The organism is Pseudoalteromonas distincta (assembly GCF_000814675.1).
Lineage (GTDB): Bacteria > Pseudomonadota > Gammaproteobacteria > Enterobacterales > Alteromonadaceae > Pseudoalteromonas > Pseudoalteromonas distincta.
The window spans coordinates 1-47,857 of record NZ_JWIG01000027.1 but is presented as its reverse complement, the minus strand read 5'-3'; the positions used below and the strand labels follow the sequence as shown (position 1 = coordinate 47,857).

Here is a 47,857-nt window from a genome sequence, read left to right as displayed (position 1 = left end):
GGTTTAACAGGCCTAAAGAATAATATCCTTTATCAAACATAGTCAGTGAATTATCTGGTGTACGTTCAATTAAACGCTCAGCTAATTTCATCTCGTTGGTTTTATAGTTATCAAACTCGCTACTGAGAAGTTGATGGCTGGTCAATTCCATATGACAGACCATGCGTATTTGAGGAAAGGCTGTATCACCGTATTGGTTGCTACCTGAAGAGAAGGCTTTACGATTATCAGGCGTGTCGGCTGTTCGCCACACAACACCGTCAACAGCTAATAGGTTCAAACCATTCCATGTTTCGAATGACTGTTGCTTATACATTGATTGAGCAGATTTATTGAAAACGTGTTTAACGGAATCATCACCTAACCTTTGTCTCGCCTGTACCATCGCACTTGGAGCAACGAGTTGGTTCTTGCCAGGTAACATGATATCTAGCTTATTAGCGATATTCCAAACTGATTCTTTTCGAAACAATGCCATGCCAATAACTGACCACAAAACGGCTTCAAGCGGTAATCTTCGCTTACGAACGGTTGCAATCCCTGCTTGTTGAAAACCTTGTTCAATGATTTCAGGGTCAAGAATTTCTGATAATTTTTCAAAGGTATGGTATCGGCTGCTTTCTTCAAGTGTTGCTTGCAGTGCTTGTTCTATATTCACAAAAAAATCCGTAGTTAGTTTCCTAACTACGGATTTTGCATGATCGTTTGGATCGGTCAACCGGTCATTTTCTTAACTGATCGGCATTATCCTTATGGACCCTTTTTTGTATTTAGATTACATATACTTTCTCAAGTATTTTTTGAATACCGGATCTGTTGCAGCCAACTCCTTTTGCTCAGCTAATATCTCTTTTAAAATAGCGCCTGAGGTAAGCGGGTTAGCAAGGACCACTCTAAATACAACCGTTGGTTGATTGTCGTATTTAGAAGGCGTTAAGCGTGTACGTGATACAAATGAGCGACCAGACTCGCGTTGACGCTTTTGCATACTGGCAGTAAAACGGTTCAGTGAAGCAAAAATATCTAACCGAGTTGCAGCATCTGCATCGGCTATTGCTTGTTTAATTTGCTTAGGTACATAACGATACGTTAATAAGCACAACTCAGGCTCCGAAATAAGCTCAAAGTCTTCATCAGCCTTAATTAAATCAGCAAAGTAATGTGCTTTTTTGATGCTTCGATCAATCAGCATTTCGTAACCTTTACGACCAATAACACGTAAGCAAGCGTGTACTAACATTGCCATACCAGGTCGGCTGCCTTCAAGCGTGTGGCTACCTAAGTCTTTTGAACCTTTACGTAATATGTACTCAGCGTGATGTTCTATTGCATCTGTGGCAGCGGGATCTTTAAATAAAACCAAACCCGCTCCCATTGGTACATACATTTGTTTATGTGCATCGATGGTAATTGAATCTGCTCGCTCAATCCCTTTTAGTAAAGGACGGTGCGTACTCGATAAAAGGGTCGCTCCCCCCCATGCAGCATCTACATGAAAATGGCAGTTAATGTCTTGTGCTAAGTCGGCCATTTCATCAAGTGGGTCAATATTACCGGTTTCGGTTGTCCCCGCGACCCCAATAATCGCCATTACTTTAATGCCTTGCGCTTCAAGCTCACGTGCTTTTTCGCGCATCGCTCCTACATCGACTTTGTTATTTTCACAGGTTTTAATACCAATTAAGTTATCGCGACCAATGCCGAGTAAATCAACCGATTTACCTAATGAGTAATGCCCGCGTTCTGATATTAATACCGCTAAACCTTTATAACCGTAATGCAGCATACCGGCAATTAAGCCTTGTGCGCCGATACCTCTAAAATCACCATCAGGTTTTAATAAGCGGTTTCGCGCAATCCAAAGCGCAGTAATATTAGCAACCGTACCACCAGAGCAAAATGCACCTAATGAGGTTTTAGCACTGTGCATCCATTTAGAATAAAATGAGTCTTCTTGCCCATAAGCTAAATGATGCATCATCCCAAGCACTTGACGCTCAAGAGGCGTAAACGCTTTAGATGTTTCTATTTTTACTAGATTTTGATTTAGCCCTACCATCAATTTTGACAGCGGTAATAAAAAGTGCGGCAAGGCAGAGGTCATGTGACCAATAAAACTAGGCGCAGCTGTATGCACAGAATGTGCAACAAGCTGCTCCATTATGTCTTGGGCATAAGCAGAGACAAACGTTGGATCTTCTGGGATCACTGCCGATTGAAAATCTTTTTCTATTTCATGTAATGGTTTTTCAATTGCCGCTATATTTTCGTTTAGAAAACCTGCTAAATTACTCGAAATTTCAAGCTCGATTTTGCTTAAAGTTGAGTCTGGCGCTTCAGGTACAGTAAATATACGCTTAAGGCTTTCTTTAGAGGCGACGGCACAACGCTTTTGATCCATCTTAATACCTAGTGTGTGTGTAGCTAAAACACGCGCTTACTCATCAAAAACGCCTACTTATTAGGACATTTGGAGCAATCGTGTTTCTTTAAAAATTGCGCTAACTTTACTGCAATATAACTAAAATGTCTCGTTTAAACCTATAAAAGCAATCAAAGCGATGACAAAAAAATGATAATTTAATTAAAACTCTACCAAACCTAATTATTTATTGGGCATTTACTTATTTTGGGTATAATAAATTTGATAACAAAAAAGGGACACATATGCCAGAAGGAAGAGTCAAAGTTAGTTGGATAGTGGCAGGCTTTAGCTTGTTTTTAATAAGCTTGCTAACCTACGTTTACTACACTTACCAAACCACGCGTGCTGAAATAATGCAGTCGGTTGATAATCGCTTACTTAATGCCGCCACCAGCGTTAAACATATTTTAGGTGACGATTATTTAAGTGCGGTTAATCAAGGCGATAATATAAGTTTTTCTTACTATCAAGATAAAAGTAAACAACTCTCTGAGTTTGCTCAAGCACTTGATATTGCTTATGTCTATTCAATGATTTTAAAAGACGGTAAGGTGCTTTTTAGCTCATCAAGCTACACGCAAGACGATCAGAATAATGGCAAGGTAACTCAATTTTTAGATCTCTACCCTGAAGCTACCGATGCAAATATAAGTGCTTTTTATTCAACAGAGCCAGTATTTGAAATATCGAGCGATCAGTGGGGCCACTTTAAAACAATTTTTATTCCTTACGTTGACCCAATCAACGGCAATACCTATTTAACGGGTGCCGATATAACTATTTATGATTTAAACGAGAAACTTAAAGAAAGCGTATCAAAAGCTGCTGCAATGGCTAGCTTCTTCTTTTTTATCGCGATACTCGTTGCCGCCATATATATTTATTTACTAAAACGGTCTTTAGCAACAGACTCAAGTACTGGTTTTTCAAATCATATTGCACTTGAGTACTTTATTAAAAAAAGTAATGCACATCACATGCAATTAGCCGTTATTTGGGTTAATGAAATAGAAGATATAAACAGTTTTTACGGCACGGAAGTGGGTGACAAGGTAATGAAAAACTTACTTATTCACTTTAAACTTAGAAGCTCTACGCATTGCCATATATACAGACTAGCAACAAATAAAATAGTATTACTCGCGCCTAAGGAAATGAGTAATGACGAATTTACCGACCTCGTAAAAACATATAACTTTAATACACCGGTGTTAACTGACCCTTTTATCTACATAACCCTATGTGCAGGTATTGCCAGTGGTAACAAATCGCTACTACTTGAAAACGCTCATATAGCAGCGCTGCAAGCTAAACAAGGCAGGCATAGTGTAGTTAACTACTCAAAAGCGCTACACGATGTAAAAACGCAATATCAATACAATGTAGAAATGGCTAAAGAAGTGCGAGAAGCGTTTGATAACAATCGTATAGTGCCTTACTTTCAACCCATTATTGACACAAATACCAATAAGGTCGTTCAATACGAATGTTTAGCTCGAATGGTAACAGCGCAAGGGGAAGTATTAAAACCTGATGCATTTTTAAATGTTGTTACCCGCTCAAGAATGGACGGAATACTTACCCGTACTATATTTTCACAATGTGTTAGTCGCTTTAGAAAAACCGATATTTGCTGGAGTTTAAATATAACAGCACAAGATATGCTCGACCCTAATTTAAGTGAGTTTATTGCGGACGAACTTAAGCGCTACCCGCATCCAGGTAATATCACATTAGAGCTTTTAGAAACCCAAGCTATTGCCAACTTCTCTGAAGTAAAAGCATTTATTGGAATGGTTAAAACGAAAGGCGTTAAGGTTATTATTGATGACTTTGGTAGTGGTTATTCAAATATATCAAACGTACTTAAGCTTGAAGTAGATGGTATTAAATTAGATGGCGCACTAATAAAGCAAATAGTGAATGACAAAGATATCTACTTGTTTATAGAACATATAGCCAGTTTTGCCAATCAACTTGGTTTACAATTAATGGCAGAGTCGGTAGAAAATACAACCATAGTAACCGCACTTAAAAAGGCGAATGTGACACTAATGCAAGGCAACTATTTTGCCCACCCAGTGCCACATGTTAATACGGTTACAGAAGAATTAGCACTTTAACTTACTTTAGCAAGGTAAGTTTATAACGAGTCGGTGGCTTTGCTGGCCACTGGCCCAGTATTTACGCTCAAAAGGCGTAATTGCATCGTCTGACTCATAAAGTGTTACATCGCAAGGGTTGCCTGTTAATTCAAGCGCCCGAGCAAACTCCTTAACGTAAATATCCCAATTGCTGCGCACTTCTAATTTTCCACCTAACTTAACGATAAATGGAAAAATAGCTGCGCCATGCCAGCGCCTACGAATATGCTTAGATTTAGGCCACGGGTTTGGATACAACAAATAATGGTGCGTAGGTTGCCAATTGGCGGCTACCGCTAAACGCCAAAAGTCATTTAAATCTGCTTGCACTAAGATGTACTGACCACTGTCGGTTTGCTTATATTCAACATCGTGCTTATCTAATCGGTGCGACGATTTATCAATACCAATTATAAGTGCATCAGGGTGGCGCTTAGCTAAGTTAGCTGAGCTTTCACCCACGCCACAACACGAGTCCAAAATAAGCGGGCCACTAAAGGCTTGTACTTTAGCATTAACCTCGTCAAATGCGGCTTGGGTATGCGCTGCTATTGGCTTTTTAAATTCAGCATCTAAGTGCTTATTTACTATTTCATCAAGCTTTTCGTGAATACCCGCTTGATTAGATACAATACTACGTGAATTTGCATCACTCATTAGTGTCTTAGCCCCACACCTTTTTTAATTAAAGTTAGCGCTAAAGTAAATAACACCGTAATAAACACCAAAATAACACCTAGCGCTACACTTAAATCAACATCCGACACACCTAAAAAGCCATAGCGAAATGCATTTACCATGTAAATAATAGGATTTATTTGCGATACGTTTTGCCAAAATTCTGGCAATAATGTAATTGAATAAAATACACCGCCTAAGTAAGTTAATGGCGTTAGTATAAAGGTGGGAATAATGCTTATATCGTCAAAGCTATTTGCGTAAATTGCATTAATTAAACCACCTAAAGCAAACACAGCAGAGGTTAAAATAACGGTCGCCATAATTACAAAAATATTATGAATTTGAATATCAACAAATAATAACGATACACAGGTAACTATAAAGCCCACCATAATACCGCGCGTCATACCGCCGCCCATATAACCCAGTACAATGATGTAATTAGGCACCGGTGCAACTAAAAGCTCTTCAATGCTTTTTTGAAATTTTGTTGAGTAAAAACTAGAGGCTACGTTGGAATAGGAATTAGTAATAACCGACATCATTATAAGGCCAGGTACAATAAACTCCATATAACTAAAGCCGCCCATATCACCAATACGTGAACCAATTAAGTTACCAAAAATAACAAAATATAAGCTCATCGTAATTGCTGGCGGCACTAATGTTTGTACCCATATACGTAAAAAACGAATACACTCTTTAATCCATAAACTCTTTAAGGCTACGCCATATTTAAACATTTATTCGCCCCGCCCTTGCTCTAATAATCCTACAAATAACTCTTCTAGTCTGTTTGCTTTATTTCGCATACTCAATACTGTATTACCTTGGGTTGTTAATGCGCTAAATACCGCATTTAAGCCCTGTGATTTAGCGACTTCTACTTCAACAGTATGATCGTCCGTCATCGTAAACTTATAACCTTCAAGCGTGACAGGGTTTGCTGGCATTTTTAAATCTAAAATAAAGGTTTCTTTATCAAGTTTTGCAAGCAGTGCTTTAATGGTGGTGTTTTCAACAATTCGACCAGAATCAATAATCGCTATGTTTTTACACAGTAACTCAGCTTCTTCAAGGTAGTGTGTGGTTAAAATAATAGTAACGCCTTGCTCATTTATTTGGCGTAAAAAATCCCACATTGAACGACGAAGTTCTATGTCTACACCCGCTGTTGGCTCATCAAGTATAAGTAATTTTGGCTCGTGCATAAGGGCGCGTGCAATCATTAATCGACGTTTCATTCCGCCTGAAAGCGTACGTGCTTGCTTGTCTTTTTTCTCTAACAAACCTAGCTGCGCTAAATATTTATCAGCACGTTTATGGGCTTCACCACGTGGCACACCATAATAACCGGCTTGGTTAACCAGTATTTGGCTAAGCGTTTCAAACTGGCTAAAGTTAAACTCTTGCGGCACTAAGCCTAAATGCGCTTTTGCAGCTTCTAAATCAGTATCAATATCACAGCCAAATACTTCTACTTTGCCTTTTGTTTTATTAACAAGTGACGAAATAACACCAATAGTAGTTGATTTACCAGCTCCATTTGGACCAAGCAAAGCGAAAAAATCGCCCTCTTCAACTTGTAAATCAACGCCTTTAATAGCCTCAACACCATTTTTATAAACCTTGGTAAGGCCTTCTATATTTAAAGCAATATTTTGCTTATTCATTACTTACCCTCACCATAACCCCAACGTTTTGTTAGGTTATGCTCAATATTTAAATGATCTAAAATTCTCGCCACCATAAAATCAACTAAGTCTTCAATACTTTGTGGCTTATGATAAAAACCAGGTGCGGCTGGCATAATTGTTACCCCTAAACGAGATAACTTAAGCATGTTTTCTAAATGAATTTCGTTAAATGGTGTTTCGCGAGGCACTAAAATGAGCTGTCCGCGCTCTTTAATTACCACATCAGCGGCGCGCTCTAATAAATTATCAGACGCCCCCACTGCAATTGCAGAAACCGACCCGGCACTACATGGGCATACTACCATTTTTTTAGGAGCAGCAGAGCCCGAAGCCACAGGGCTAAACCAGTTATCTTTACCGTATACTTTTAGCTGATCAGGTTTGGCATTAAACAGCGTACTTAACTGCTCTGTGGCTTTATCTTCATTACCAGAGAGCTTAATATTTGATTCTGTATCAAGCACCACGCGTGCTGCACTTGAGATGAGAACGTAGACCTGAAATTGCTGCTCTAGTAATACTTCAAGTAACCTAAGCCCATAAGGCGCACCCGATGCACCACTAAAAGCGAGCGTAATTCTATCTTTAAATTGCACACTATTCTCCGCTGTATTTATCAGCTAAACCATCAACAAGGTGTTGATGAAGGCCATTAAAACCGCCATTGCTCATAATTAAAATGTGTTGATTAGGCTCAATATTTTCAAGCACCGTATCAATAATTGTTTGCGTGCTGCTAAAGCACTGCATGCCTGCTTTATCTGCTTGCTCTTTTAGCGACCAATTTAGATTCTCTGGTTCAAAAAGGAGTACGTTGTCAGCATCACGTAATGAATCTAATAATGTATATTGGTGCACGCCCATTTTCATGGTGTTTGAGCGCGGCTCTAAAATAGCGATAATTTTTTCATCGCCTACTTTTGCGCGCAATCCTGCAAGCGTAGTTTTAATTGCTGTTGGGTGATGCGCAAAGTCGTCATACACTTTAATATTATTTATATCCGCCTTTAGCTCCATACGCCTTTTAGGGCTAATAAATTCTCCTAACGCATCAATACTATGATCAATGGCTATACCCACATGGCGCGCTGCTGCGATAGTCATAATCGCATTTTTAACGTTATGCTCGCCTATTGCTTGCCAACAGACAGTGCCCTGCTTTTCGCCATTAAGTAATACATTAAACTCACTTCCATCGGCTTTTATTAATTCATAGCTCCAATCATCGCCTAGCGTTTCGCTTTCGCTCCAAAGCCCTTGTGCTATTACGTCATTAAGCGCTACGTCTTGCTTTGGCCAAATTACCTTGCCGCTTTGAGGTAATGTACGCATTAAGTGATGAAATTGTTTTTTTATTGCGTTTAAATCTTCAAAAATATCAGCGTGATCGAATTCAAGATTATTTAAGATAAGTGTACGCGGGAGGTAATGCACAAACTTACTGCGCTTATCAAAAAAAGCAGTGTCGTATTCATCGGCTTCAATAACAAAAAAAGGCGTTTCACCCACTTTTGCCGATACACCAAAATTTTGCACTATGCCGCCAATTAAAAACCCTGGTTTTAAACCTGCGTACTCTAACACCCACGCAAGCATACTTGCTGTGGTTGTTTTACCATGCGTACCAGCAACCGCAAGCACCCAAGAATCTTGCAGTAAGTTATGCTTAAGCCACTCAGGGCCTGAAGTATAAGGCAGGCCTTTATCAAGCACATATTCAACACACGGGTTACCACGGCTCATTGCATTACCAATAACGACCATATCTGGTTTTGGCTCTAATTGAGATACGTCGTAGCCTTGAGTTAGTTCAATGCCAAGCTCTTCAAGTTGCGTACTCATTGGTGGGTAAACGTTTTGATCGGAACCCGTTACTTTATGACCCAACGATTTAGCAATGGCTGCAATACCGCCCATAAACGTGCCACAAATACCCAAAATATGTATATGCATATACTTTCCTTAAATCGTATGCTCACTTTACAGCTATGCAAAGTTTAATGGCGCTATAATGCCAAAATTCGTGCTTAGTTACTATGTACGTCTGCACAATTCACTCGTGCCAAAAACACGTTAATTAGTTTTTTAAACGCTAAAAATCAAAAAATAGGCACGTTCACCTACCCTGCATTGCTTTTAATCAATTATTATCAATGTTATAAACCAGCTTGCTATATAACTTTAAAACTTAAAAAGGACTTAATATGAAAAAACTATTCTTTATAGCCTGTATTTTACTTAGTCAAAAAAGCTTTGCTTTGGAATTTGCTAAGTACCCAATAGAACTAAGTTCAGGCGAAGGCGTTAATGTTGTTATTGCCCCAACAACAGATAAAAAACAAGCTTTAGTAAAAGTAACAGGCATAAATCATGATATTGATGGCATTGTATTTTTAACCGATTTAAAGCCCCACGGTAGTAATAAAGCGTACAAATATACTTACGATGGGTCACAAAGAAGTTTAGTAAGTGTTGAAGAAGGCTATCGCTGTTGCTCTTACACCCTTTATATTCCAGACACTCGTGATGGAACTTACTTATCAAAAAAAGAAGAATCAAACCCTGCCATTGTTGAAGATTTAAAAGCGCAATACGATCAACAGTTGAATAAAGGTACTCAAGCTAAACTAGCGAAGTTTAATCGTGAAAAGCATTTAGGGTATCAACAAAAAAATATAGCTGCCGCTAATAACGAAATAGATAAGCAATGTGGATTAAAAATAAATACCAATGTAAATTGGGAAGGCATTGATGATGAAAACTTAAAAAAATATGCCGTGGGTTCATTTTGTGCACAAGTTGCAAACGAAATGGCTTACATGTGCGAAAAAGATCAAAGCTTTAAAAATGACATTGCACAATTTAACGCTATTGAATGTAAATTTACTAATGAGCTAAAGTTACGTAAAAATGGTAATACTCTGATATTTAAAACAGCGCCAAAAGCAGCTAACCAACGTCAGTTTATAGAATCTTATTTGTTAAATTTGTAAGCTGAATTTAAAAATCAAAAAAAGCACCTAAAGGTGCTTTTTTGGCTTTGTGTATAGCAGTTACATTTAATTAGTGGTTAACGACTACTTACATCATTAAAAATACTATTAAACCTATACCGAGCAATAAACGATATATCACAAATGGCAACATGCCCATTCGCTCTATTACTTTTAAAAACATAAATATACATGCATAAGCCGATAAGAACGATAGCACCACACCTAGTAATAATGTATTCCAATCAACCACATGGTCACCCAAAGCAAGCTCTGCAATATAATAAAGCCCCATCATAGAAATAATCGGAATCGCTAGTAAGAACGAAAAACGCGCTGCGCTTTGCTTATTCATTCCAAGCATTAAACCAGCTGTCATCGTGATACCTGAGCGAGAAGTTCCCGGGATCATTGCAACTGCTTGTGCAAAACCAATAATAAGTGCTGTTTTCCAATTAAGCTGATAAATAGTTTTAATTTGCTTACCTTTTGCATCCGCGTACCAAAGCAATAAACCAAACACAATTGTGGTAGTAGCAATTACCCAAGCGCTTCGTAGGTACAACTCTATAAAGTCTTTTAAAAGTAAGCCTAAAATAGCGGCAGGCACAGTGCCTAAAATTATCCACCAACCTAGCTTACTATCATCAGTAGTACCCTGTGTTCCAAAGGATTTAAACCACGCACTGAGTATGTCGACGACCTCTTTGCGAAAATAAATAACAACGGCAATTAAAGTACCAACATGTACTGCCACGTCAAACGCAAGCCCTTGATCTTCCCAGCCTAAAATTTGCGATGGGAGAATTAAATGCGCAGAACTAGATATTGGTAAAAACTCAGTAAATCCCTGTATGAGGGCTAAAATAATTATTTCGATGATACTCATGGGTTAGCAAACTCCACCTTCCATAGCTTTTGTTGAGGGTTGTTATATTCATTCCATAACTGCGCAATCGTTTGCTTAGCTACAGGATGATAAAAATCTGGGGCAACCTCACTCAGAGGTTGTAATACAAATGCATTTTTAGTTATTTCATCACGTGGTAATTGCGCTGGGGAGTCGCAAATTACATCATCATAAAACAGTAAATCTAAATCGAGCGTTCGTGGACTAAATTTTTTATCGTTCGCTGTACGCCCATTATCACGCTCTATTTGTTTTAATAAAGCGCATACATCAGCAAGCGACATATCAGTTGTAGCGCCAACGACTGAATTATAAAAATTATTGCCAGCAAACCCAACTGCTTCACTTTCAAAAACAGACGAGTGTACAATATGTTCAAAGTGCTGCTTAAGTGCAATTAATGCACATTGTATATAATGCGCTTTATTTATATTTGACCCTAGGCTGATATAAATTTGAGCCATTTAGTCAGTTGCCTTAACACGTGTAATTTCAACACCTACAGTTTGCGCTTGTGCTACTGCTGCTGGTTTACTTACTCTTATAGTAACTTGTGGAGTATTAAACTCGCTTAAAATAATATGCGCTAATTGTTCAACTAAAGTTTCTAGCAACTCTACAGGTTTTAAAGTGCAGTGCTCAATAACTCGCTCACTTACTTTTGAGTAATCGAGTGCTAAATTAATATCGTCATTTTCAGCTGCAGGCTTAATATCGCTTAGCATTTCAATATCAAAATAAAGGCTCTGTTTACTTTCTTTTTCAAAGTCGTACACTCCAATAATAGTGTCGACGTGCAATTGAGATATAAAAACCTTATCCATTGATACTCCAAATAACAACAAACTACTAAGCAACTATACTAAGCATCAATAAAATTAATACTGTATATGGTTTAGCCAGTGTTTAAATATGTAAAAATAACTTCTACAATAGCAAAATAACTAAACTAGCTATTAAATAGCCTGTTAATAATTTTTACGATAAATTTTGCTGCCAATAATAGCCTAAAAGCACTATCAATTGGTATAGCAATTAAAAAATAAGGAAGCGCGTGTTAGCCACTATAATGTTTGTTTTAGCTTATTTATTTGGGTCTATTTCGTCGGCTATTTTAGTGTCGCGGTTGTTCAAACTCCCAGACCCTCGTAATAGTGGTTCTAACAACCCAGGAGCTACAAATGTTTATAGATTAGGCGGAGCATTTCCGGCTTGCTTGGTTCTAGTGTTTGATATTTTAAAAGGCACTATTCCGGTATGGGGGGCTTATTTTTTAGAAGTTGAACCTTTAGAGCTTGGTTTAGTCGCAGTAGCTGCTTGTTTAGGCCATATGTACCCACTGTTTTTTAGCTTCAAAGGCGGTAAAGCCGTAGCAACGGCATTTGGCTCATTATTACCTATTGGCTTATCATTGGCTGGTTTACTTGTGTGTACTTGGTTAGTTATAGTGGCAATAACACGCTATTCATCACTGGCAGCGCTTGTAGCTGTATCTTTAGCGCCCTTGTATACATGGCTAATAAAGCCACTTTATACTCTTCCCGTTACTTTTATCACGCTGTTAATTATATTTCGTCACCGTACTAATATTATTCGATTATTTAGCGGGGAAGAACCAAAAGTGGGTGCTAAAAAAGCACCCACCGATGAAAACAAAAATATCTAAAATATGAGTCATTAAATCGGCTCAAGGCTATCTATAGGCCAACGAGGTTTTGTTTTCATATCAAGCGTGGCAAATTGCCCTACTTTTAAACGTTGCATTCCGGCATAAGCAATCATTGCACCATTGTCGGTACAAAATTCAGTACGCGGATAAAACACTTCGCCTTTCATACCTTTCATTACGCGTTCGAGCTGCAGTCGAAGCTGTGTATTTGCACTCACACCACCGGCGATAACCAAACGCTTAATACCTGTTTGTTTAAGCGCACGCTTACACTTAATAACGAGGGTATCAATAACCGCAGTTTGAAATGCATGCGCTATATCAGCTTTGGTTTGATCGTCGTCGTCATTTTCACGAATCGTGATTGATGCCGCTGTTTTTAAACCACTAAAACTAAAATCAAGACCTGGCTTGTCGGTCATAGGGCGAGGAAATACAAAGCGCTTTGCTACGCCTTGTTCAGCCATTTTAGCTAAGCGCGGGCCACCGGGGTAATCAAGACCAAGTAACTTAGCCGTTTTATCAAAGGCCTCGCCTGCGGCATCATCAACTGACTCACCTAGTACTTCGTATTGTCCAATACCCGCTACTTTAACCATCATGGTATGACCGCCCGATACAAGCAATGCAATAAACGGAAACTCAGGAGTATTTTCCTCAAGCATCGGAGCAAGTAAATGCCCTTCCATGTGATGTACTGCTACCGCAGGTATATCCCAACCGTATGCTAATGAACGACCAATAGACGTACCTACCAATAAGGCACCAACTAGACCTGGGCCTGCAGTATAAGCAATACCGTCTAAATCTTCAGGGCCACAACCTGCTTGTGCAAAAGCTGCATCTATAAGTGGTAATGTTTTACGAACATGATCGCGCGATGCAAGTTCCGGCACTACACCGCCGTAATCAGCGTGTACTTTTACTTGGCTGTATAATTGATGAGCTAACAAGCCTTTTTCGTCATCATATATTGCAATACCCGTTTCATCACATGACGATTCAATGCCTAAAATTCGCACTGTACTTCTCCTGCCTTTTAAATTCTACTTTGCTACTTTTATAACGTAAGACCAATATTTGTTTGGCCATCTTCAAGGGCAAACTTTTTGAGTGCCTTTACGCTATCAGAGGTAATACGCCCCATATTTTCTACAAAATCAATTAGCTCACCTAATACTTCAATTTCGTACTGCATTAATGGGTGCTCTCTCACTGCTGTGTTATCAGCAATCTCACCTTCAACCGTCATTTGATATTCAATAAAGCGAGCCACTGTTGCTTGAGATATTTTGCTCACACTAATGAACTCTTGCTCATCTTGCGCCACTAAACCGTGCATTAAGCTAAGTAAAGACGTTGCAGCATCAATAGCAGGATAAGTACCAAACATATCAAAATCAGCAAGTTCAGGAACATTTGGCTCTATTTTTTCAACTTGTTTTTCGAGATCTATTTTACTTTTAGGCAGTAATATTTTTTCCCAACAAACATTAAGCGAATTACGTAATAAGGTTTCATCACCAAAACCCGTTGCTTCGCTAAATAAACCGTAATTTGGCAGCATTCGCTCTATTAAAGCACTTGCTAAGACGGCCTTTTGTAAATAGTTAAGCTCTCTAATACGCTGAAAATTATTTGCTTTAGTCATTCTTTAACGTCTCACACGACCAACAAAAATCAAATGTTGATCCATTATGCTCATTACAATTAGGGCATACCCAATCTGGAGCGGATTGTTTTACTTGTTGATAGTTTACCAATATTTGCCGCGCATGGCGCTCTTTTATCGCATAAACCTGCACACTAACTTGCGCCTGATCATATGGAATTTCTCCAAGCGCCCCTTGGAGCATCTCGCCTTTAATTTTACACTCTATTCCAGCAGTTTGTATTAAGCCTTTTACGATATTCGCTTCCAAAGTATTTTCAGCTTTATAAATTGTAACCCATTGAAAAGAGCTATCTGTTGAATTGTTATTATTAATATTTTGCAATATTCACCTCATTTATTTTGTGTTAACAATATCCTGCGCTAGATTATTAGCATGCTGTACTTTTAAGGAATAAACATGACACTAACAACCCCAGGCTTACTTTTTCCGGCCATATCGCTGCTATTACTCGCCTATACAAACCGATTTTTAGTTTTAGCGCAATTAATTAGGGAGCTAAATGCACGTGAAGGTGAATCTATTCGGCCTGTTGTAGTGGCCCAAATCACTAACTTACGTAAACGTATTAAGCTAATTAGAACGATGCAAGTGTACGGGGTAGCCTCTTTTCTACTGTGTACACTATCAATGTTTGCATTATTTATTGAGTTTAATGCCACAGGAATTATTTTATTTGGCATTAGCTTAGCTTGCTTAAGTTTATCGTTATTAACGTCTTTATTTGAAATACATATTTCCTGTGATGCAATCGAGATAGAACTACAAAGCATTGAAAATAAACCACTAAGTAGCCGAATAAATAGAAATTTTGTAAAATAGTTTATTATAAATAAAACACTCTATTATTTGTCACAATCATGTTGTATGAACGCCCCTTTTTGGGGCGTACTTTTTTATTAATTAGAACAATTTAATCCAAATATACTAACTAACTTACTGACTAAAAATAAGTTTACTTAGCTAGCCCATTGCAAAAACATAGATAAAATACAATAAACAACTAGTTATGAATTTAAAAAGTAATACTATTTGGTCGCTTTTCTCTTTAATTAATACTAAAAGGGGGGTATCCTGCTGGAAACACGTATGAACTTGCAACCGTATTTCAATATAGAATTTTACTAAACTTTAGAATAAAAATTAATATATTTGATGTCCGTGGTATCTGCGACTTACTTATAAAAAGGGACTATAAAGTGAGATTTGAACAATTAGAGCAATTTGTAGCACTTGGTATATTACGTCATTTTAGACAAGCTGCTGAACAAACCCAAATTAGTACTTCAGCGCTAACGCGCAGCATTCAAACACTTGAAGATGAAATGGGATATGAGTTAGTAAAACGCTCAACACGCTCTGTTAAATTAACGCCAGAAGGCGAGCTTTTTCTAGAATATGCTAAAACGACCCTATCGGAACTTGAGCTAACGAAAAGGCGGATTTTTCAATCAGTAAACGGTAATGCCAATGAAAAGCTCGTTATTGGGTATACCAATAAGGCAAGCAGCATAGTCCCTATTTCTTGTGGACAGTTTTTAGCTCAATACCCTCATATAAAAATTGAGATGCAGCTACAAGATCAGCAAGAGCTAACACGCAAACTCCAACAAGGTGAAATAGACATTAGCGTATACTCTCAAGCTATTAATAGTATTGGCAGTGACATTCACTTACCTGATCAGCTTGTGTTATTTGTTTCAAAAAACCACCCTCTTGCCCATAAAAACGATATAAGTAAACAAAACCTTGATAGCTACCCGATGTTTGGCTGTTTCTCTGAGTCTAAACAAGTACAAACTATGCTTAATGAAGCAATTGATTCTTTAAATAAATCATCAAGTATTAAAGTGGGCAGTATTGAGCAAGTAATGGCAGGTGTAGTTAAATCAGATCATTTTGCTATTGCAAGCATTGAACATGCTAATGCAATCGCAGAGAATTCTGAATTAGTACAACTAAAAACAAATAAAGGTTTAAACCACGAACAACTCGTTGTACAAACAAGCCAACAGACGTCGATTACTGAACATGTAGAGCATTTACTATCGCTTATAAAAAAAGCGGGTGCTGCATTTAGCTAATCTGATGTTTCAAAAAGTGCGGCACAATAAACGGTAGCTTTTAACAGCTTTTCGGCTACACTGTCGCACCTTTTTTAAACAGCTGATGTGAATGAACACACTTTTTGGTCCTGATGTCTATTTAGATGATATAGAACGCCAAGGATATACCGTAATTCATAACGCGCTTATTGCCGATTTAGTTAACGATTTAGTTGCAGACTGCCACCGTATAAACCCTCACTTTAGCCTTGCTGGTATTGGTCGATTAAATGACTTACAAATAGATAAAACCGTACGTACTGATAAAACCTATTGGTTTGACGGCAGCTCTCAAGCACAGCTTACCTATCAAGCAATAATGCAAAGTATAAAGACCACGTTAAATCGCAGTTTTTTTATGGGGTTATTTGATTACGAATGCCATTATGCAAAATATACACAGGGTGATTTTTACAAAAAGCACTTAGATGCATTTAAAGGTCGCTCTAATCGAGTATTTACAACGGTACTTTATTTAAATACGCCTAAGCAAGGTGGCGAACTTGTTATTTATAAACCTAAAAGTAAAGAGATAGAAATAACAATTAAACCAACTGCTGGCACATTAGTAATGTTTGAAAGCGAACGCTTTGCCCACGAAGTACTTCCCGCCGTTGACGATCGCTATTCTATTGCAGGCTGGTTTAGGAAAAACGCCTCTATTAGCGGTATTATTGATCCGCCCCGATAACTCCTAATAGAGCATTTTAACAGCCTTTATTGAGGCTTTTAAAATGCTATTGGGTATGAAAGTAATAACCCTATAAAGATAGCCAAACCCACGTAATGATTATTTAAAAACGCTTTAAAACAGGCATCTCTTTCACGTTTATGAATAAGCGTTTGTTGGTATGCCAATAGGCCCACAGCAATACTTAAACCAACGCCAAATGCGACACTTAAATGATTGCTTATACCAATAAAAGCAACCAACGCTATAAATACAGCATTAAGTAAAAAGATAATATGGCGGTCGTATTTACCAAATAAAATAGCGGTTGATTTTACCCCTATTTTTAAATCGTCGTCCCTATCAACCATCGCATACATGGTGTCGTAAGCCACTGTCCAGCAAATATTGGCTATAAATAATAACCATGCCTGCTGTGGTAGTGCATTAATTGAAGCCATATACGCCATAGGAATAGCCCAACCAAATGCAGCCCCTAAAACAACTTGAGGTAACTGTGTATAGCGCTTCATAAAGGGGTAACAAAAGGCTAAAGCCAAAGCACCAAAAGAAAGCAAAATAGTATTGACGCTAAGCATTAATACTAAAATGAACGCAATAACTATGAGTAGTAAAAATAGACTAAGTGCTTCACCACTACTCACCTGTCCTGAAGCTAGCGGCCGTTGAGCTGTGCGTTTTACCGAGCCGTCTATTTTTCTATCTGCAAAATCATTAATTACACACCCTGCGCTACGCATAACAACAACGCCCAGCGTAAATACAATAAAGTTGAGTAAGCTCGGCATCCCACTATTAGCAAGCCATAAAGCCCAGTATGTTGGCCAAAGTAATAACAAGGTACCAATGGGCTTATCTATACGCATTAACTGTATATAATAAGGAATATGTTTTGGCTTTAAAGCGGCTAATTTCATGAGTATAAATATGCTCCAGGTAAAAACACTTCACACACTAAAAACTTATATTCTTTGAGTGAGAATACACTTCGACGCCCTAGTAAGTTTTTCTCGGGTAAGTTCAATTTTGTAACTAATTGCTGAATAGGGTGCGTGTCATCAAAATAAGCAATTTCTATATCCGTTCGTTTTAATGCTGGGTCTTGAAAAATCACATCACCTAAAGGACGCTCGCCCATATTGTGCAAAGGATTAATAGAATCATTTTTCGGAAGCCAGCTTTGTGCGTACACCACAGGTTTGTTATCGCACAGTAAGAGAACTTCTCGATTAATAGCTGTTTTAGCTGTGCTGTTTAGTAGTAAGTTTTGCTCTGGGCTTAAAGTAAATAACTGCTCACTTAATACCTTTACATTAAAAGTTTTTGAGTTGCTTTTTAATTTAGCCGTTAATGAATTCTGTTCAAAAAGCCACTCTTGCTCTAGAGGAGATAAGTCACTTATATAAGAAGTGGACTGCCAATTAGCAGATATAGACAGAGGATAAGTAATCACAATAGCTCAACAAAATAAAAAACAACGAGATGATACCATTGCCAAAGCTTTTGAAAAAGTGATGTTTTATAACCATAAATAATTGCTTGGCGCTGTTTATTACCTACTATTAAGTATAAACTATTTGTAACAAGTTTTAAGAAACGCTTTAAATATGAAAAAAATAGTATACGCAGGTCTTTTTACGTTCTTTGTAAGCGTTATAAGCTTTACAGCTCGTGCTGAATCCACTGTTGGTTATTTTGGTTTTGAGCCAGATATAATCACCAACTACATTGGCGCATCAAGTAAAAAAATGGGCTATGTACGTGTAACTATTGATTTAATGCTTACTGATACTTCTGATATTGCAGTGGTTGAACACCACACGCCATTACTTCGTGATGCCCTAGTAGAGATTTTATCTAAAGAACCAGAAGAAAAAATAAAATCACTTACTGGCCGTGAAGAAATACGTGCAAAGTGCGCCGAAAAACTAAAAAGCCTGCTAAAAGAAGAAACAGGACAAGAGATCATCCGTGAAGTCTTGTTCACTAAATATTTATATCATTAGTATTTAACGTTTTGCGTTAAATATTTTGGCGGTATAGGCAAAAGCCATACCGCTAACTAACCCACCTAAGTGCGCCCAATTAGCCATACCTACAAACAATACATCAGCAAACCCAAGCACTAACCAAATCAACATAAAGCCAACAATAGCCGTACTAACTAGGGCAGGCTTGTTAGGATTTAAAAAGCTATGAATCCAGCAAAAACCAAGTAGCCCATACACCACACCACTCAAGCCGCCAAAATTGGGGCCAACCATTAAGTATTGTGCCCAATTACTTATAAGTGCAGTTACTAAAAACAAACCTATTAGGCTGAGTTTCCCGCATTGCTTTTCGATATTGTCACCAAGCGACATCCACCAAATTAAATTAAACACTATATGCATCGCGCTAAAATGTACGAGGGCGGGCGTTAACCAACTTAAAGGCTGCGTAGGTTTAAACTGCATCATGGTGTAAATGGTCTCAAAACCACCTAGTAAAAAAGCAAAATAAATTATAACGCTTACAATACTTACGGTTTGATTTAACCAGCTGAGCGCTTTAAATCGCGTCATTAGATTAAGTGATTGCCCTTGATATTTAAGCGGCGATTGTGTGCTACCTACATCCCATGAAGCTTGTTGATAGCGTTCATGGTTAGGGTTTTGTGTAAATTCCGCCCATAACGGCTGAACTTGATGAAAGTCCTCCTCAGTCACGCTAATAATGACATTACTGCCATCTGCCGAGTGTATCTTTGCATCTAGGCCTTGGCTTTTTAAATAATCTATAAAGCCTTGTGCGGCGCGCGGGTTATTTAAACTGCCAAGCTCTATCATCGCTCTACTTTCTCGCTGTAAGCAGCTTCCCAAGCTGTAAAGCCGCCATCCATACTGTAAACGTCTTCAAAACCTTGCTCAACTAGATAGCTAGCTGCGCCTTGTGAGCTCATACCGTGGTAGCAGACAATAATAATTGGCTGATCGAATTCTTTTTCCATCATAAATTGTGCGATATTACCGTTAGAAAGTGCTTCTGAGCCTGGAATGCGACCGGCTTGATACGAATTAGGATCGCGAATATCTGCAATTACCACGTCTTCTTTATCTAAAAGCTCTAACGTTTGCGCTATAGAAATATGTTTAAATGCCATTGAAATCTCTTTAATTAATAGTATAAAAAAGGCGGCTAAAGCCGCCCTTCTTGTAATTTAGTGAGGAACTAATCCCAGTTTAAAATTACTTTACCTGACTGACCTGAAATCATCATATCAAAGCCAGCTTGGAAGTCATCCACAGAATATTGATGTGTAATGATTGGGTTTAAATCTAGGCCAGATTGAATCAAACTTGCCATTTTGTACCACGTTTCGAACATTTCGCGACCGTAAATACCTTTAATCACTAAACCTTTAAAAATAACTTGGTTCCAGTCAACTGCCATATCAGATGGTGGAATACCTAGCATGGCAATTTTACCGCCGTGGTTCATATTATTAAGCATTGAATTAAACGCGCTTGGCACACCTGACATTTCAAGGCCAATATCAAAACCCTCTGTCATACCTAGCTCTTTCATTACATCTTCAAGCTTTTCATTGGCAACGTTTACAGCGCGTGAAGCCCCCATTTTACGTGCTAAATCTAGGCGGTATTCGTTTACGTCGGTAATTACAACGTGGCGAGCACCAACATGTTTTGCAACAGCTGCTGCCATAATACCAATTGGGCCTGCACCAGTGATAAGTACATCTTCGCCAACTAAGTCAAACGATAGTGCGGTATGAACTGCGTTACCAAATGGGTCAAAAATAGAAGCGAGTTCGTCAGAAATATTATCTGGAATTTTAAATGCGTTAAATGCAGGAATAACTAAATATTCGGCAAACGCACCTTCACGGTTTACACCTACACCCGTTGTATTACGGCATAAATGTACACGCCCTGCACGACAATTTCGACAGTGACCACACGTAATATGCCCTTCGCCAGATACGCGGTCGCCAACCTGAAAGCCACGAACTTCTTGACCCATATCAACGACTTCACCAACATATTCATGGCCAACAACCATAGGCGTTGGAATGGTTTTACTTGCCCATTCGTCCCACTTGTAAATATGTACGTCGGTACCACAAATAGCTGTTTTGCGAATTTTAATCAGTAAGTCGTTATGACCTACTTCTGGCTTTGGTGCATCTGTCATCCAAATGCCCGGTTCTGCTTTTAATTTAGATAATGCTTTCATAATCCACACTCAACTAAAAAACCGAAGCGAGGCTTCGGTTTAAAATAAAATTAAATAACGCCCATTTCTTTACCAATACGGGTAAATGCATCGATAGCTGTATCGAGTTGCTCAATACTATGTGCCGCTGAAATTTGTGTACGAATACGCGCTTGCCCTTTTGGTACTACAGGGAATGAAAAACCGGTTACGTAAATGCCTTCAGCAAGTAATTTATCAGCCATTAACGAGGCTACTTTGGCATCTCCTAGCATTACAGGGATAATTGCATGATCTTTACCTGCACACGTAAAACCAGCAGCTTCCATTTGCTCACGGAAATATTTAGCATTTGACCAAAGTTTAGCACGAAGCTCGCCGCCATTTTCAAGCATTTCAAGTACTTTAATTGATGCAGTAACAATTGAAGGCGCTAATGAGTTTGAGAACAAGTATGGGCGTGAACGCTGACGTAACCATTCAACAATTTCTTTTTTACCTGATGTATAACCACCTGAAGCACCGCCCAGCGCCTTACCTAATGTACCGGTGATAATATCTACACGGTCTAATACATTACAGTACTCAGGTGTACCCTTACCGTTTTCGCCAACAAAGCCAACTGCGTGAGAGTCATCTACCATTACAAGCGCATCATATTTATCGGCTAAGTCGCACACAGCTTCTAAATTACAAATAACGCCGTCCATAGAAAACACGCCATCGGTAGCAATTAGTTTAGTTTTAGCACCGGCTTCATCTGCTGCAATAAGTTGCTTCTCAAGATCAGCCATGTCGTTATTTGCATAACGAAAACGCTTAGCTTTACATAAACGTACACCGTCAATAATTGATGCATGATTTAATGAATCAGAAATAATAGCGTCTTCTGCGCCTAAAATAGTTTCAAACAAACCTGTGTTTGCATCAAAACATGAAGAATATAAAATAGTATCCTCTGTTTCTAAAAACGCACTGATTTTTTGCTCTAGTGTTTTATGGATATCTTGCGTGCCACAAATAAAACGTACTGAAGCCACACCAAAACCATGATTATTTAAACCATTCTGCGCCGCTTCAATTAACTCTGGGCTATTAGCTAAACCTAAATAGTTATTAGCACAAAAGTTGATTACTTTACCTGATGCAACTTCGATTTGAGCTTGCTGCTGGGATTTGATAATACGTTCGTTTTTATACAAACCTTCGGTTTTTACGTCTTCAATTTGCTGTTGTAGCTGGCTAAAAAAAGCAGATGCTCTCATCTAGGTTCTCCATATATTTGAACGGGTAAACAACCGCACTTTCGCGGCTGTTTATTATGCGGGGTATTGTAAAAGTTTAATGGGTAAAATGCACGGTTTGCAGTTCGTCGCAAACGCCCTAAGTTGGAAGGAATTCCTGCCAGTTTACAGGCTGTTTATTTATGTGTTTAAAAGTGCAGGTAAACTACTTATAGAATCGATAATTAAATCAGCTTCTTGCTTAGCGCTTTCGTCAAAGCTTTGACCTGAACGCACTAAAATGCGTGTAGTGATCCCTGCTTTTTTCGCAGCCTGCATATCACTGAGTTTATCGCCCACCATAATACTGCAAGCAGAGTCGATGTTATGCTCTTGTATGCCTTGTAATAACATACCTGGCGCAGGCTTTCTGCAACTGCACTCTTTCAAATATTCAGGGTGCGCTTTTTTTGGGTGATGCGGGCAAAAATACACATCTGTAACTTCAATGCTGTGGGCACTAAACTGGTCTTTCATCCAGTCGGTCAGTGCTAAAAAATCAGCTTCGGTGTAATAACCTCGACCAATTCCAGATTGATTAGTGACGATTATGATTTTATAGCCTGCATCATAAAATGCTTTACAAGTGCTAAAAACACCGTCAATAAATTCAAATTTATCGCTTTGATACACATAACCATGATCAACATTTACCACGCCATCTCGATCTAAAAAAAGCGCTTTATTTTTTTGTTGTGTATTCATTACAAAGACTCTTTTTGTACAACATGGTCAAACATCGCTTTTACATCATCAACTGTAATTTGGCTCATTAAATCATCGCCTTTTACGCGTGTCCCCCACGAGACTTGCTCAGCCGTTTTACCTGTTTGCTTAAACAAGTTTTGATGATAAACCTCTACCACGTAGTCTTGATATAAATAAGGACCTGTGCGTGCTGGATTTGAATGTGCATATAAACCAATAACCGGCGTACCAACTGTTACTGCCATATGCGCAGGACCCGTATCGGGCGCGAGCACTAAGCTGCCACGCTTTAACACGCACAACAACTCTTTGAGTTTTGTTTTACCGACTAAATTTAAAATAGGCGTGTTGCTGTGCTCAATAATGCTATTTGCTAGGTTAATCTCAAGCTCTGTTGGGCCACCCGTCAATACCACCTTAAAGCCTTGCTCGCTTGCATAATCAGCCAATGTGGCATAACGATCAGCGAGCCAATTACGCTGCGCTTTACTAGCTGCGGGCGATATTACTAATAGTTTATTAGTTAGGTATTCTGATGTTAATAACTCATCTGCAACCGCTTGGTCTTGCTCGGTATATGGCATGTCCCAACTCGGTTTATAATCAGCTACACCAATGGCTTTTGCAAAACCTTTAAAGCCTTCAAGCACATGCGCCTGGGCTTGTGGGTCTATTCGTTTATTAATAAATAAGCTGTGCAATTCTTTTGAACGTGCCCAATCGAACCCTATTTTTACTTTTGCAGGAATACAGCGCGCTACAAACCCAGCCCTTAATGCAACTTGCATATTAAGAAGCACATCAAACTTTTGGTTGTTGAAGCGTTGCTTTAAGCTTTTAAGCGCTGCTTTGCCTTGCTTTTTATCAAATACCACCAGCTCAACACCCGGTAAGTCAGCAAGTAACATGGCTTCTATTTTGCCAATTACCCAGGTGATTTTTGCATTCGGGTGTGCTTTTTGAATGGCTTGTACAGCACTCACACCATGACATACGTCACCAATGGCAGAGAGTCTTAATATACAAATAGATGAATAATTAGGAGCTTGAGTCACACATTCCCTTAGGTATTAAATACAAAAGCCGATCTTAAATTATAATCACGCTATTGCAAGCACTTATCCTGCGCTTTAAAACGCGCTAATATAGACACATTATTTAGCAATTACACAGAGCTATGTTTAAACAACACGTGCAAGGCAACCACACTGTATTAAGGCACCCTAAATACACAAGCCAAATTACCCTCGATTGGTTTGATGCAAATTATTGGCAACAACAAAATAAAATTGTGGGTGCTAAAAAAGGCAGAGCAACAGCATGGTTTTTTAAACAAGACAAATTAACAGCCGTACTTAGGCATTATTGGCGCGGTGGTTTAGTGGGTAAATTGCTAAGCGATCAATATTTATACCCAGGGCTTGAAAAAACCCGTGTGTATAAAGAGTTTAGCTTAATGAGTAAACTTATAGAGCTTGGTTTAAACGTACCCACCCCTATTGCAGCTAAAGTAACCCGCAGCGGGTTAATTTATCGTGGTGATATTATTACCGAGGCTGTTAAAGGCGCTAAAAGTGTACTCGATATATTAATTGAACGCCCATTGACTGAAGATGAGTTGGAGCGCATTGCTAAAACAATCGCGCTATTTCATTCAAAAGGCGTTTACCACGCTGATTTAAACATTAATAACATTTTATTTAATGATATTGGTGATGTGTATATTATCGACTTTGACAGAGGTGAAATAAGAATGCCTAACCCACAGTGGCAACAAAGTAATATAACACGCCTTGAGCGCTCATTTTTAAAAGAACAAGGTCGAAATGATGCATTTAATTGGCAAGCGAATGACTGGCAAACTCTGCACAGCAACTACTTCAAAGCGCTCGCCAATATCAGTTAACCTAATATCAGTTAACCTAATATCAGTTAACTTAGTTAGCCAAGGCTAAATACTGCAGAGCAACTTGCTCTGCCTGTACTTGTTTTAGAATTTCTGCGTTTTCTACATTTGGCTTATCTGCTAGCACCAACTTAACAGCATTGGCTAATGCCTCACTTTGTTGAACGGGTACTAAATATTTACTTAGCTCGCCTGTTAATATCTCGCTTGGTCCAAATGTACAATTAGTGCTGACTACCGGAGTCCCCACTGCTAAAGCCTCAATTAATACCGTTGGCAGCCCTTCAAAATCAGAACTCAACACTAAAGCTTTGGCATGCTTAATCCAGTTGTATGGGTTTTGTTGAAATCCTGGCACTACTAACTGTTTTTCTATGCCGTATTGCTGTGCAAGCTTTAGCGCCTTAGCCGGTTTATTACATAAAAGGACTAACTTGTATTTTTTATCAAGCTTTGCAAATGCTGCAAATAATATATCGTGGCGTTTTTGTTTGGCGAGTCTTCCTACATGAATTAAGTAAGGCTCATTTGGGATATTGTTATTTTTCTCATTTGCTTGTTGGTTTATTTTTTCAAAATCGAACGGGTTATAAATAGTCGCGATTGCACTTGGGTTAATTAAATCCCCTTGTGTTATTTCTTTTTCAACACCCTTTGATACGCAAATAAGTGATTTACCATTTAAATTTTGTTTACTTTTTTTAAGGTATAAATATGAAAATGGACCTAACTTTTTTTGACGAGCAAGTTCTGCATTGACGGAGTTATGAATAACAAAATGAACATTTTTGATATTACTACGTGCAAGTAAATTATTACTTCTATCAAGGTTAGAAAGCACTAGAGCAATATTGCCAATCTCGCTTTGTTTTTTTTCAAACCACGCTTCTAATCGCAAAATACTATTTTTTCGCTGCCAGAATCTATCTACTTTAGATGCTCTATCAGGAAAAAGGCTATCAACTTTAACTATATCAGGAATGTCATACTCAGCGTTGCTCGCAAGAGATAATATAGTGACATTGTGCTGTAGTTTCGCCATTTTTTCAGCCAAGGTAAGCATTACTTTTTCAGCACCACCACCTACTAGTGAATCAATTACAATCACTATATTCATAAGCGATCTCCTACAAGCATATTTTTTATACCGGTAGTGATCACATCGAAGCTATGTGTGCTATCGAGTTGCTTATATTTACCAATAAATTCACTATAAAAAGGCTCGCTAATAACCTGAGCTATTTTCGTAGTGATTTCATCAATATCAAGATTCGCTTTTATTACAGCACCTGCATTAACGCAATGATCCAAACGTGTATTTTGATCTTTTGAGATAGCACATGCCACAACAGGGGTTTGAACTGCAATTGCTTGCAATAAAGTATCTCCACCACTAAGTAATGCGACTTTAGCTTGGCTCATTAATGCCAAAAATTCGGTTCCTTGCAGGCTTGATAAACAAGTAACCTCATCACTTTTAGGAATTGCTTTATTATAATTTGCACCAAACACTACAACTGCTTTTAAACCAGTATGCTTAGTAATTTTAAGCGCGGCTTTAAAGTAAACCTCAGCACAATTAAGATTATTTAATATATGCCCGCCAGAACCCGCATTAACAATAAAATAGCCATCAGATACTAAGTTATAGCGATTTAAAACATCACGTTTTTGCTCACAAGAAGCAAATGGAACAAAAGGGCCTACATTACGAGGGTGTGCCAAGGGAAACATGTCTAACTTCGCACTTTCAGCCCATGTAAGTGGCTCAATACAATAATCAGGCTGTACTACCCAATGTGTATCAATTAAATTAATCCTGTTTAGCTTCAAGCCTTTAGCGCGTTTTTTTGCATGCTGAGAAATAAATACAACTTTAGCGCCTACTTTTTTAGCCGCTTTCATATGCCCTGCACGTCCTGCACAATCAAAAACAACGACGTCAGGTTTAAATTGCTCTATAAAGTCGCAAACAGAATCAAGCTCTTTAGTCGCTGAGTGTTCAAGCAATGTGGCTTCAAAAGGACACTTTTTTGCGTAGCTTGTATGCTTGTTTAATATGAAGTGAATATCCAGAGAATCAGTAAGTTCTGCCTTTAAACTTTGAGCCAACAACAACGAGCGCATATATTCACCAATGCCTTCTGGTGATGATACGGGAATAAATAAAAGTCGTTTGTTGCTCATTACATTCTCAATTTCCTATTTGAACTCCAGTATATCAATCAGATACTTATTACGATAGCTGGGTTACATTTTAATATATTAAATTAGCCCTATAAATTTGATTATTTACTGCAATAACAAGCTTAGGTTGATAAACTTAGCCGCAATCTAAATCACAAGGATCTGAACTTTGCGAAACAGAATTTTTCTACTTTCTACTCTTTTTTGCGCTATGAGCGCGTCAGTTAATGCTGAGCCATGGGTAAAACCCGATGATTACGGTCTAAGAGCTGATATTCAACAATTAGCTGATGCCGGTGTTATTTTAGCTCCTGTAACTACCTATCCGCTTATGTGGAAAAGTTTTATAAGTGATGTGCAAAGCATGCCGCTGGAGCAATTATCTCCAAGCTTGCAAGATGCTTTACTTCGCGTAAAACATCGATATAAATCAGAAAATAGTAGCTCGCATAGTCTTCAATTATCAGCTTTTGCAGCCACAGATCCAATCATAGCAACAAGCTTTGGTGCAACAAATACTCAAGAAACAGAGCTCTCAGCAGCTTACGCTTATTTAGGCGATAACTTTGCAGCTAAAGTAGCCGTAAATTATAGAAAAGATGGTAAAAAATGTTTAGTTGATGGAAAAACGACTGACGATATAGCTACCGATGAGCAAGCTTTAACCGATTGTAACGATACCTCACTTGACGATAGTTACTTAGCTTACCGTTTAGGTAACTGGATTTTTAGAGCCGGTGCTGTTGAACAATTTTGGGGACCTGGTGTTGATAACAGCTTAATTATGTCTGGTAATGCGAAACCTTTACCTGCACTAAGTGTAACTAGAGAAAAAAGTACTGCTTTTGAAACACCATGGTTAAGCTGGATTGGTCAATGGGGCTTTACCGCACAAATGGCTAAACTTGAATCTACACGTGTAATTCCTGATGCTTTACTTTGGAGTACTCGTGTTAATTTTCGCCCTATACAGCAGCTAGAAATTGCACTTAGTTGGTCTGCACAGTGGGCTGGTGACGGACAACCGGGTTCTGCAGGTGATTTTATTGATGTTATAACTGGCCAAACAACTTGCACTAATGGAAATGACAGCTGTGACAGTCAATTTGAGTCAAAAATAGGTAATCAGTTAGCGGGGATTGATATTCGCTGGTCAGGTACTTTATTTAACCAGCCCTATGCTATTTACGGCAGCACAATAGGCGAAGACGCAAGCTCTCAATTTAAGCCCTCCGACAGAGCATACCTTTTTGGTATTCAAACAAACCAACGCCTATATGATCTAAACATTTTAATCAACGCAGAGTATATTGACACAGGTGTCACATGCACTGAGCTTTTAACTCGTCAAAACTGTTACTACGAGCACATAGACTACAAATCAGGATATCGCTACCACGGTCGCAATATTGGCTCAACCTTTGATAACGATACGCAATCGTTAGTGTTCACGATTTTAGGTCAGCTTTCTAACGGCGATGATTGGCAAGTGAAACTACGGAGTGTTGATTATAACAGTGATAATACTGACCGCTATGGAAACAATCCAGACTTAGGTAACACTATTACTAAAACAGGCTTTAATAGTAAGCAATTAGAGCTTCGTTATAGAGTGCTTTCGATGGGAGGGCGAGTCACTTTAGGTGCTTTTGCATCTAACAATGACGGCGCTGAAAACGATACATCAGCATTTGCCAAGTATGAATTAAATTTTTAGTAAGTTACTTTATTAAAAATAAAAAGGGATGAAAACACTGTTTTCATCCCTTTTTTGTATTTTTAGTAACTTAAATCAGTAATTATACCAATTGCATTAAATTAGTGTTCTATTACAGCGATAAGAAAATAGCTCAATAATAAGGCTGAAATTATGATACATAGTTGTTCTATATAAATAATTTTTAACGCAGTTAGTGAGTTATTTAATACGCTAGAATGAGCATGTTTTTAATAAAATTGGTATTACTGTTTAATTTTGCTAATTACTTTTGATGTCGAGCATCCATCTAAAAATTCAAGCACTTCAACTTTTCCACCATGACGAAGTACATGCTCAGCACCTGCTATTTGCTCTACGGTGTAGTCGCCACCCTTAACTAAAATATCAGGGCTTATCTGCTCAATTAATTTAGCGGGAGTATCGTTTTCATCTAGACTGCCAAACGGAATAACCCAATCAACAGATGAAAGTGCGCTAAGTACCATCGCACGCTCATCTAGCGGATTAATAGGACGTTCTGCCCCTTTTAAACGCGTAATTGATTCATCATTATTTAATCCAACAACGAGTCTATCGCCTCGTGCTTTAGCTTGCGCTAAATAACGTACATGCCCAGCATGTAAAATATCAAAACAGCCATTAGTGAATACAATGGTTTCGCCGTTTTGTTTTGCAAATTCAATATGCTGAAGTACATCATCAAATGGTGTTTGGTAATGCTCACCCGTAGTATGTAAATACTGACCAAGCTTGCGGCTTAGCTCTTCTGGCGAGACAGTTGCAGCCCCAAACTTACTCACAACGATGCCTGCGGCTAAATTAGCAATTTCGACAGCATCTTTTGGTTCCATGCCCGCGCCAAGCATAACCGCGAGTGTAGCTATAACCGTATCACCAGCCCCGGTTACATCGCTTACTTCAAGCTCTTGCGCTGCAAAATCAAACTTTTCATCTGCACTAATAAGCGACATACCTTGCTCAGAACGCGTAAGTAACATAGCTTTAATGCCATTTTTGCTTATTAAATCACGCGCACTTGCTGCTAAAGCTGCTTCTGAATCGGTTTGACCACCCGCTAACTTAAACTCATGTAAGTTAGGTGTAATGTAATCAGCACCTTCATATAAATGTAAATCTGGCGATTTAGGGTCGATTAAAACCGTTTTTCCGGCGCCCTTAGCAAGGCTTACCATTTCTTTAATTAAACTCAAAGATCCTTTGCTGTAATCAGAAAACACTATAAAGTCGTATTCATCAAGTACAAGCTCTAAGCGGTTTAATAAAAGCTGGCTATGTTGCTCAGTAAACATTTCTTCTAAATCAAGTCGAACCAATTGTTGGTGGCGACTAATAACACGCATTTTTGAAATAGTTGGTAAATCACATACACTGACCAATTGTGAACTTATTTTTTCACCTTTTAGGATGGTCTCTAAAATCTGCCCGCTTTCGTCCTCACCAATTAAGCCCAATAAGCCAACTTTTGCATCTAACCGCGCTATATTTTTTGCAACGTTAGCTGCGCCGCCCGCTTTGTCTTCAAATTTACTTACTTTAACAACCGGTACTGGCGCTTCTGGCGAAATGCGACCTGTATCACCATACCAATAGCGGTCTAGCATTACATCGCCAACAACTAATATTCGTGCCGCTGATAAGTTTTTTAATAACGATAAATCCATTACTGCTGCTCCGCAACAACCATATCCATGGCTTCACATAACCAGTGACCTATAAACATGTGAGCTTCTTGAATACGTGCTGTTTCGTCATTTTTTATAATAATAGGTAACTTAGCAATATCTTTTACTTTGCCGCCATCACGTCCAGTTAATGCCACAGTAAAAGCGCCTAGTTTATTTGCAGCTTCCAATGCTAAATTAATATTGTTACTAGTACCTGATGTGGTTAAACCAATTACTAAATCTTCTGGCTTACATAACGCTTGAACTTGGCGTTCAAACACCGTATCAAAGTGATAATCGTTGCTGTGCGCTGTTAAAATAGAGGTGTCGGTAGTCAATGCCATTGAAGCAAGCGGACCACGTTCTAATTTATAACGCACTACAAATTCTGCTGCTAAATGCTGTGCATCTGCTGCACTACCACCGTTACCAAACCAAACAATCTTGCCACCAGCTTGTAATGCACTATGGCATGCTTCTAACAATTGCATAGATTCTTGATGATAAGCCTCCATCGTTTCAAATAATGCCTGATGACGGTTTAATGTTTCAACGTAGCTAGTTGCCACTGAATCGATAATTGACATGAAAAAATTCCTCTTGGAACTGAAATGGCAGGAAAAATTAAATTCATTATTCCATAATTTTATTTAATTGTGTGTATTTTATCGGGTTATAACTGAACCCAGACCATATTTTATAACGAGTCTGTTTAGAAAACGGCTATTTCACGGTAAACTAACGCCACTTCCCTTTAAGAAAGATCAGTATGGCACGCATTTTTTACTCATTCGCATTAATTATTATTAGCCCACTGATTGTATTTTATCTCTATATTTTACGAGGTAAAAAAAACCAAGGCTATCGTGCACACTTTAAAGAGCGCTTTGGGTTTGTCAGTAAGTCTTTATTTACGGTTAAAACTAAACCTTTAGTTTTTCATTGTGCTTCTGTTGGTGAGGTACTTGCCGCAACGCCACTTATTAAAGCTTTGCAAAAAGCGCATCCAAACTTAAATATACTTATAACCTGTAATACTCCAACAGGCAGAGAGCAAATACTTAGCCAGTTTAAAAAAACTGTAGCGTGTAGCTATTTACCAATCGATTTTCCGTTTGCGACGGCTCGATTTTTAAAGCGTATAAAGCCACAAGCATTATGTATCTTAGAAACTGAGCTATGGCCAAATTTAATGGCGATAAGCCACAAAAAAAACATACCAGTACTTGTCATCAATGCAAGACTCTCTGAAAAGTCGCAGCAGGGCTATCAAAAGGTCGCTAAATTAACGCATATTATTATGCGCTCAATTACAGTACTTGCGAGTCACAATAAAACAGATGCTAAACGTTTTATAGAGCTTGGTCTTGAGACTTCAAAAAGCCATGTAACAGGCTCAATAAAATTTGATATAACACCAAGTGAAGAGCAACTAGCTAAAGTACTCAACCTTAAACAGCTTTATAGTAATAATGAACGCTTTGTGTGGGTGGCAGGCTCAACACATCCTGTTGAGCATGAGCTGGTACTTTCAGCCCATCAAGAGTTACTAAAAAAACAACCGAACGCATTACTTATAATTGCCCCGCGCCATCCAGAGCAATTTGACAAAGTGGCAGAGCTTTTAACGCAAAGCCCACTTAGCTTTAGCCGTCGTAGCCAAAATAACTATAATAATGAGCAAGTACTTCTTGCTGATACGCTTGGTGAATTACAGTATTTATATGGCGCTGCAAATGTGAGCTTTATTGGTGGCAGCTTAATTCGCAGAGGTGGGCATAACCCACTGGAATCAGCAGCGTTTTCGGTAGGTGTAATAACAGGTCCACACACATACAATTTTGACCATGTTTATCCCGAGCTAACAAAGCTCAAAGGTGCTGTAGTGGTTGATAGTAACGACGAACTCGCAAAGCAGCTTATAACGTTTAGCCAAAACACAAAAGCGTGCCAAACCTTAGGTATTAAAGCTGCGCAATGCGTAACTAAAAACCAAGGTGCTATACAAAAAACACTTAACATTATTAATCAATATTTAGAGCCAAAACCGTGACCAACATAGCTATAAGCCAAACCCGTGAATGGGTGTCATCTGTTATTGTTAAATATAACTTTTGCCCGTTTGCTCGAAAAGAAGTAGAAAATAACTGTATTCATTACATAGTAAGCTCAGCAATGAGTATGGATGATGCTGTAATGGATATGCTTGAGCAATGTGTTGAGCTTGACCGTGAACCAGAGCGCGAAACAACCCTTATCATGTTTGACAATGGCTTTAGTGACTTTGAAGACTTTTTAGACTTGGTCGATTTGGCTAATGCACTTTTAGTCGCGCAGGGCTTTGAAGGTAAGTATCAACTCGCTAATTTTCATCCTGACTACGTATTTGCTGATAGTGATGAAACCGATGCCGCAAACTACACAAATAGAGCGCCCTTTCCTACATTGCATTTAATCCGCGAAGCAAGTATGAGCGAAGCACTTGATAGTTATAACGAGCCTGAATCTATTCCTGAGCATAATATAAATCTAGCAAGGCGTAAGGGGATTGATTTTTGGCAGCAGTTACTTGAAGGCTGTAAAAAACCGAGCGCTTAAATGCTCGGTTTTATTTTGGTTTGTGCAAAACAAGACAATAACAAACGCTTATTTTTTAACCCAGTTACCATTGACTTCAACGTAATGACCACTTTGGGTTTTTTCAATTGTTTTAGCGGCAGCAAGTGCTTCTACTTGTGAAAGTGACAAGTTATTCTTTTTAGCGAGCTTTAAGTACTGCGCTTTACGCTTTGCATTTATGTCATCAACAACGGCTTTTGCCTCTGCGTTTTGTACAACAAGTCCTAAATAACCAGAGCTATCTTCACCTACTAAACCTTGGTTTTTAGCGTCATCAAGGCTAATAGCCCAAGCAGAGAACGACATACATACTGCACTAACTAACGTAATAATGTTTAATTTTTTCTTCGTATTCATGTTCTAGCTCCTTAAAATAACTCACTGTCGTCACTAAATAAATTGTCGAGTTCTTTATCTACTTTTACGCGAATTTCGTGATCGACCTTCACATTTAAATTAATAGTAATGGGCTCTTTAGCAGACACCTCAACACGATGCGTGCAGGCACTTAATGCACTAATAGCACCCAGCGCGAGCAGTACTTTTATCAATAACGACTGTCTCATTATTAGTTTCCTTTTTGTGAGTATTGTTGCTCAACTTTTTGTGTAATTTCGTCACTTAAACGCAGTGCGCGTAAAAGTGTAAATACGTTTTCTTCGTGGTTATAATTAAAGTTAACCTGCTGCTGCTCTGCTTTATTATAGCCTTGCAAATTAACACCTAGTTTTAACCAACCATCATTTTTTAGTGCCACACTGCTATTAAGTTTTTGAATATCTAAATTAGTTAATAGCCCTAACACAGGTTGTAACTCTTGCTGTTGCTGCATTACTGAATCAAACGCGGCATTATTGGTAATTTTTAAATTACCTGTTCCTTGGCTAAATAAGCTACCGTCAATTATTTCAATTTTTCCACTATCAAAGTGAACTGGTAAAGACCCCGCCAAGCGCCCCGTTAATACAATGCCCGACTTATCGTCGAGTGTAACGAGTTTACTTGCATCAATGTTTTCAAACTTAACATTAGCAACTTGGTTTGGCTTCCCTACTGTGTAGCTATCTAATGAAAACTCGCCACCAAACACACTTCCTTTTACATCATTTATAAGCGCGGTATTGTTATTAACTTGCCATTGACCTTCAATCGCTTTAACTACAGCACCTGCTCTAAATTCATTTAAATTAAAGGTAGTTGGTTTTACATTAAGCTTACCTGAATTATATTCCCCGCTAAATGTACTGTTTAAATCGCTCGCAAGGTAATCGTTATACAGTGCACTTGTATGGCTAATCCCTATATTGAACAGTGCATTTTGTAAGTTTATATCGCCACTAATATAGCCATTAAATTCGCCCTCTGTTAACTGTGCAAGTGGCTCAAATTGACTAATAAACGCATTTAACAGCAGCGTACTTTGTTCAGGAATAATGACTTCAAACGGATGAGCTTGCGACGACACATGATGATTTATAACTAACTCAACATCGTTTATAAATGCGTGATGTGTGGCTTTTAGTGCACGGCTTTGCAAGCCCGTAGACTCTATTTTTATATTATTAAGTTTTATGTCGGGGCTATTAACAGCCTTTATATTCGTTTTTGCTGTTAGAACCGCAAATAACTCACCTACGCCTAAATTAGCATTTGCTGTTAATGTGTTACTTATATCTGTGACTTTAAATTCTTTATATTCTGCGCTTTTTAATTGCTGCGTTAACGTTACTTCTGCGTTTAACTGTTTATCCATTTTTGCTGTTAAATCACCTTGATATTGCACTGCACTTATATCAAACGCATCTACACTATTAAGCGTTAATTTAGCATTTATAAGCCCAATTGGTTTTGAGTCTTTAAACTCACTTATATTAAAGTGACCACTAAGGCTAAGCCCATTCGCTGTTGCAGGTGCAAACTCAGGTAAATTTTCAAGCATAACGGCGTAATCGCCTTTAATCGCAGCGCCAGATAACTGAGCATTAACGTTAATATTATTTATATCGGGTGTATTTATTTGAGCTGATAAAGTTGACTGTAAGTCTTTAAATGGAGATGTAATATTTAGTGTTGTATCTGTTATTAAAATATCAAATTGCTTATCGCCCACGCTTACCAAATTAATTGCAGGTACACTGAGCTCACTAGCCTCTAAGCGAATTGATTGAGGGAGTTTAAGTTGCCAATTTAAAGGAACTTGTTTGCTAATAAAGCCTGCATATTCACTTGGTGGAATTAACTCAGTACAGCTTGGTGTTAAATTAATTTTGTTATTAAGCAAATCGGTATTAAACATTAACGCTTGGCTATTTAAATTAAAACGCGTCGCCAATTTACCAGTGGTTAATACGTTAACTTTGCACTGCTCATACGTGTGAGCAAACTGGGAGCTAATATCGCCATTTAACTCAAGTTCTATACCATCAAAGCTAAATGCTTGCTGAGTATTAAAGTTAAAATCTGCTATTAATGTATTTTTAGTGTTTATAACGTGCTTTAAAAAAGTGTCATTAATTTCAAACTGACCCATTACTTTATTAGCAGTCAAAATTGCACTCGCGTTTATATCACCTGAGACATTAAATTTATTTAGTTCGGGTTCTAATATGCTTATTTTAAGTGGCTTATTGAGCTCATCACTTTTTACTACAAGCTGTTTAATATTGATTAATGGGCGATTTAAGGGAAGTGCTAAATCGAGATTTTTAGCAAGCTGATTAGCATTATCACTTTTAGGGAGTGGATTAACTGTTAGCACTGCATTTTCAATATATACACGCTTTGTATTTGCAGTAATACCAGTGAGTTGTAATTGTTGATTTTGATAATTTAAACACACTCTATCAGCATGAATATTTAAGCTAGACGTAATTGAAAAATCGAGACAACTTAACGTAATGTCTGCTTTTTTGAGCTCAGGCGCTATAACCCATTGTAATAACGGCAAGCGAAATACATAACTAAGCAGCAAGGTACTTAGTAATACAGCTCCAACAATTAAACCAATTCGCTTAAACATACTATCCTTAAATGCTTTGTGCTTTTAGCTAAACTAATACCAACCTGCATAAATCTTTGATCAATTTAACGAATTAAATTGCACTATAACGTCGTTAAAAGTTTTTTATTTAGAACAACTAGATATAAAAACTTTTGCCTAGTTCTAGCGTAATTTTCTTAACGTTAAATAGACCCCATATATAAGCAGATTGGTATAATCAAAAAAGGCTGCACAATGCAGCCTTTTTTATTTTACAGTAAGATTATGAATCTAACTTGTATAAACGTAAATATAATTAACCTACGTTTTTACGTGCGTTACGGAACATACGCATCCACGGGCTATCCTCGAGCCACTCATCTGGGTGCCAAGAGTTGGCAACGCTTCTGAATACACGTTCTGGATGCGGCATCATTACAGTGGCACGACCATCAGTTGACGTAATACCGGTAATACCTTCTGGAGAACCATTAGGATTCGCTGGGTACTGCGTTGTAGGGTTACCGTAGTTATCTACAAACTTAACCGCTACAGTGCCGCTATCAAGCGCCGCTTTAGTGGCTGCATCGTTTGCAAACTCAGCATGACCTTCACCATGAGAAACCGCTATAGGCATACGCGAGCCAGCCATTCCATTAAAGAACACAGACGGATTCTCTTGTATTTCTACTAAACTAAAGCGTGCTTCAAAACGCTCTGATTTATTAGTTACAAAGCGCGGCCAATGCTCAGTGCCAGGGATCAACTCTTTTAACGTTGATAACATTTGGCAACCGTTACATACACCTAAGCTGAAAGTATCTTCACGGTGGAAGAAGTTTTGGAACTGATCGCGTGCCATGTCGTTAAACAAAATAGACTTAGCCCAACCTTCACCCGCACCAAGTACGTCACCGTATGAGAAACCACCACAGGCCACTAAACCCTTAAATTGCTCTAGTGTTAAACGACCCTCTAAAATGTCGCTCATGTGCACATCAACGGCTGCAAAACCTGCGCGATTAAACGCTGCCGCCATTTCTAAATGAGAGTTAACACCCTGCTCACGTAAAATAGCCATTTGCGGTTTAGCACCGGTTGCAATGTATGGTGCAGCTATATCTTCGTTTAAATCAAAGTTAAGTTTTACGTTTAAGCCTGGATCTTTTGCATCAAATTTAGCATCAAACTCTTGCTTAGCACACTCAGGGTTATCACGGCGTGCTTGCATTTGATACGTTGTTTCAGCCCAAATAGTACGAAGCTCAGTACGCGTATGATTAAGTACCGTATTTTCGCCACGGTTAAATATAATCGTATCGTCACTGTTAAGCGTGCCAATGTTGTGGCTAATTGCTGCTATACCATGTTGTTCAAACACCGCATTCACTGCATCTAAATCAGCATTTGCAACTTGAATTACTGCACCTAGCTCTTCGTTATAAAGCGCTTCAATGTCAGAACCTGTTAAAGCTGCTAAATCAACCGTTACACCGGTATGACCCGTAAACGCCATTTCAGCAACCGTGGTAAATAAACCACCGTCTGAGCGGTCATGATAAGCAAGTAACTTACTATCAGCCACAAGCGCTTGCATTGCGTTATAAAAGCCTTTTAATAACTCTGGGCTATCAACATCAGGGGTTACATCACCCAATTGCTTATAAACTTGCGCAAGGCTTGATGCGCCCATGCGGTTTTTACCCGCACCTAAATCAATTAATATAAGCGATGTATCGCCTTTATCTGTGCGCAGTTGTGGTGTTACTGTTTTACGTACGTCGTCAACACGACCAAACGCAGTTATAACCAGTGAAAGCGGCGATGTTACTGACTTCTCTTGTGAGTCACCTTCATCTTTCCATGTCGTTTTCATCGACATAGAATCTTTACCTACTGGAATCGTTAAACCAAGCGCAGGGCAAAGCTCTTCGCCTACGGCTTTAACCGCTTCGTATAAACCAGCATCTTCACCTGGGTGACCCGCTGCTGCCATCCAGTTTGCCGATAACTTAATGTTTTCAAGGCTACCGATGTTTGCACAGGCAATATTAGTTAACGACTCCGCTACAGCTAAACGAGCAGATGCACCGTAATTAAGTAATGCAGCCGGAGTACGCTCACCGAGTGACATAGCTTCACCGTGGTAAGTGTCATACGTTGCCGCAGTTACAGCACAGTTAGCAACAGGTACTTGCCAAGGACCAACCATTTGGTCGCGTGCTACTAAACCCGTAACTGAGCGATCGCCGATTGTTATTAAGAATGTTTTTTCTGCAATGGTTGGTAAACGCATTAAGCGCTGCGCTGCATCTGCTGCATTTATTGATGTGATATCAAGCGCTTTGCCAACAACTTGCTTTGACGTTACATCGCGGTGCATTTTAGGTGCTTTACCTAATAATACGTCCAGCGGCAAATCAACAGGGTTATTTTCAAAGTGGCTGTCTGACACCGTTAAGTGAGGTTCAGCGGTTGCTTCACCAATAACAGCGTACTGGGCACGTTCGCGCTTACAAATTGCTTCAAAGCGGTCAAAGTCCTCTACGCCAACAGCGAGTACATAACGCTCTTGTGATTCATTACACCAAATTTCGTGTGGTGCCATGCCTGGCTCATCGTTAGGGATGCTACGTAATTGGAACTTACCACCACGTCCGCCATCATTAACAAGCTCAGGAAACGCATTAGATAAACCACCGGCACCTACATCATGGATGAATGCAATTGGGTTTTCATCGCCTAGTTGCCAACATTTATCGATAACTTCTTGGCAACGACGTTCCATTTCTGGGTTTTCGCGCTGTACTGAAGCAAAGTCTAAATCTTCGTTTGACTGACCTGAGGCCATACTTGATGCAGCACCACCGCCTAAACCAATGTTCATTGCAGGCCCGCCTAGCGCAATTAACTTAGCGCCAACAGGAATATCGCCTTTTTGAACATGATCAGAGCGAATATTACCTAAACCACCGGCAAGCATAATTGGTTTATGGTAACCACGTACTTCTTCACCGTTATGGCTTGTTACTTTTTCTTCATAAGTACGGAAGTAGCCTAATAAGTTAGGACGACCAAACTCATTATTAAATGCAGCGCCACCTAGTGGACCTTCTGTCATTATATCAAGTGCGTTTACAATTCGACCCGGCTTACCAAAATCGCTTTCCCACGGTTGCTCGTAACCTGGAATACGTAAATTTGATACAGTAAAGCCAACTAACCCTGCTTTTGGCTTAGAGCCACGACCCGTTGCGCCTTCATCGCGAATCTCACCACCAGAACCTGTAGCAGCACCTGAGAATGGCGCAATAGCTGTTGGGTGGTTATGAGTTTCAACTTTCATTAGTATTTCAATGTCTTCTTGATGATACGCATATTCACCTTGCGCATTTGGGAAGAAGCGACCCGCTTTTGAGCCTTTCATTACTGCCGCGTTATCTTTATACGCCGACAATACATTTTCAGGATTTAGCTCAAACGTATTTTTAATCATTTTAAACAGCGATTTTGGCTGCTCTTTACCATCGATTGTCCAGTCAGCATTAAATATTTTATGGCGACAATGCTCTGAGTTCGCTTGTGCAAACATAAACAATTCGATGTCGTTAGGGTTACGTCCTAACTTTGTAAAATTTTCTACTAAGTAGTCTATTTCATCATCAGCAAGCGCAAAGCCTTGCTCAACATTGGCTGTTGCTAGTGCTTCACGTCCACCACCTAAAATATCGACAGACGACATTTGGCGTGGGGCATCACTGCGAAACAGCTGAGCCGCATCTTCAAGTTCATTGTGTGTGGCTTCAGTCATGCGGTCGTGCAATAACGCAGTTACTTGTGCAAGTTGTTCTGCGTTTAAATCACCTTCAACATAATAAGCAATACCGCGTTCAACACGGTGAACCTGCTTTAAACCACAGTTGTGGGCGATGTCGGTAGCTTTAGATGCCCAAGGTGAAATGGTACCTGGGCGAGGTGTAACAAGTACAAGTTTGCCAGCTGGGGTATGCTCTGCAATAGTTGGACCGTAAGTTAATAGTTTTTCAAGCTTGGTTTGCTCAGAGCTACTCAACGGCGATGTTAAATCGGCAAAGTGAGCATACTCGGCGTATACGTTAGTGACTGGAAGTTGCGATTGTTGGCAACGCGCTAAAATTTTATTAACTCTGAACTCTGAAAGTGCTGGTGCACCACGAAGGATCAACATAGGTAATTTCATCCGGGGTTAGGGATTGAACGATATTTTAGGCACGCATTATAGTCCAATTAGCATTCAGATTTAACTCAAAATTACGCTTTTCATAAAATTAACTTTTTAGCTTTATTTATAGCCTCTTTTGGTTAATAAAATAAAAGGTAAAGTGACGCGATGGCTTAGTTTTGCTATAACGGTGGCTGGCGAGCTTAAGGGGCACTCAATGTTCAAAGAAAAACTAATAATAATCATTACTTTAGTTATGCTGTTATGTGCATGTGATATGCAAGAGCAGCCAACTCAACTCGCCCAAATAAAAGAACAAAACAAAATACGTGTGGGTACACTTGCAAGTGCTAGTAATTATTATCAAGCCGTTCAAGGTGAACAAGGCTTTGAATATGAGCTATCTCAAGCATTTGCTGAATATCTAGGTGTAGAGCTTGAAATAGTGCCATTTTTTAACTTATCCGATATGTTTGAACGCCTTGAAAGCGGTGATTTAGACTTAATAGCGTCAGGACTTACCTATAATAAAACCCGTGCAGAGCAATATCGCTATGGGCCAACTTACAGAACAATCAGCCAAAAGTTAGTTTATAAACAAGGGCGCGTTCGTCCTCGAGAGTTTGACGATTTAGATGGCAACTTTACGGTTATAGCTAAAAGTAGTCATTCGCTTACTCTACAAAAAATGAAGAAGAACAATCCAGATCTTAATTGGATAGAAAGCGAAGAGTTTGATGAAGAAGAACTACTTCAAGCGGTTATTGATGGCGAGATTGATTACACACTCGCTGATACACATACGCTATCGTTATTTCGCCGTTATCATCCAAATTTAAGTATCGGTTTTTCTGTTAGTCATAACGATCCGATTGCATGGATACTTAACAAATCAAAAGATGATTCTTTATATTCCTTATTAGTGCCATTTTTTGGTGACGTTAAGCAAAGTAACCAGCTCTATGTACTTGAAGAAAAATACTTTGGCCACGTGCGCCAATTTAACTATGTAAATACCCTTGCTTATATCGAAGCTATCAAAGAAACCTTACCAACATACCAACCATGGTTTGAACAATATGCTGGTAGCCTTGATTGGCGTTTATTAGCGGCACTTAGCTATCAAGAATCTATGTGGAATCCTCGCGCTAAATCGCCAACAGGCGTTCGCGGTATTATGATGCTAACCCGCAGTACAGCAAAACAAGTAGGTGTTACCAACCGCTTAGAGCCAGAGCAAAATATTCGCGGTGGTGGTAAGTATTTAAGTAAACTGATTAAGCGTATTCCTGATAGAATTCCTCAACCTGATAGAACATGGCTTGCACTAGCGGCTTACAATGTAGGTTGGGGGCACGTTAACGACGCGCGTATAATTACCGAGCAGCAAGGCGCAAGCCCTGATAAATGGGCTGATGTAAAAAAACGCTTACCGCTGTTAATTAAAAAGCGCTATTACCGTAAAACTCGCTATGGTTATGCGCGTGGCGATGTAGCGGTTAAATATGTTGATAATATTCGTCGCTATTACGATGCACTTGTTTGGCTAGATGAGAATAATGCTATTGCTGTAGAACCTGAACCAGAACCAGAACCAATCACAGAGCAGAGCACTGATACCGAGCCAAAGCTAAATGAAGAAAGTGACGAAAAAAGTAACAAAGATGAAGCGCAAACAGAAAAACAACAGCCTATAATTGAGCCCGAACAACCGAGTGAAAACAATAACTAAGATTTGTATAGGTATCAGTTTTTTGAGCAAGCAAGTAAGCAAAATTTAAGTAAATTAAATATCTGTTTACTTGTCATCAAATGATCACTAATGTGTATTACTTGTATATTATTATTTTATAAGATATACCCTGCGCCTTTCTCACTCTTGCATTAGGAGAAAACATGCTAAAACGTAGACGCACACAAAAATTAAAACGCAATGTGATTTATTCAACAGCCACACGTCGTCGTGTTATGCTAAGAAAACTGCACAAAAAAATCATCTGGCGCCGCCGAATGTTTGCTATGCAACAAATGGCTGAAACAGAAATAGAGCCAATCGCTAGTTAACTCTAGCTAGGTTTATTTATTTGTTCATCACGAGCAGCTTTCTTAGCTGCTTTAATTTGCGCTCTTCTACGTTTAAAAAAATTCGAAATAGTATCACCGCACTGTTGTGCTAAAACACCACCGCATACCTCTACTTGATGATTTAACCTCGGCTCTTGTAATAAGTTCATAATTGAACCTGCAGACCCAGTTTTAGCATCGAGGGCACCAAATACTAAACGCTTTATTCTGCTATGCACTAACAATCCCGCACACATAGAGCAAGGCTCTAACGTTACATATAGTGTGCAATCAATTAAGCGGTAATTGTTAAGGACTTTTCCAGCTTCTCGCACTGCAATCATTTCGGCATGGGCTGATGGGTCGTTATCGGTTATTGAACGGTTGTACCCGACTGAAATTAGCTGGTTATCTTTGACTACAATCGCTCCAACAGGAATTTCATCAAGCAACTCTGCTTGCTTTGCATACAAAAGCGCTTGCTCCATCCAGTAGGAATCATTAAATGGCTCGTTCATTCTTTCTACTTAAATAACTTTTTATGCTGTAATTATACCTAGTTAGCACTCTAAAGTGCGTCATTCATTACTTTATTGCAAAAATAAAACGATATTTACCTGTTTGTAATGGCTCACTCGTGTGGATTTACGCTATAATCTCACGCTTTTTTTATTTAGCTCACAACACGGGTAGCAAATGAAATTTCCTGGACGCCGCAGGCATAAACATTATTTTCCAGTGGAAGCCAAAGATCCACTTACCAATCAACTTAACGCAACAGAGCGATTACAACGTAGTTATATTACGGGTATCGACCAGATCGTTGTTGATATAGAGGCAAAAGTTGATCAAGCTTTCCTTGACGAATTTCAACTACGTAGAGGTATGTCACAAGTTATTGATAGCGACATAACGAACGCCTTATACGATCGTTTAAAATTAAACGATATGGTTGATTTTGAGTTTGCCGGTGGGACCATTGGTAACACTATGCACAACTACTCTGTACTTGCAGATGATCGCTCAGTTTTATTAGGCGTAATGAGCGAAAATATAAAAATAGGTAGCTATGCTTACCGCTTTTTATGTAATACCTCAAGCCGTGTAGATTTAAACTATCTTCAACCAGTAGATGGGCCTATAGGTCGTTGTTTTACATTAATTGATGAAACCGGTGAGCGTACTTTTGCAATAAGTGCGGGCCTAATGAATCACTTACGTCCTGAATCTATCGATAAAAACCTTATTGAAAATTCATCAGCATTAGTGATCAGTGCCTACCTCATGCGTACGCAAGGTAGTGAAACGATGACTGAAGCGACTATGCAAGCGGTAAAATACGCTAATGATGCAGGTGTGCCAGTTGTGCTTACACTCGGAACTAAATTCTTAATTGAACAAGACCCGACCTGGTGGGCAAACTTTGTTGAAAAGCATGTTGATATTCTTGCTATGAACGAAGAAGAAGGGTTAGCTATTACAGGTTTTGAAGACCCTCTCCTAGCTGCCGATAAAGCACTTGATTGGGTAGATTTGGTAATTTGCACCGCTGGCGAAAAAGGCTTATTTATGGCCGGCTACGTAGACGAAAGCTTAAAGCGTGAAACCGAATACCCGTTATTACCAGGCGCAATACCTGATTTTAATCGATACGAATTTTCACGTGCTATGCGTAAAACCGAGTGTGATGAGCCTATCAGAGCATATAGCCATACAGCCCCATTTATGGGTGGACCTGACTCAATCAAAAACACCAATGGTGCAGGCGATTGTGCTTTAGCGGCTGTGCTACATGACTTATCAGCAAATGTTTATCATAAACTTAATGTGGCAAACTCAGCTAAGCATCAGCAACAAGCTATTACTTACTCGTCACTATCGCAAATTAGTAAATATGCTAACCGAGCTAGTTATGAAGTGTTAGTTCAGCACTCTCCTCGTTTATCTCGCGGTTTACCAGAGCGCGAAGACTGCTTAGAACAGGTTTATTGGGAACAATAATAACGGTGGGAGCAATCGTTGCTCCCTATCAACTTCCTAAAAAATAGAAATATCGAGCTTTTTAGATAGCAGTTCCAGCGCCGCAATTCCTGCAACCGAATTACCAAACGAATTAAGTCCCGGAGAATAAACAGCTACCGTAAACTTATTTGGTAACACGGCTAAAATAGTCCCTGACACTCCCGATTTACCTGGCATACCTACTCTGTAACCAAAATCCCCCGCAGCATCGTATAAGCCACTAGTAAATAATAGCGAATTAAGCTGCTTATTTTGACGGCTACTTAAAACACGATCGCCCGATCGATTATCAACACCTTTATTTGCTAAAAAATTATAAGCTTTGGCTAATTCAATACAGTTGAGCTCAATAGAACAAAAGTTAAAGTAAGACCATAAAACATCATCGACTTCATTTTCAAAATTACCAAACGACTTCATTAAATGTGCCATAGCAGCATTACGGTGTCTAAATTCATACTCAGAATTAGCGACTTTTTTATCAATCACTATCCCTCTATTACCAGCTAACAACCTAAAGGTCTCGAGCATAGAGTGCATTGGTGCAGATAAGCGGCTGTATAACGCATCACACGTTACAATTGCGCCTGCATTTATGAAAGGGTTACGAGGGATCCCTTTTTCAAACTCAAGCTGTGTAAGCGAATTAAAGGCAGTACCTGAAGGCTCCTTCCCAACTCGATGCCAAAGTTCATCACCATAACGTTGCAGTGCCATAGTAAGTGTCATAACTTTTGAAACAGACTGAATGGTAAAACGTTGAGAGCAATCCCCCGCACATACAGTCTTACCATCAGTTGTATAAATAGCGATAGAAAATTGCTCAGGATCGACCTCTGCAAGGGCCGGTATATAATCAGCTACTTTTCCTTGTGATAATAAAGGGCGTACTTCATGTGCTATTTCATCAAGCACCTTTTGGTAATCAGCTGTAGGCAAACTAGACCTCTATATCATCATTCATAAAAATTGGATTTTAGCACGCGCGAATAGACGCAACTAGTTTTGTTGTTAAATTTAAAGGGGGATGTTTTTCTTAATTTAAAAAAGCAAAAAACGTCACATTACTGTAACGGGTTTCTCTTAATTAAATCCTGGTAATATCGTAGTGCCTACAGCGGTGGAGAGCCACATAGCAAATGCTACACTATCTTTGTGTCGGGGCGTCCTTCTGCGGGGCTCGCCTTAGAACTATTTTATTTCGCCACTAAGTTCGCCATGGACTATTTACAAAATTTCAAAAAGCAAAAAACCCGTCACATTACTGTAACGGGTTTCTCTTAATTAAATATTGGTAATGTCGTAGTGCCACAGCGGTGGAGAGGCACATAGCAAATGCTACACTATCTTTGTGTCGGGGCGTCCTTCTGCGGGGCTCGCCTTAGAACTATTTTATTTCGCCACTGAGTTCGGCATGGACTATTTACAAAATTTCAGAAAGCAAAAAACCCGTCACATTACTGTAACGGATTTCTCTTAATTAAATATTGGTAATGTCGTAGTGCCACAGCGTTGGAGAGGCACATAGCAAATACTACACTATCTTTGTGTCGGGGCGTCCTTCTGCGGGGCTCGCTTTAGAACTACTTTATTTCGCCACTGAGTTCGGCATGGACTGTTTACAAAATTTCAAAAAGCAAAAAACCCGTCACATTACTGTAACGGGTTTTTCTTAATTAAATCTTGGTAATGTCGTAGTGCCACAGCGGTGGAGAGCCACATAGCAAATGCTATACTATCTTTGTGTCGGGGCGTCCTCCTGCGGGACTCGCCTTAGAACTATTTTATTTCGCCACTGAGTTCGGCATGGACTATTTACAAAATTTCAGAAAGCAAAAAACCCGTCACATTACTGTAACGGGTTTCTCTTAATTAAATCCTGGCAATGTCGTAGTGCCCACAGCGGTGGAGAGGCACATAGCAAATGCTACACTATCTTTGTGTCGGGGCGTCCTTCTGCGGGGCTCGCCTTAGAACTATTTCATTTCTCCACTGAGTTCGGCATGGACTATTTACAAAATTACAAAAAGCAAAAAACCCGTCACATTACTGTAACGGGTTTCTCTTAATTAAATCCTGGTAATGTCCTACTTTCACATAGCAAATGCTACACTATCATCGGCCGGGGCTCGCCTTCGAGCTGTTTCGTTTCACTACTGAGTTCGGCATGGGATCAGGTGGGTCCAAAACGCTATTGTCACCAAGAAAATTCTTTTCAATTTTCTTATTTTAATTATTAAGGTTAAAGTCCTTCGACTGAATTTGAAGCCTGGTAATGTCCTACTTTCACATAGCAAATGCTACACTATCATCGGCGCTGTTTCGTTTCACTACTGAGTTCGGCATGGAATCAGGTGGGTCCAAAACGCTATTGTCACCAAGCAAATTAGGTGCAAAGAATCAATGACAAGCACGTAGTGCTATCATTTTCTTTGCGCAAGGTGCCTCAATGTTAACGCTACGCGCTAAGAGTCACCTCTTGAATTTGGAAAATATCTGATAATATTTTTTAAGTCTTTCTAAGTAATGTCTACTTTAGTTATATTAACTTCTTCGCTTGTTTCACTATCACATAAAACGCGTTTGGCGTTGTATGGTTAAGCCTCACGGGTAATTAGTACAAGTTAGCTTAATGGCTCACACCACTTCCACATCTTGCCTATCAACGTTGTAGTCTTCAACGGCCCTTCAGAGACTTTAAAAGTCTAGTGAGAACTCATCTCGAGGCCTGCTTCGCGCTTAGATGCTTTCAGCGCTTATCAGTTCCGAACGTAGCTACCGGGCAATGCCATTGGCATGACAACCCGAACACCAGCGGTTCGTTCACTCCGGTCCTCTCGTACTAGGAGCAACCCCTCTCAATTCTCAAACGCCCACGGCAGATAGGGACCGAACTGTCTCACGACGTTCTAAACCCAGCTCGCGTACCACTTTAAATGGCGAACAGCCATACCCTTGGGACCGACTTCAGCCCCAGGATGTGATGAGCCGACATCGAGGTGCCAAACACCGCCGTCGATATGAACTCTTGGGCGGTATCAGCCTGTTATCCCCGGAGTACCTTTTATCCGTTGAGCGATGGCCCTTCCATTCAGAACCACCGGATCACTATGACCTACTTTCGTACCTGCTCGACGTGTCTGTCTCGCAGTTAAGCTGGCTTCTACCATTACACTAACCGTACGATGTCCGACCGTACTTAGCCAACCTTCGTGCTCCTCCGTTACTCTTTAGGAGGAGACCGCCCCAGTCAAACTACCCACCAGGCACTGTCCGTAA

45 protein-coding genes and 3 rRNA genes are annotated in these 47,857 nt (G+C 39.2%); 14 read left to right on the top strand and 34 right to left on the bottom strand.

Going from position 1 to position 47,857, the window contains the following annotated elements:
• Together QT16_RS17475 and panP are read right to left on the bottom strand one after the other, a co-directional pair.
• On the bottom strand, positions 1-652 hold a 652-nt coding region (locus QT16_RS17475; protein WP_238719420.1), incomplete at its 3' end, for an IS4 family transposase.
• 123 nt (positions 653-775) lie between these two features.
• The gene (gene panP / locus QT16_RS17470) at positions 776-2,401 is read right to left on the bottom strand and encodes a pyridoxal-dependent aspartate 1-decarboxylase PanP (RefSeq protein ID WP_024595231.1); all 1,626 of its coding nucleotides are present in this window, start codon (positions 2,399-2,401) and stop codon (positions 776-778) included.
• Between the two features lie 266 nt (positions 2,402-2,667).
• Here panP and QT16_RS17465 point away from each other — a divergent pair, with 266 nt between their 5' ends.
• Positions 2,668-4,548 carry a bifunctional diguanylate cyclase/phosphodiesterase gene (locus QT16_RS17465; protein ID WP_033020723.1) on the top strand — a complete coding sequence of 627 codons (1,881 nt, stop codon included), beginning with the start codon at positions 2,668-2,670 and terminating at the stop codon, positions 4,546-4,548.
• A 6-nt stretch (positions 4,549-4,554) separates the two neighbouring features.
• On the opposite strand, the gene trmB is transcribed toward QT16_RS17465, so the two are convergent.
• Genes trmB through mpl form a run of 5 tightly spaced genes read right to left on the bottom strand, consistent with a single transcriptional unit; the run spans position 4,555 to position 8,900 of the window.
• Positions 4,555-5,226, bottom strand: a complete 672-nt coding sequence (gene trmB, locus QT16_RS17460; RefSeq protein WP_039489682.1) for a tRNA (guanine(46)-N(7))-methyltransferase TrmB — start codon at positions 5,224-5,226, stop codon at positions 4,555-4,557.
• Positions 5,226-5,993 carry an ABC transporter permease gene (locus tag QT16_RS17455; protein WP_002961025.1) on the bottom strand — a complete coding sequence of 256 codons (768 nt, stop codon included), beginning with the start codon at positions 5,991-5,993 and terminating at the stop codon, positions 5,226-5,228. Before QT16_RS17455 ends, trmB begins: the two co-directional genes overlap by 1 nt.
• Positions 5,994-6,923 (bottom strand): ABC transporter ATP-binding protein, encoded by a 930-nt coding sequence (locus tag QT16_RS17450; protein WP_024595485.1) that lies wholly within the window; start codon positions 6,921-6,923, stop codon positions 5,994-5,996. It lies immediately after the preceding gene.
• Complete coding sequence (locus tag QT16_RS17445; RefSeq protein ID WP_039489680.1) at positions 6,923-7,543, bottom strand: flavin prenyltransferase UbiX; 621 nt, start codon at positions 7,541-7,543, stop codon at positions 6,923-6,925. Before QT16_RS17445 ends, QT16_RS17450 begins: the two co-directional genes overlap by 1 nt.
• A 1-nt stretch (position 7,544) precedes the next feature.
• A complete protein-coding gene (mpl, locus tag QT16_RS17440; protein WP_039489678.1) occupies positions 7,545-8,900 on the bottom strand; it encodes a UDP-N-acetylmuramate:L-alanyl-gamma-D-glutamyl-meso-diaminopimelate ligase in 1,356 nt (451 codons plus the stop codon).
• Positions 8,901-9,151: 251 nt separating this feature from the next.
• Here mpl and QT16_RS17435 point away from each other — a divergent pair, with 251 nt between their 5' ends.
• Entirely contained in the window at positions 9,152-9,940 is a 789-nt protein-coding gene (locus tag QT16_RS17435; RefSeq protein ID WP_002961030.1) for a hypothetical protein, read from the top strand.
• An 88-nt stretch (positions 9,941-10,028) separates the two neighbouring features.
• Here QT16_RS17435 and QT16_RS17430 read toward each other — a convergent pair whose 3' ends face one another.
• From QT16_RS17430 to folB, 3 genes are read right to left on the bottom strand one after another with little or no spacing between them, the layout of a single operon-like run.
• Positions 10,029-10,829 carry an undecaprenyl-diphosphate phosphatase gene (locus QT16_RS17430; RefSeq protein ID WP_039489676.1) on the bottom strand — a complete coding sequence of 267 codons (801 nt, stop codon included), beginning with the start codon at positions 10,827-10,829 and terminating at the stop codon, positions 10,029-10,031.
• Positions 10,826-11,314, bottom strand: coding sequence for a 2-amino-4-hydroxy-6-hydroxymethyldihydropteridine diphosphokinase (folK, locus tag QT16_RS17425; protein WP_039489674.1), 489 nt, complete (start codon positions 11,312-11,314; stop codon positions 10,826-10,828). The genes QT16_RS17430 and folK overlap by 4 nt, the downstream gene beginning before the upstream one ends.
• Positions 11,315-11,674, bottom strand: coding sequence for a dihydroneopterin aldolase (folB, locus tag QT16_RS17420; protein WP_024604056.1), 360 nt, complete (start codon positions 11,672-11,674; stop codon positions 11,315-11,317).
• 230 nt (positions 11,675-11,904) lie between these two features.
• Here folB and plsY point away from each other — a divergent pair, with 230 nt between their 5' ends.
• Complete coding sequence (gene plsY, locus QT16_RS17415; RefSeq protein WP_039489672.1) at positions 11,905-12,516, top strand: glycerol-3-phosphate 1-O-acyltransferase PlsY; 612 nt, start codon at positions 11,905-11,907, stop codon at positions 12,514-12,516.
• 11 nt (positions 12,517-12,527) lie between these two features.
• Here the strand turns inward: plsY and tsaD are convergent, their stop codons facing one another.
• From tsaD to QT16_RS17400, 3 genes are read right to left on the bottom strand one after another with little or no spacing between them, the layout of a single operon-like run.
• Positions 12,528-13,541 (bottom strand): tRNA (adenosine(37)-N6)-threonylcarbamoyltransferase complex transferase subunit TsaD, encoded by a 1,014-nt coding sequence (gene tsaD, locus QT16_RS17410; protein WP_002961039.1) that lies wholly within the window; start codon positions 13,539-13,541, stop codon positions 12,528-12,530.
• Positions 13,542-13,579: 38 nt separating this feature from the next.
• Positions 13,580-14,170, bottom strand: a complete 591-nt coding sequence (locus tag QT16_RS17405) for a YjaG family protein (protein WP_002961040.1) — start codon at positions 14,168-14,170, stop codon at positions 13,580-13,582.
• A complete protein-coding gene (locus QT16_RS17400) occupies positions 14,163-14,516 on the bottom strand; it encodes a putative signal transducing protein (protein WP_002961041.1) in 354 nt (117 codons plus the stop codon). Before QT16_RS17400 ends, QT16_RS17405 begins: the two co-directional genes overlap by 8 nt.
• Before the next feature lie 75 nt (positions 14,517-14,591).
• On the opposite strand from QT16_RS17400, the gene QT16_RS17395 reads away from it, so the two are divergent.
• The 3 genes from QT16_RS17395 to QT16_RS17385 all read left to right on the top strand — a co-directional run bounded on the left by QT16_RS17395 (position 14,592) and on the right by QT16_RS17385 (position 16,988).
• Positions 14,592-15,014 carry a DUF2721 domain-containing protein gene (locus QT16_RS17395; protein ID WP_002961042.1) on the top strand — a complete coding sequence of 141 codons (423 nt, stop codon included), beginning with the start codon at positions 14,592-14,594 and terminating at the stop codon, positions 15,012-15,014.
• Positions 15,015-15,391: 377 nt separating this feature from the next.
• Positions 15,392-16,276 carry a LysR family transcriptional regulator gene (locus tag QT16_RS17390; RefSeq protein ID WP_039489669.1) on the top strand — a complete coding sequence of 295 codons (885 nt, stop codon included), beginning with the start codon at positions 15,392-15,394 and terminating at the stop codon, positions 16,274-16,276.
• A gap of 91 nt (positions 16,277-16,367) precedes the next feature.
• The gene (locus tag QT16_RS17385) at positions 16,368-16,988 is read left to right on the top strand and encodes a 2OG-Fe(II) oxygenase (protein WP_002961046.1); all 621 of its coding nucleotides are present in this window, start codon (positions 16,368-16,370) and stop codon (positions 16,986-16,988) included.
• A 38-nt stretch (positions 16,989-17,026) separates the two neighbouring features.
• On the opposite strand, the gene ubiA is transcribed toward QT16_RS17385, so the two are convergent.
• Together ubiA and QT16_RS17375 are read right to left on the bottom strand one after the other, a co-directional pair.
• Positions 17,027-17,905, bottom strand: coding sequence for a 4-hydroxybenzoate octaprenyltransferase (ubiA, locus tag QT16_RS17380; RefSeq protein ID WP_039489667.1), 879 nt, complete (start codon positions 17,903-17,905; stop codon positions 17,027-17,029).
• Entirely contained in the window at positions 17,902-18,441 is a 540-nt protein-coding gene (locus tag QT16_RS17375; protein ID WP_002961048.1) for a chorismate--pyruvate lyase family protein, read from the bottom strand. The genes ubiA and QT16_RS17375 overlap by 4 nt, the downstream gene beginning before the upstream one ends.
• A gap of 154 nt (positions 18,442-18,595) precedes the next feature.
• Here QT16_RS17375 and QT16_RS17370 point away from each other — a divergent pair, with 154 nt between their 5' ends.
• Entirely contained in the window at positions 18,596-18,994 is a 399-nt protein-coding gene (locus QT16_RS17370) for a flagellar basal body-associated protein FliL (RefSeq protein WP_002961049.1), read from the top strand.
• Between the two features lie 3 nt (positions 18,995-18,997).
• Here the strand turns inward: QT16_RS17370 and glpG are convergent, their stop codons facing one another.
• From glpG to QT16_RS17340, 6 genes are all read right to left on the bottom strand, one after another.
• Positions 18,998-19,816, bottom strand: coding sequence for a rhomboid family intramembrane serine protease GlpG (gene glpG / locus QT16_RS17365; RefSeq protein WP_039489665.1), 819 nt, complete (start codon positions 19,814-19,816; stop codon positions 18,998-19,000).
• Positions 19,813-20,130, bottom strand: coding sequence for a thiosulfate sulfurtransferase GlpE (glpE, locus tag QT16_RS17360; protein ID WP_010554397.1), 318 nt, complete (start codon positions 20,128-20,130; stop codon positions 19,813-19,815). Before glpE ends, glpG begins: the two co-directional genes overlap by 4 nt.
• A gap of 68 nt (positions 20,131-20,198) precedes the next feature.
• Positions 20,199-21,224, bottom strand: coding sequence for an L-threonine 3-dehydrogenase (gene tdh / locus QT16_RS17355; RefSeq protein ID WP_024595694.1), 1,026 nt, complete (start codon positions 21,222-21,224; stop codon positions 20,199-20,201).
• Positions 21,225-21,274: 50 nt separating this feature from the next.
• Positions 21,275-22,468: a glycine C-acetyltransferase gene (locus tag QT16_RS17350; RefSeq protein WP_002961055.1), complete on the bottom strand. Its 1,194-nt coding sequence runs from the start codon at positions 22,466-22,468 to the stop codon at positions 21,275-21,277.
• A 159-nt stretch (positions 22,469-22,627) separates the two neighbouring features.
• Entirely contained in the window at positions 22,628-23,191 is a 564-nt protein-coding gene (gmhB, locus tag QT16_RS17345; RefSeq protein WP_039489663.1) for a D-glycero-beta-D-manno-heptose 1,7-bisphosphate 7-phosphatase, read from the bottom strand.
• Positions 23,191-24,249 carry a glycosyltransferase family 9 protein gene (locus QT16_RS17340; protein WP_039489662.1) on the bottom strand — a complete coding sequence of 353 codons (1,059 nt, stop codon included), beginning with the start codon at positions 24,247-24,249 and terminating at the stop codon, positions 23,191-23,193. The genes gmhB and QT16_RS17340 overlap by 1 nt, the downstream gene beginning before the upstream one ends.
• A 122-nt stretch (positions 24,250-24,371) precedes the next feature.
• Between QT16_RS17340 and QT16_RS17335 the strand changes: the two genes are divergently transcribed.
• Complete coding sequence (locus QT16_RS17335; RefSeq protein ID WP_039489659.1) at positions 24,372-25,100, top strand: 3-deoxy-D-manno-octulosonic acid kinase; 729 nt, start codon at positions 24,372-24,374, stop codon at positions 25,098-25,100.
• A 31-nt stretch (positions 25,101-25,131) separates the two neighbouring features.
• Here the strand turns inward: QT16_RS17335 and QT16_RS17330 are convergent, their stop codons facing one another.
• Positions 25,132-26,217, bottom strand: a complete 1,086-nt coding sequence (locus QT16_RS17330) for a glycosyltransferase (RefSeq protein WP_039489658.1) — start codon at positions 26,215-26,217, stop codon at positions 25,132-25,134.
• The gene (locus QT16_RS17325; RefSeq protein ID WP_039489656.1) at positions 26,214-27,287 is read right to left on the bottom strand and encodes a hypothetical protein; all 1,074 of its coding nucleotides are present in this window, start codon (positions 27,285-27,287) and stop codon (positions 26,214-26,216) included. Before QT16_RS17325 ends, QT16_RS17330 begins: the two co-directional genes overlap by 4 nt.
• Positions 27,288-27,498: 211 nt before the next feature.
• On the opposite strand from QT16_RS17325, the gene QT16_RS17320 reads away from it, so the two are divergent.
• Complete coding sequence (locus QT16_RS17320) at positions 27,499-29,004, top strand: capsule assembly Wzi family protein (RefSeq protein WP_082007383.1); 1,506 nt, start codon at positions 27,499-27,501, stop codon at positions 29,002-29,004.
• Between the two features lie 245 nt (positions 29,005-29,249).
• On the opposite strand, the gene hldE is transcribed toward QT16_RS17320, so the two are convergent.
• Positions 29,250-30,689, bottom strand: a complete 1,440-nt coding sequence (hldE, locus tag QT16_RS17315; protein ID WP_039489653.1) for a bifunctional D-glycero-beta-D-manno-heptose-7-phosphate kinase/D-glycero-beta-D-manno-heptose 1-phosphate adenylyltransferase HldE — start codon at positions 30,687-30,689, stop codon at positions 29,250-29,252.
• Positions 30,689-31,279, bottom strand: coding sequence for an SIS domain-containing protein (locus QT16_RS17310; protein ID WP_002961065.1), 591 nt, complete (start codon positions 31,277-31,279; stop codon positions 30,689-30,691). Before QT16_RS17310 ends, hldE begins: the two co-directional genes overlap by 1 nt.
• Before the next feature lie 182 nt (positions 31,280-31,461).
• Here QT16_RS17310 and waaA point away from each other — a divergent pair, with 182 nt between their 5' ends.
• Together waaA and QT16_RS17300 are read left to right on the top strand one after the other, a co-directional pair.
• On the top strand, positions 31,462-32,745 hold the full coding sequence (waaA, locus tag QT16_RS17305) for a lipid IV(A) 3-deoxy-D-manno-octulosonic acid transferase (RefSeq protein ID WP_039489651.1): 1,284 nt from the start codon (positions 31,462-31,464) through the stop codon (positions 32,743-32,745).
• Complete coding sequence (locus QT16_RS17300; protein WP_039489649.1) at positions 32,742-33,290, top strand: DUF1415 domain-containing protein; 549 nt, start codon at positions 32,742-32,744, stop codon at positions 33,288-33,290. The genes waaA and QT16_RS17300 overlap by 4 nt, the downstream gene beginning before the upstream one ends.
• 48 nt (positions 33,291-33,338) lie before the next feature.
• Here QT16_RS17300 and QT16_RS17295 read toward each other — a convergent pair whose 3' ends face one another.
• The 4 genes from QT16_RS17295 to purL form a co-directional block, all read right to left on the bottom strand.
• Positions 33,339-33,668, bottom strand: a complete 330-nt coding sequence (locus tag QT16_RS17295) for a YdbL family probable chaperone protein (protein WP_002961068.1) — start codon at positions 33,666-33,668, stop codon at positions 33,339-33,341.
• Between the two features lie 11 nt (positions 33,669-33,679).
• On the bottom strand, positions 33,680-33,877 hold the full coding sequence (locus tag QT16_RS17290) for a YnbE family lipoprotein (protein WP_002961070.1): 198 nt from the start codon (positions 33,875-33,877) through the stop codon (positions 33,680-33,682).
• 2 nt (positions 33,878-33,879) lie between these two features.
• Positions 33,880-36,330 (bottom strand): intermembrane phospholipid transport YdbH family protein, encoded by a 2,451-nt coding sequence (locus QT16_RS17285; RefSeq protein ID WP_039489647.1) that lies wholly within the window; start codon positions 36,328-36,330, stop codon positions 33,880-33,882.
• Between the two features lie 277 nt (positions 36,331-36,607).
• Positions 36,608-40,498: a phosphoribosylformylglycinamidine synthase gene (purL, locus tag QT16_RS17280; protein ID WP_039489686.1), complete on the bottom strand. Its 3,891-nt coding sequence runs from the start codon at positions 40,496-40,498 to the stop codon at positions 36,608-36,610.
• Positions 40,499-40,709: 211 nt separating this feature from the next.
• On the opposite strand from purL, the gene mltF reads away from it, so the two are divergent.
• Positions 40,710-42,224: a membrane-bound lytic murein transglycosylase MltF gene (gene mltF, locus QT16_RS17275; RefSeq protein ID WP_039489684.1), complete on the top strand. Its 1,515-nt coding sequence runs from the start codon at positions 40,710-40,712 to the stop codon at positions 42,222-42,224.
• Positions 42,225-42,388: 164 nt separating this feature from the next.
• The gene (locus QT16_RS20895; RefSeq protein WP_002961076.1) at positions 42,389-42,556 is read left to right on the top strand and encodes a hypothetical protein; all 168 of its coding nucleotides are present in this window, start codon (positions 42,389-42,391) and stop codon (positions 42,554-42,556) included.
• 2 nt (positions 42,557-42,558) lie between these two features.
• Here the strand turns inward: QT16_RS20895 and tadA are convergent, their stop codons facing one another.
• Positions 42,559-43,074, bottom strand: coding sequence for a tRNA adenosine(34) deaminase TadA (tadA, locus tag QT16_RS17270; RefSeq protein ID WP_002961078.1), 516 nt, complete (start codon positions 43,072-43,074; stop codon positions 42,559-42,561).
• Positions 43,075-43,252: 178 nt separating this feature from the next.
• On the opposite strand from tadA, the gene QT16_RS17265 reads away from it, so the two are divergent.
• A complete protein-coding gene (locus tag QT16_RS17265; protein ID WP_033021433.1) occupies positions 43,253-44,557 on the top strand; it encodes an inosine/guanosine kinase in 1,305 nt (434 codons plus the stop codon).
• 36 nt (positions 44,558-44,593) lie between these two features.
• Here QT16_RS17265 and glsB read toward each other — a convergent pair whose 3' ends face one another.
• The 4 genes from glsB to QT16_RS17245 form a co-directional block, all read right to left on the bottom strand.
• Positions 44,594-45,517 (bottom strand): glutaminase B, encoded by a 924-nt coding sequence (gene glsB / locus QT16_RS17260; protein ID WP_002961081.1) that lies wholly within the window; start codon positions 45,515-45,517, stop codon positions 44,594-44,596.
• Positions 45,518-46,652: 1,135 nt separating this feature from the next.
• Positions 46,653-46,783 (bottom strand): 5S ribosomal RNA (gene rrf / locus QT16_RS17255).
• 62 nt (positions 46,784-46,845) lie between these two features.
• A 5S ribosomal RNA gene (gene rrf, locus QT16_RS17250) occupies positions 46,846-46,960 on the bottom strand.
• A gap of 211 nt (positions 46,961-47,171) precedes the next feature.
• Positions 47,172-47,857: ribosomal RNA gene (locus tag QT16_RS17245) — 23S ribosomal RNA — on the bottom strand; the annotation flags it as partial.

What these genes read in the sequence shown, in the direction of transcription:
- gmhB (WP_039489663.1), bottom strand. Translation starts at nt 23,191, where the DNA reads ATGAATACACAACAAAAAAATAAAGCGCTTTTTTTAGATCGAGATGGC.
- QT16_RS17395 (WP_002961042.1), top strand. Translation starts at nt 14,592, where the DNA reads ATGACACTAACAACCCCAGGCTTACTTTTTCCGGCCATATCGCTGCTA.
- QT16_RS17325 (WP_039489656.1), bottom strand. Translation starts at nt 27,287, where the DNA reads ATGAGCAACAAACGACTTTTATTTATTCCCGTATCATCACCAGAAGGC.
- hldE (WP_039489653.1), bottom strand. Translation starts at nt 30,689, where the DNA reads ATGGATTTATCGTTATTAAAAAACTTATCAGCGGCACGAATATTAGTT.
- waaA (WP_039489651.1), top strand. Translation starts at nt 31,462, where the DNA reads ATGGCACGCATTTTTTACTCATTCGCATTAATTATTATTAGCCCACTG.
- QT16_RS20895 (WP_002961076.1), top strand. Translation starts at nt 42,389, where the DNA reads ATGCTAAAACGTAGACGCACACAAAAATTAAAACGCAATGTGATTTAT.
- tadA (WP_002961078.1), bottom strand. Translation starts at nt 43,074, where the DNA reads ATGAACGAGCCATTTAATGATTCCTACTGGATGGAGCAAGCGCTTTTG.
- mpl (WP_039489678.1), bottom strand. Translation starts at nt 8,900, where the DNA reads ATGCATATACATATTTTGGGTATTTGTGGCACGTTTATGGGCGGTATT.
- glpE (WP_010554397.1), bottom strand. Translation starts at nt 20,130, where the DNA reads ATGGCATTTAAACATATTTCTATAGCGCAAACGTTAGAGCTTTTAGAT.
- QT16_RS17450 (WP_024595485.1), bottom strand. Translation starts at nt 6,923, where the DNA reads ATGAATAAGCAAAATATTGCTTTAAATATAGAAGGCCTTACCAAGGTT.
- QT16_RS17295 (WP_002961068.1), bottom strand. Translation starts at nt 33,668, where the DNA reads ATGAATACGAAGAAAAAATTAAACATTATTACGTTAGTTAGTGCAGTA.
- QT16_RS17330 (WP_039489658.1), bottom strand. Translation starts at nt 26,217, where the DNA reads ATGAATATAGTGATTGTAATTGATTCACTAGTAGGTGGTGGTGCTGAA.
- glpG (WP_039489665.1), bottom strand. Translation starts at nt 19,816, where the DNA reads ATGATAGAGCTTGGCAGTTTAAATAACCCGCGCGCCGCACAAGGCTTT.
- QT16_RS17385 (WP_002961046.1), top strand. Translation starts at nt 16,368, where the DNA reads ATGAACACACTTTTTGGTCCTGATGTCTATTTAGATGATATAGAACGC.
- QT16_RS17265 (WP_033021433.1), top strand. Translation starts at nt 43,253, where the DNA reads ATGAAATTTCCTGGACGCCGCAGGCATAAACATTATTTTCCAGTGGAA.
- QT16_RS17430 (WP_039489676.1), bottom strand. Translation starts at nt 10,829, where the DNA reads ATGAGTATCATCGAAATAATTATTTTAGCCCTCATACAGGGATTTACT.
- purL (WP_039489686.1), bottom strand. Translation starts at nt 40,498, where the DNA reads ATGTTGATCCTTCGTGGTGCACCAGCACTTTCAGAGTTCAGAGTTAAT.
- QT16_RS17320 (WP_082007383.1), top strand. Translation starts at nt 27,499, where the DNA reads ATGAGCGCGTCAGTTAATGCTGAGCCATGGGTAAAACCCGATGATTAC.
- panP (WP_024595231.1), bottom strand. Translation starts at nt 2,401, where the DNA reads ATGGATCAAAAGCGTTGTGCCGTCGCCTCTAAAGAAAGCCTTAAGCGT.
- QT16_RS17455 (WP_002961025.1), bottom strand. Translation starts at nt 5,993, where the DNA reads ATGTTTAAATATGGCGTAGCCTTAAAGAGTTTATGGATTAAAGAGTGT.
- tdh (WP_024595694.1), bottom strand. Translation starts at nt 21,224, where the DNA reads ATGAAAGCATTATCTAAATTAAAAGCAGAACCGGGCATTTGGATGACA.
- trmB (WP_039489682.1), bottom strand. Translation starts at nt 5,226, where the DNA reads ATGAGTGATGCAAATTCACGTAGTATTGTATCTAATCAAGCGGGTATT.
- QT16_RS17350 (WP_002961055.1), bottom strand. Translation starts at nt 22,468, where the DNA reads ATGAGAGCATCTGCTTTTTTTAGCCAGCTACAACAGCAAATTGAAGAC.
- folB (WP_024604056.1), bottom strand. Translation starts at nt 11,674, where the DNA reads ATGGATAAGGTTTTTATATCTCAATTGCACGTCGACACTATTATTGGA.
- QT16_RS17285 (WP_039489647.1), bottom strand. Translation starts at nt 36,330, where the DNA reads ATGTTTAAGCGAATTGGTTTAATTGTTGGAGCTGTATTACTAAGTACC.
- QT16_RS17465 (WP_033020723.1), top strand. Translation starts at nt 2,668, where the DNA reads ATGCCAGAAGGAAGAGTCAAAGTTAGTTGGATAGTGGCAGGCTTTAGC.
- ubiA (WP_039489667.1), bottom strand. Translation starts at nt 17,905, where the DNA reads ATGAAATTAGCCGCTTTAAAGCCAAAACATATTCCTTATTATATACAG.
- folK (WP_039489674.1), bottom strand. Translation starts at nt 11,314, where the DNA reads ATGGCTCAAATTTATATCAGCCTAGGGTCAAATATAAATAAAGCGCAT.
- mltF (WP_039489684.1), top strand. Translation starts at nt 40,710, where the DNA reads ATGTTCAAAGAAAAACTAATAATAATCATTACTTTAGTTATGCTGTTA.
- QT16_RS17290 (WP_002961070.1), bottom strand. Translation starts at nt 33,877, where the DNA reads ATGAGACAGTCGTTATTGATAAAAGTACTGCTCGCGCTGGGTGCTATT.
- QT16_RS17370 (WP_002961049.1), top strand. Translation starts at nt 18,596, where the DNA reads ATGAAAAAAATAGTATACGCAGGTCTTTTTACGTTCTTTGTAAGCGTT.
- QT16_RS17335 (WP_039489659.1), top strand. Translation starts at nt 24,372, where the DNA reads ATGTTTAAACAACACGTGCAAGGCAACCACACTGTATTAAGGCACCCT.
- QT16_RS17435 (WP_002961030.1), top strand. Translation starts at nt 9,152, where the DNA reads ATGAAAAAACTATTCTTTATAGCCTGTATTTTACTTAGTCAAAAAAGC.
- QT16_RS17405 (WP_002961040.1), bottom strand. Translation starts at nt 14,170, where the DNA reads ATGACTAAAGCAAATAATTTTCAGCGTATTAGAGAGCTTAACTATTTA.
- QT16_RS17310 (WP_002961065.1), bottom strand. Translation starts at nt 31,279, where the DNA reads ATGTCAATTATCGATTCAGTGGCAACTAGCTACGTTGAAACATTAAAC.